Here is a 53138-nt window from a genome sequence, read left to right on the forward strand (position 1 = left end):
CGGCATAGAAAGATTGTTTTATTCCGTAAATAATTATTTCAAAACTATATTTTAAAGGTTGCCAAATAATATTAGCTACAGCTCCAACAGTAGAGATAAGGACCGCTAATAAAGATCCAAAGAGAGTGCCTATAATTGTTACTGCATGTTTAAAGGATAACCATAGAAAGTCAAAAGTAAATACTTTTTTCATCATTTTGTCCAAGATTGAAAATGACAACATCGCTATTTCGGGAAGGTGTCTAAAGAAGTTTATAAAGTTGTCTTTATTTTTTTGCAGCCAATTTGTAATGTTAGAAAGAGGAGTTAATATATAAGAGAAAGATATATTTTTAATACTTAAAATAATTTCTCCTATTGTTTTTTTTAAGTCGTCAAAAGTATTCTCAACCTGTCTTGCCTTCCCTGCTTCGGTGTTAGCCATGGCTTCATTCATGCCTTTATATTGCTCGGCAATAATAGAGACGGCCTCTCCGTTTTTTAATTGTGCTTCCGTTAGATTTGCTATGGCAGGATTTAACTCTTTTAATTTGCCGGCATTGCCTGAGTATGTTTTTGATAAAGTCTTAACCGCTTGATCTAAGGGCATTACTCCGGTACTCGATAAATCGGTAGCAGCTTTCATTACTTTATTTATTTGCGATTCGTTAAGTTTCATGAAAGATAGATAAGCTTGATTTTTAGTAACTTCTTCGCCCGAAAAAATACTGGCTCCTGACTTTGTCAATTTATCTGCTTCGGCTTGAAGTCTTTTAAAAGCTCCTGCGGTAAGGTTTGAGTTTGTTTTTACTGAAGTATTAAGACGAGCTAGCTGCATCTCTTGCTCTTTAAAAGCTTCTGTCACCCCGTTAATTGCTGCCGCTCCTACCTGCATGACTTTAGCAATAATCACAGCTTTGAGACTTCCGGCTATACCTGCTACAGACTTTTGAAGTTTAGCTAAGCTTATTTGTGCCTGATTTACCGCCGACTTATTAAATTTTCCGTTTATCTCGTATCTTGCAACCGCCATGTCTTACCTTTTTATATTTTCGTAATCTTCTTTTATTTTATCGAAATACAAAGATTGAATACATTGTATAACTTTATATGTTTTGTAAGGCTGAAGAAAGGCGGAACAAGCAAAAGGAAGGTTTATAAGGTTTCCATTTTGCCGATCCGCAATCATCAAAAAAAGCTCGAAGAAAAAAAACCACTTTTCCCATATGGGCTTTAATTCTTTTTCATCCGCAGGATTTACGCCTTTAAAAAAAAGACGGCCTACTGTTCTAAGTTCTCTTTCTTCAGCCTTGTTGATAAAGGGAGAGACCCCAGCCATGTGGCTAGTATTTCCATAAAAAGAGAGCTTGTTTTTTTTAGTTCGTTATAAACTTCAACCTTTGAGGCGGGCTCTCCTTCTTTTGTAAAAGAGTGATCGACTAAGCAATCTTTAAAAATACCTTCAAGATATTTTAAGTTTTTGTTTAGAGACTCGTCTCCGTCTCTTTTGTCAAAGCCGTTCATTTCCTGCATGTTAAGCTCTCGCAAAACAATATAATCGTCGCCCTCCCCGTCCAGATTTTTTAAATCAATTCTTGTTTTAAAAATATAGTTTTCGTTGACGTCTTTTAATTCCATTTATTTACTCCTTAATTTTTAAGCATCGTATTTTGTAACAATATTATTATAAACCTTAACGGTTACAAGCGGATCTTCAAAGTTTTCAATAGCTTTCATGCTCATTTTTTGGATAACCTTTTCAGCGCCTCCAACATTTGCGGAAAGCTCCGTTAATTGAACGGCGGGGATTTCAATGTCGATTTTAAAAGGTTTTGACTCTTTCGATTTTTCGGCACTTGTAAAATGAAGGGAGATTGAGAAGTCGTCATCTTTTGCGTAATAATCTTTTTTGATTTTTGCGCTTTCTTTCGAGTATAAAACTTCAATATCAAGCTTTATATCCCTTGCCCCACATTCGGGCTCAATAAAAAATTCGCCCGTTTGTGTTGTTTGTGTTGAGTTTTCAAGATTGTTGTTATAGTCAAATTTGATGTTTGTAACATCGGCTACAGTCGCCCCCTTTATTTTAAATTCTCCGCCTGAAAATTTAAAAGCTCTCTGTGCTGAAGGTTTTAAGTCTTCCACATTGTCAAAATCTTTGATAAGTTCGTGATGGCCGATGAAGTTTAAATCAAGCTTTACATAATCTTCTTGTTGGGCCGAGAAAGAAAGAGTGTTAAGTTTGCAGCCTAAGTAGCTGTTTTTTTCCGCCGTGCGATCAATTCCTACAGTGCAAGAAGGGAGACTATCCGTCAAGTCGTTCCCAATGGGAACGAAAGAATGGGTTAGGCTTTGCTCTGTTCCTTGCGGAGTTTCCGTCGTTTCTTTTCCGCAAAGTAAATAAAAAAGAAATCCCGCATCGTCGGGGCGCAAAAGCGTTGACAATGCCCCTTCAACCTTGCGGCTCATTGTTGCTACTTTGCCTGTAGCAATACCGCCCGTTAAAAGGCCTTCATCTTTTTTATTGAATTTTTCTTGAAAACCTTCGGAAGCAACTTTTAACCTGTGGGTAAATGCTGCCGGTGTCTCTCCGTAAGTTCCGCTTGCCGGTTCAAGGCCTAAGTATACTTTTAATGAATTACCTGTTATCATTTTTTTTACTCCTCTCACTATAATAGGTGTGTTTTTAGTTGTATTCTTTTGAAAATTTTATTTTTAATTTTGCAGCTTTGTAGTTGATATTCCCTTCTGCATGATCATAAAAGTTTATTCTTTCTATAACAGCTTCGTCTACAATTCCGCCTAATGTTTTTTCATCATCGATAAGTTTAAAAAAAACTGTTGCATATTTTGAGGCTTCCTCTGTCATGGATTGAGGAGTCGCACTGCCTCGTAAGGTAATATATAAATCAAGATAGCCCGTTAAAAGGGCGCTTTCGAGCGTTAAGACTTCAAATGAATAATCATCAAAATCAAAGAACAATGCTTTTTTTACCCGCTCCCTATCAATGTCGGGAAAGCTCATTATCGATTTATCAAAAGTGCTTAAATTGTAAAGAGATAAGGCTATCGGCTTATAGCTTTCTGTAATATAATCTTTTATATTCTTTTGCAGTTCGTAAAAATCGGCATCCATTTATTTTTTTCTCCACTTATCAAATTCAAATTTCATAGTCTTTTCGGCGATTTCTTTCATTACAACGTCCGATGTACCTTCTTTCCATATTGAAGCGGTAACATCTACTTTTTTGATAAAAATACTATCCTTTTTTTTAAACCATTTATCGCCGATTTTAAATTTTAAAAATTCTTTTTCTTTCGGCCTTATAAAATGGTCGCCTTCCTTAAATCTTCCATAGAAAGTTCCAAGAAAAAGACGGCCCGATCCGTCTTTAAAAGCCCATATGTCCGTATTCTTTGCTGTTCGGCCTGTAGCCGGCTTAAATATTTTTCTTACACGCTTTCTTGTTTTTGATTTTAAGGGCTGCAAAATTGCCCTTGTAATTTTTCGTCTCAAATTTCCTTTGTCTTGTTTTAAAAATTCAAACTTCTTCAGTAATTCCTCGCAATCAAAAACAACTTGTATTTCCATTTACAAAATCCTATAACCTTCAATCTCTTTTAAGATTTTTGAATAATCCCTTGTCGCTATAAAGGTGCGCCCTCCGTCTGCTCCAAAGTTCTTACCGGTGATTGCGATGTCTCCGCCTTCTTCACTTACCATAAGGGCCGCTATTCTCATCATAGTAAGCTTTATGATGTCAGGTATATTGTCGGGATTAAATCCCGCTTTATATTCGATAGTCTTTATTTGGTCGGGGGCGATGTTAAATATTAAAATAATATTTACACTTTGTTTTAAAATCTCCGCATCTTCTCCGTTTATTTTAAGTTGTGAAACATTGACCGCCTCGGCCTCAATATAAGTTGCCCCGCCTATTTTACCCCGTGTGTATGTTTTTTCTTCCAAAGAATACCCTAGGTATTTTTCTATAATTTCTTGGGCCGAGTTTAAATATAAATTGAAAAGCTCGGCAGAGTCGGGATCGTTAATTCTTAGGTAAGAGGAAAAAAGGGATAAGCTTACAAATTTATTGTCCATAGTTTTATTTTCTCTTATAAAAAAGCCCTGCCTCTTTAGGCAAGGCTTTTTGTTTTTTGCTTTTAAGCCTTAGCTTTTAAGGCGTAAAAGTCGTTAATAATCGGCTTTCCGTTTGCGTGCATGACTGCTTCAAAGTAGACGTTTGTATCTCCGACCTTTGCCTTAGGCGTGATGTCAATCTCTCCGGCTATACCCATTCCGAATTTTTTCAAATCTCCTGCGATAGCCACAACCTTACCGCCTCCGGCATCTTTTAACATGTGACTTGTTAAAATAACCTTAACCCCTTCGATTGATTTTGTTTCAATCAAGGTTTTAAGGTAGACGGCCGATAAGTCTTTTTCGGGACTGTCGGCTAAAATCTTGGAGTAAATTGCGGGGTTCAAGATTATATAACCTGTGTCGGTTTTGTCGGCAATCTCCAAGGCGAGATTGGCAAGATCCATTACCGTGACCTTTCCGCTTGCGGCGGCGTTAATCGTTTTTTCAGATTTAAAGGTCAAAGAGCCCAATCCCTCAAATTCTTTGTGCGAGTCTCCTCGGCCTGAGATGATCTGTTTATGGTAACATTGGGCAAAAGCCTCAGCAAAAAGACTTGGCAGCTTTTGCGCAAAACCTACCTTGTCAAATTTGATAGTTTCAATTGAGACCGGCAAAAGAGACATGAAAGGCCGAGGCAAGACTTCAACGGCATCAAGCTTTGCCGTGCTGTCTTCTGCGATGTTTTTTGCTCCCTGTTCACCTCCTACAGGGACAGCCAATCCTGGTTGAAGAAGAGGAATCGTCGTTTTTGCATTTGTGCCGGTGTAAACGGATACAAGATTTAAAAGCGGGGTTTTAGCTTTCATTTCTTCCACAATTTGACCTATTAAGGCTTGACCGCCTAATTCGGTCGGGATTGTAATAGCCCGCTTTTCGATTAAAGCGTTTGTGACTTCCGAAAAGTCAAAAGCTGTTCTTGTCTCGGTTGTATCGGGACTTTCAGCCATGGCTATTTCTTGATCAAGCTCGGCCTTTCGCGCTTTAAGCTCGGCTATTGCTTTTTCGGCATCTTCATTTGAGATTTCGCCTTTTTCGATTTTTGAAGACAAGGCCTTACGCTGTTCTTCGATCTCGGCCTTTCGTTTTTTGATTTCGTCCTTATTCATAAAATTTAAACTCCTGTTTTGTTTAAAGAATTAAAGGGCGATTAAGTCTAATCGCTGTAAAAGTGCGGTGCGCTCTTTTTTTATTTTTAAGGCCCGCGCTTCTTCCTCTTTTTTCTTTTTTTCTTCATCTTCGTTAGATGCCGTGTTTTCGGCATCGTCCTTTTTGGGCTCTTGGGTTTGTGCCGCCGTTTTGTTTTCCGGAGCGGGCTCCGTACTTTCTCCGGCGTTGCCTCCTTCGGCCTCCGTTATGATTTTTTGCAAATCATTGGTAAATTGTTTTAATAAATCTAAAACTTCTTTATCCATGCTATTACCTCTTTTTAATAATAGGTGTTGAACATTTTGAATTGCACTTCTAACATCTACGCTTGCCGCAGCTTCGGGGTAGAAAGGAAAGACCACCCCGTAAGAAACTTCTAAAAGCTTAACCTCTCTAAGGTAGGTTACTCCGTCTTTCGAGTCTTCTTTTATCGAAATAAAACCGAAACTCATACCGGTACAGTCTCCACGCTCAACGGAGACGATCAAATCATTTGCAAAAGAAGTATTTGGAAGTTCACATTTACACTCCAAGCCTTCTTTTGTTGAAGTTAAGGTTAGAGTCCCGGCCTCGGTGTTGCCTAACGGGTAGTCGTCGTTGTGATTTTTTAAAGCAACTATCCGCCTTTTGCTGTTTAAGCTTTGATTAAAAGCCGTGTTTGTTATTACTTCTTTGTAAAAGCCCGACATGCTAGAGCCTTCCGAGTTATAAGGGATTAAACCTATTAAAAATTTCTTTCCTTCCTCGGTTTGCTCTGTCCTAAGTTTGATGTCTTTTAAATATAAAGTTTTTTTATCTTTCATTTTTCTTTTTACCCTTCACTATAATAGGTGGACTTTTACTTCTTATCATCGCCCAAATTCAAAATTTCTTTTTCATCCCCTGTTTTTTCTGCCTGCGCCTGTGCTTCTTGCAATTTTACCCGAGAGCTTGCAAGGAACGAGTCTACTATGTCCTTTTTAAGCGGCAAGAGGTTTGCCGGAATAAAAAGGTTATCCCCTGCATCGTCAAGAGTCGGCGGCATTCCTTCCATTGCTCTTATTTCATTAGGGGTTAAAATGCCGTTGCCTAATTGCTTAGAGTATGAATCAATCCTAGATTGTAAGCTTGTGCGTAATAACGAGTTAAAATTAAACTTAACATAAGATTTTGCAAAATCGAAACGGTCTAAAAGTTTATTGAAATATTGAGCAACCGTTAAGGCTATAGGGCGGATTGCGTTTCCCAAAAAAAGGATGTGCAAGGACTCAAGGTCTAGTGTTGTTTCTCCGCCGTTAAACCCTTTCGGGACTCCGAAGATGTCATTGATTATCTCTTTTTGCTCCTTGCGGTTTTCAAAAAATTGTTGTTCTCTTTGGCTCAAAGGTGCGCCTTTTAAGCTTGTAAGTTTAAATCCTTTTTTTAAAACAACAGGCTTAGAGACATTTTCAACACCCGAATACTCCCGAATGAATTTATCGCGGAAGGCATCCGCCTGCTCGTCCGTTACATTGTCAAAAGCTTCGGAGATATCCAAAACGGGGCGGTCGCCTTCAACGGCGAAATTAGTGGCCGATTTTTTTAATTGAGAGTTTAAATCGCTGAAAGTGTCAAAAGTTTCGGCGTGTTTTCTAAAAATACTTTTTCCCTTTGTGCCGTCAAAAGAAAAACGACTAGGAATGTGGATTATGTTTTTAGATGTGTATTCTTTATCTTTGTGTTTAAATATTTTATGCCGGCTTTCATTTCTGTAAACAGTAACTTCATTAGGAGGAAGTCTAAAAATAGATGTCGGCTTTCCGGAGTCTCTATCTATGTAAATGTAAAGGTATACATTCCCTGCATTTAAATAGTCGTAGGCTATTTGGTAAAAAAAGTTAAATTGGATGTCGTCCATGTTTGGATTTTTAATTAAAGCGGCGAGCCAGTGATCGTCAATCACCTTGTTATTTTTAACTGAATAAACTTTTAATGAAAGGCTCGCAAAATAAGAAGCTATTAAGTCTATTGCTCCTATACCGTCATCTTCCGGACCTGATAAAACACTCGCCAGAGTCGGAATTGAATGAAGGGTATAGTTTGCAAGCTGATTGCCTCTTTTTTGCGTGTTTCTTTTATTTTTAAAAAAGTTAAATGGATTCATTAGTTTTAAGCTCCTTTTCCTTGATAAAATAAATCTTGCTGTTTTTCTTTTATAGCATTTTCAAGTCTGCTTTTTGCGATGCTAAAATACTCATCGTCCAGCTCCATTCCGATAAATCGACGGTTTAAGTTTAACGCCGCTATTCCTGTTGAGCCTGAACCCATGAATGGGTCTATAACTAGGTCGCCTTCTTGCGTTACAAGCTGCATAAGACGCTCCATAAGGCGGACGGGCTTTTGAGTTGGGTGCTGCATTGTGTAGTGGTCTCTGGTTTGATTAATGATTGATTTTTCCAAACATCCGAGATTCATGCTTCTAACAACTTTTACGGAACGATTTATATCAAGCAATTTCTTTGTGCAAGGTATATCATGTTTTGTCGTGTAAGGAGTTCCCATTGTTTTTATTATGGACCGTTCTCTTAGCCCTCGATCAATGCTATCGATTACAGACACAGCCCTATCACAGCCATTAATAATTCCTGTATGCGAAGTAAAATGCTTCGCAGTGGCCGGATCGTTATATGCTGGACAAGCCTTTGATAAATAATTATTAACAGCTTCAAAACTTTTTTCATTGCTAAAAACGCTCATTAATCTCTTGACATCCGCCTTTATTGAATCAATATTATGTCCCTTCATTTCCAAATAAGGAACTCTACATTTATTTATTTTCCCCCTTCCCTTACAATAAATAGATATAGTTTCATGAATCCTGTTAAGAGATAGCAAAGGACTAGTTGTCATTACTTTATCCCAAATAATCTCCTCTTTAAAAATAAAGCCTAAATCGGCAAGGCGTGTGTTCCAGCGATAAAAGGCGGTGCCCCTGCCAAACATTACAATAAATCCCGATTTTTTTAATACTCTTTTTGCTTCATTAAAAAAGATTTCTTCATTAAAGGGAATATCCAGTTTTTGATTTTTTAAATACAAATAAGGCGGGTCGGTGATAATTGCATCAACGCTTTCACTTGGAATATTTTGCAAAAGAAGAGTACAATCGCCTTTTAAAATTTCAGTTTTATTATTTATTTTCATGTTATCTACTCACTATAATAGGTGGACTTATAAGGCTTTTAAGAGGTCTGCGGCCGTATATTTTTTATTTTTTTCGTCCGTTCCGCTTATTAAAAGATAGTGAGCCATTATCGAGGTTATTACCGGATCTATTTTTGCCCCTTCATTGAGTTTTAACGGCTTTATGTTACCGTTTACATCCGCTTTAATAACCACATTACTCAACGCCCACGCCATAGCGGGGTTTTTGTCAATTATTTTTTTGTCAAGAATATTTTTTTCAAAAAGCTTAGTCGGTTCGGACATGCTCGCTAGGTTTTGCTTGAACTCTATAAGAGAAACATCGGCGGGTAATTCTTTTTCTAAGTCTTTTACAAGACTTTGAGAGTGCCAAGGATCATAAGCGATCTTTTTTAATTGACATTCCTTGCTTATGCTTACAACATCTTTGATTAAAAAATCATAGTCAATAGTTGCTCCGGGTATTACCGTTACAATGCCTGCTTCCACCCATTGGGCATAGCCCGTATTCTCTTTTTGAATTCTTTCTATCAATGTTTCTTCAGGAATATATATTTTATGAAAAGCAAAAAGGAAGCCTTTATCTTCCCAGTACAAAGTAAAGACGGTTAAATCCCGAATGCTTGAAAGGTCTATCGCTCCTACAGCGTTTTTATTTTTATAATCAGAGTTTTTGTTTTTTTGTTTAATCCAAACTTCGGGCGGTATCCAGTTTGAACCCATAGCATTCCGCCATATGTTATAAGTCTTTGCTAAAAAATTAGCCTGAGTGCTCGGTCTTTTAATAGCCCTATCTAGGTCTTGTTCAAGTAATTTCCTATTTGTTATTAAATCGATACTTGGATTTGCCTTTTCCAAATTGGAGGCATCTTTCCAGTCGTCGTCTTTGTCGATTGTGTAGATAAGAGCAAAATAAGTGGGATCGTCTTTGTTTATACCTTGAAGCATCTTTTTAGCTTCCATGCTTTCATAATAACAAGGAAGTGTAACATTTAATCCTGCTGTTGTAATTATTAGAACTTGTCCGCCCTGTTTTCTTGCTCTCATTCCCTGCAAGCTCGCTTGTAGAGGTTTATCTGTTAGGTACTCGTGGTATTCGTCTAACACTGCAAAGCTGTTTTTGTAGCTGTCTATTTTTTTTGTTCCTGATGTAAAAAAGCTTATTCGGCTGTTTTTAAAAACAATAGAGCTTGACCAGCATTTGCATACCGAATTTAATTCTTTTGTACCCTTGACTATTCCTTTTAATTCGTTAAAGGTTTTTAAAGCTTGCTTTTCGTCTCCAGAGAAAAAATAACTTTCTGCGCTTGCCGTTGCTAAAAAGTTATATAGGATTGCAGGGAATAATATAGATGTGGTCTTACTGTTTTTTCGGGCAACTTCTATATATGCGATTTGAGTTAAAAAAGCGTTGTCATTTTCTTTTTTAGTAAAAAGATAGACGCCTGCATAGGCAAACATTTGCCACGGTATGAGTTTTAAGGTTTCGCCAATGTCGGGAATAAAAAGACTTTCAGCAAAGTTTATAATCTCGGTTAGTTTCTCCCAATTAGCGATATATCCTTCAGGTATTTTTTTTAGCATTGCTTCAAAACGCTTTACTGCAAGTTTTGTATAAGTGCAAGATTCTATTTTTTCTTGTTTAATGTCTTTACAATAATTTAAAACTAAATCTTTTACTTCCTTTTCAGTTCTCATTTTTAATTCTTCTTTTTATTTATAAGTTTTTGTACCGGGTTTTTCTCGGCTGCTTTTAATTTTTCTTCCAGTTTTAAAGTTTCGTTTAATTCCTGTAAATCGTTTAATCTCATTTGAGCCCTAACCTGTGGTGTTAAATAAAATTTGCTTCCTAAAACATTGAAAGAGCTAATTTGTTTTAAAAATAATTTTTGCATTTTTTCGTATGTAAAAAAATTAGTTTTAATATCAAGCTCATTCATCACCTCTCTTAATTTGTAGATGTCATTTAATATTAAATAAAGATGAATGAGTTCGGGGATATCAACTTCATAAATAGATTTTAAACTTATAAGCATGTCAACATGTTTTTTAAAAAGGCTTTCAATAGTTTTATTATTTAAGTTTTTTATTTCTTCCGGCACTTCTATTTTTTTGGGAACGGATAAAACATTTGAGATTAACACATCGGCATTATTCCCATGTCTGCATTCTTGATAAGTGCCATCTAGTTTGTGTTGCTCGGTGCTCTTGCGCGGCCGTCCTCTTGTTCCCATTCGTTTATTCCTTCCGTTTTAATTTTTCCCAAGCCTTAAAAAATCGGAATTTTTGCACAGACGTACACACGACTTCTAGGGGGGTGTTCTATGCAAAAAGGCTTTTTTTACCCAAAAGGGGGTATAGGGTTAATAATTTACCCCTTTAAATACTGCTTTAACCATTCTTTTATTTCTTCTTTGGACTTTGTTTGTCCTTTTATTTCTTTTGCCGTCTTCTTTCTATGACAAATCTCACACAAAACTTGTAGATTGTTTATGTTAAAAAACAAACCTCTATTTCCCCGAGGCGGTACTATGTGATCTACGTGAAGCAATTCGGAACTTCCACACAATACACATTGCTTTTGTTTTTTTAAAACTTTACTTCTTAGTTCCCGCCATTCTTTAGTTTTATAAAATAAATAATTAGTGCGCTTTGCGTTTTTAAAATTATTTATTCTTTTCTTCGAGCGTTCTGCTTCTCGTTGCTCTACCAGAGGTTTATGCTTTAAACAATATCCGGGAGTATCAAGTAAGGCTTTACAACCTTGCCATTTACAATAATATTTCTGTACTGCCATTCATTATCCTTTCATAGTTTGCTTCTTTTACTATTTCATGCAAACAATCTTTGTAAATATAGCTTGTAAGTTTATCTATAGGTTTGCCAACCCTTCTTATAAACTTTCGCTCTATAATTGTAGAAGCTACATCATGCGCTTTTTCTTCTACATCATAAATATACACTTTTTTATTTTTACCGTAATTTATTATATATCGTTGCGCTAAGTCATACACAAGATTATATATTTCGTTTAAATAAATTTCTTTACCTGTTAAAAAATAATTTTCTTGTGCAATTAAAAAAGCTTTATTGTGTATTCCCTTCATTCACCTTTTCTGTCTAACAAATTATTTAATTTTACTAAAACAGATAAAAAGTAAATTGCGGTAATTACTTTATAAGTCCAAACAACTGCTTTAATTAAAAAATCCATATTTTAAAAACTCCTTAATTAGTGATAGCGTCCATGTGTCTATGTTGTGATTGCATTCGCCTGTAAGATGGTGCTTTTAATTCTACAAAGATATAATTCTCGCTTATCCGATCCATTACTGCCGAACCTAAGTAATCTTGAAAATCTTTTCTCTCCTTGTTGCTTATCAAACAAGTAGGAAGTTTTTTTTCATACCGAATATTCAGAATATCAAAAATAGCGTGCTGTTCTGTTTCTAAATCTCTAGCCCTGCCTATTTCGTCAATGATTAAAAAAGGAACGCTTGCGTATTCTTTAATTAACGCTTCTTCATCTTTTGCAGCCTTAAAAGCTCTTGAACGAATTAGGCGCATACAAAGTATATTGCTCGCGATATACAATCCGTTGTAGTTCATCTCTTTTAAGATGGATATACTAAGATGTGTTTTTCCCGTTCCGTTTCCGCCTAAAATTATAATTGTGTCAAAACTTTTGATACCGTGATTTTTCCTAACAATAACACTTCTTACAAAATCTTTTAAATCCTCAACGGCTTTTATATCTTCACTCGGCGTAAAGTAATTACTAAAAGCGGCATCCTGCAAGCGGTCGGGTATTTCGGCGTTTTGTTTGTTTGACACAATTTGAATTTCAAGCTCTTGTTTTAATCTGGCTAATTCTTTTTTTTGAATTTCTGAATCAGCTTGAACACACAGATTGCCTAACTTTAACAGTTGCTCCCTCATGCAAAGGGGTAGATTTTTCGGAATCATAAATAAGCCCCCGGTTTAATTCTATCGCTCGCAATCTCGGCCGACTTTCTGTATAGGCTTTGTCTTGCCTCAGGTATTTTTATATGCGAGTTTAAAAGCCTGTTTAAAACATTAGTTGCCAAAATAGTGCTTAAATTATAACCGCCCGATAAAATAAAATCGTCATCGGCAGCAAGGCCTAACACTTTAATTATATCTTCAGGTTTTAATTTTTCTAAAAGTTTTTTAAGTAACGCCCTGGATTGAATCCAGTTAATCAAAGGCTCTTTTGTTTTAACCTTTCCGGAATTAAAAAGCCTATCCCAGTGTTTTAGATACTCTTTTTCCACAAGCTCAATATCATTTTCAGGCTCCCGAAGTCTTAAAGGCGGTTTTTTGTTTTTACGCTTCGGCGGCACCTCTCCGCTTTGCGGAGAATTTATGTAATCTCTGTTGTAGTCTATGTTGTAATCTATGTTACTAATAGGACTCGGCGGATTTGACGGTTTCGTTTCGGTCATTTTGACGGTATCGATACCGTCATTTTGACTGTTTCCATTCGGCGGATTTGACGGTTTCGTTTCGGTCGTCTCGTCTTCATCGTCTTTTTTTTCTGAATCATCACAGAGTAAAAAGTTAATTAAAGCGTTTTGATTTACCCTGTAATGAACGGTCGGCACTCCATACGCTTTTTGAATTTTAGTTTCAATTAAACCGAGTTCTTCAAGCTCTTTTTTTATTTCTCGCAATTTTTTTTCTTTGACGAAAATTTCACTTTCCCAGTCTGAATAGCTTTTAAATATCCAGCCGTCTTGTGATTTATCCTTACCTGTCCAATAGACAAGCTGAGATAAAAATAAAGCAGCGGCATGGTTGCCATTCAGTTTTTTTAAAAACAAAGTCGGTATTGTTAAAATATTGGCTTGTCCGAACGCTTCGGTCAAAAAATTAAATAATTCTTTTTGTTTCATTTCAGCCTTCCAATTCTTTGCCTGTTTCTGCATCTAAAAAGAGCATATAATAAATATCATCATCCGATGCCCCTGCTTTCTTTAAGAATTCTATAGCCTTATCTTTGCTTTCAAATTCTTTCTCCGTACCGTCATCATTCAAAAGATGCTCTAAAGGATTCAATCCTATTCCTTCTTCATGTCTTGCTACAATAATCATTTTTTTACTCCTCCACCAATTCCCCGCAAGGTGTGCCGTCATCAACAAAGACATAACCCTCAAATAACTCTTCTGGTAAAACCCAATCCTGTAATATTTTTACTCGATCATCACTTTTCCCGACTACAAGACCTTGTATATCGTCGTCTTTCCATTTTACCCACCCACCGTGTTTTTTGATTGCTTCCATCGCTTTATCAATACTTTCAAAAGGCTTGTACTTAGGTTCGGCGGGCGGTTCAATGAGATAGGCTAGAAGATACCAATTCCCATTCTCTGCTTCAAATCGAGAGGGACGATCTGTCGGCTTTATTAAGGCGAGTTCCATAGATACCTCATTATTATTCTCTACTTTGTCTTGTAAATTACCCACTGCGTCAGCAAAAATACACTTGCTCCCAGTCTTTAACTCATCGGCATTAACCGCCGTGTATACTCTTGACTTATCAAATTCCATAAATTACTCCTTATATTAGCCTTCCTTTTTTTTTAAAGCTTCTTCTATCTTTCCCCTTAATTCTTTAAATTCTTTTAAATAGTCTGTCCAATCAAGACTAATACCGCATACAGGGCATTGATTAAAATCATTTCCTGCACCTCCTGCTAGATCCGCTCTAACGTTTACCGCCTCACAAATAGGGCAAGTTGCTTTCATGTCCATATAGGGGGCATCTCCGTAATAACGTATGATAGGCTTCACTTTAATTCTTCTTTCACAAACATATTTTGTCTTATTGTCTACAACAACAATATCAAGTTTTACTCTCACACTTCCTCCACCCATTCATCAACGGTCTTTATTTCAAGGCCGAGAGCTTCGGCGATTTGCAATTCTAAATCTCGCCCTTTTGATTCATATTCACTTTCAATCAATGCAATTGATAGATTTTTATTCCGTGCCATAACTTCGAGGCCCTTACGTACGCATTTAGCCCAGCTCCATTTTTCATTACAAAATATAACGGGCGAGACTACACTATAACCAGCCTTGATAAGTTTTTCCCGTGCAGCTTCAAAGTCTTGTTTGTAATTCGGATTATTGCTTATCGCTCCGCATAAATAAAGTTGTTTCATTCCTTCTCCTCCTTTTTTTCAACACCAATTAAGCAATGATCATTAAAATATGATAGGATTAACTCTCCGCTATAAAGGTCTCCTTCCTTTAAGGGCTTTTCCATATCGTAAACTTCTACATCAATATCTTTATTAGGAAAGGCTATAGATTGACATCTCACAATCGTATATTTAACATTGTGTCCTATTACTGTTCCTTGAATTTTAAGATGTACCATATTTTCACTTCTCCTTTTTAGTGGTCGTCAACTAAATGGAAACAACCACTTTTTAAACTGTCAACTTTTAGTTGACAGTTCCTTGATTTAAAATATTTCTTCCTGCGGCTTATTGTTTACCCCCAAGTGCTCAACTTCTTTTTGCAAAAGTTCAACCAAATCTTTTGTTTCAAAAAATCGCCTTTCGGGATTTTTGATAAGCTTTAATTCGTTGATTTTTCTCGCGTAATGGGAGTGTATCGACTCAGGCAAAGACTCGCCGAGTTTTGAAGCCGTAGCCAAAAGTTTAGCCGTTCCTTCCGTGTAGAATTCTTCGGGTGTCTTTTCTTTTTGCTCCGGGGCCTGAGTTGAGGACTCAGAGTCTAAAGGCTCAAGTCTTGCCGTTTGTTCAGGTTCCGTTTTTTCGGCCATTTCGTAGGATTGATAATTTTCTTTAGGCTGAACCTGCGAGGGCTGATTATCAATCGATAATTCATCAGGGCTATAAAGACCTGTCAAGACATCGGGGAAGGCATCACGTAAGGCAAAGGATAAGGCCCTATGCTTTAACATTCGGGCTGGGTAAGCTTTCCAATTATCTTTACCTAAGAGGTTCGCCCTTTTTGCCATTTCGATATCGTAATAGCCTCGGAAAGTTTCCGTTATGTTTGCGTTCTTACGCTTAACAATAACCTCCGCCGTGTTGTCATCCTGCCTTTTCCATTCGGCCCCTGCGTATTCGGGGTTATTCCTGACTATTGCGTGCATAATATCAGCCGATAAGGTCGGCTTTCCGTTAATAACGGCTATATTGGTAGCTGCTGCCATCGGAGATAATCCCAATTCAACACCCCATTGTAAGGCGATAAATACCTTTTCTTTTGTGTCCAGGGCTTTAGGCAAAAGGCCAGACTTTGCCATAACCTCGGCCATTCTCATTTGATCATCAAAAGACATAGCAACTTCCTTTTTAATTGTCGTAAGTTCGTTCATTTATTCCCCCTTACCGCAAGCGCAAGGCTTGCAAGAGTGATCGCAGTCTTTAACTTCAAGCGATTCTTTAAGCATTTGTTTTGCAACGCAAATTTCAAAAACTATTTCCGATATAACTTTTAAAGGATTATCTTCTACATTTCCCTTAATAGCTATCGAATGGATCTTGTCTAACTGATTAAAGAGCTTTTCATACATTTTTTTCTTTCTCTCCCTATAATAATAGGTGTCAATTCCGATCGGCCTTTAAAATTAGACGAAAAAAGACACCTATTGATTTATCTTTCTTGAAGTGCATACATTGTTTTAGGTACGACTTCATATTTTTTAAAAAAGGCCTCCAGTGCCGTAGAGGTCATCCACACAGGCGAGCCCGGCCGCTCTTGAATGTATCCTATTTGCTTTTTCTTTTTTAAAAGATAATCATAGGATACGCTCATCTTATCCGCCGCTTCCTGCAAACTGTAATAGTCAACTCCGCCAAGAGTTATCACGATTTTAATTCCTCCTTGCCGTCTATTTCCGGCTGTCAATGTAGGCGCTTTACCGCCTCTTGTGCCGCCCCGGAATTGAACCGAGAAACAAGGCCTAACCCTTTACGGCACTAAATAAACTTTTTAAGCTATAACAGAAACTTTAATAGTTGGAAAGCACTTTATCTTTTATATTTATTGCTTTTAATTGTCCTTTATTGGTTCCATATAATAAACGAGGCAGGTATGGCACTTAGAAAACTGATATTGTATATCAAGAATTATTAACCCTAACTCTTTCTCTCTTGCTAAAAACTTATTAACAAACTTTTCAAATTCCCAGTCGGAACTTGCAAACACTGCGATCTTTTTAACATACATACCTAATCCTTTTAGTTTTTTTCAAAAACCTACAAAAAAAGCCCTAAAATGAGTTAAGCCTGGAGGCTTACCGCAATACTCATTTTTCGGGCTTTTTCAATTCAGCTGCCAAAAGCAACCAAGGGAAAATTGCGGGGCTTCTCTTGGGTGCTTTATACAATTTACATGAATTACAGTTATTGCTGTACTTCATATCTTCATTATACAGTTTATACCGTAATTGTCAATAGCTTTTTACAGTTTTTTCTGTATTTTTTTATTTTTTTTGCCGATAATCAGGGTATGGATACCTCTATTTTTTGGGATAACATAAAATCCCTGATTAAACGGTCAAACACAACGCAAAAAGGCCTAGCCTTAAAATGCGGCTTTTCTGCTCGAGCTATCGAAACATGGATAGCTTCCAATCAATTGCCCGATGTTTTTCAAGCCTATAAGATAGCTCAAAATCTCGGCGTTCCTCTTGAGTTTTTAATAACGGGAGAAAATCCCGATACAAAGGCTGAATTACAAATCATTAAGGATCTAATGATTGAAGCCCTTGAAAAACTCAATAATATTAAGTAAAAGACTTAATTTTAAGTCTTTATATCTTATTTATAACTTGTTTCTAAGTTTTTGTCAATACTAAAAAACTTAAAATTAAGTTTTTTTTGTCGATAATTAAATTATGAATACTTTATTTTGGCAAAAAGTAAATAATCTAATTAAGATTCAAAACAAAACACAGCAAAGTGTGTCTATTGAATGCGGTTTTAATCCTCGCCGCATTCAAAACCTTTCGGCCTCTAACAGGTTGCCCGATATAATCGAAGCTAAAAAAATAGCCGATGTCCTAGGTGTTTCTCTTGAAAGCCTCGTTTCGGATAAAGAGCCGGATTTTAAACCGTCTGTGGAGCGTATCCGGGGCTTTCTCAAGGAAATCGAAAAAGAACTAGAAAACTTCTAGCGGTCTTATTCAATTTTTAGGCACTTTGTGCCGATAACCTTTAAGAGAACCCAAGCCCCCGCCGTCAACAGATTTTTTTTGCCGAGGGGCCGAGTCAAAACAATTGATTATCGAGGTTATCAATTAGAAAGCGAGGCGAAGCCAAAGGAGATCAAACCCCGACCTAGCCGGGCATTATGACTAGGCCTTGGAAAGGCTCTTTCCCGCTTTCTATTTGTAGTATATGACTTTAGTTATATTTTGTCAAGCGTTTTTATGACTAAAATTATAAAAAGTCATAAAAAAAGGTGTTTTTATGGGAAATTTGCAAGAAAAAGACAGATTAAAACAAATAAGAGAACAATTAGGGCTAAATCAGTCAGAAATGGCCAATAAATTTGGAAAAACTCAATCTCTATGGTCTTATTATGAGAAAGGGCTAAAGCCAATACAAGCCGATGTCTATTTAAAACTGGGGGACTTGGGATTTAATATAGAGTGGCTGAAAAGCGGTGTCGGAGAGATGTATACCGATAAAAAGGCGGGGCAATCGGATGAAAAAATAGCTATGGTACCTTTTATTCCTTCAGGTGCCAGTGCAGGTTACGGCCGTATATTTGAAGCTTACGATAACTTTGAACTTATCCCAGTATTAAGGACTCTTATATCCCCCTACAGGCCCGATCAGGTCTTCGCCATCGCTGCCGTAGGAGATAGTATGATAGGCTCTAAAATATTTGATGGTGATATTGTGTTTTTTTCGCCTGAAAGAAAAGAAGGCAACGGTATTTTTGTCATCACAGTAGATAATAAGGCCTTTGTTAAGCGGCTAGAGTTTGATCCGCTCGGAAAATGGGTAAAGCTTATAAGCGACAACCCCCTATATGAAATTCAAAAAATCGGCGAGGAATACTCGGCAAGCTTTAAAATAGAGGGCCGTGTAATTGCGTGGATGCATAGGAATAGAGAGTAAGAATGGCAATAGTAAACAGTGAGGGGATGTCAATTAGTTACGACAGCTCAAAACTTTTAAAAAAATTAAAAAAAATTGTAGCCGTTGAAGGGAAAGAATGCAGTGTCCTTGTTTCTCAAAAAGAAATGCAAGGCGTGAAAATTATAGACAAGATTTTTTCTTTAAAAGACATTGAGGCCGAAAACCCCGAACTTTATCACGTTAAAGCCCGGGAGTGTTACAGGCTTTTAAAAAAGCAACATTCTATTTTTTAACAGGCGGTCTCCCTGCCTTTTTATTCCTTTTTAAAAAAGCCTTTAAGTCTTTTTCAGTCCAAAGGTAAGTTTTCCGAAGGCCTTCGCCTATAAAACTTACCCCGTGCTCCATCGCCCATCGGCGAGTTATAGCCGGCTGGGTGCCGGCCCTTTCGGCAACTTCTTTTGTTGTATAATACTTCATTAGAAGGTCTCCAATTCTTTTTTTAAAATTTCAACTTCTTGTGTTGCATGATTTAGATTGCTTTCATAAGAAGCTTTAAGCTGTGCTTTTCTTTCTTTCGTAAGGTCTTTGGAGTCAAGGTCTCTTAATTTTTCGGAATTAGTTTTTATGTTTTTTTCTAAAACTTCTATTTTTTTCAAATAATCTTCTTTTCTTAAGTTATTAAGTTTTTCAAAATCAATTTTTCCTGCTTCACAAGCTCTTAAAAATCCGCCTTCTGTTTTTTGCGAAGCGTAAGGAAACAGCTTTAACCATTCGGCCTCTTTTTCTTCTTTTGCCTTTCTTTCATCTTTCTTAGCTTTTCTAAAAGCTGCTATCTCTTTTCTTTCGGTCTTTGAAGCTTCAAGATAAGCCTTTCTTGTTTCGATAAAGTCTTCAAGGATAGAGTTTGAAAGTTTTAAAACCTTTTCTTCATCAAAGGTATAAAAATATGTTACTTTATAAAAAGCTCCTGTATGATGCCAAGCGGTCTCTTTTAAACAAGCAGCCCTTAAGTCTTTTAAGGATACTTTTTTTAAAAAACTTTCACTTAATGATTCGTTAGTGTTTAATGCTAAATCAACCAAGACCGATTTAGACCACTTAGAGGCGGGCATTTCTTCATTAAGATAAGCTTCGTGAGCGTTAACGCTCATTGATTTTCTGATGTAACCTTTTCCATTTCCATAGAAACTCATTTTGTATCTCCTTAACCTTGATATATATATTATATCACAGCGATATAATTATGTCAAGTGTTTTTTCAAAAAAAGTTGATTTTTTTTAATAAAAAACCCCGAAAATTGCACTTTTTTGCAATCTCCGGGGCATTTTTTTAAGAAAATTTGATTTTTTCCTTTTCAATCGGGGGTGTGTAATTTATTAAACCTTTTAGGGCTTCCATTTTTTCGGCAAAATCCGTGTCGACTTCATGATCCGAGTATCCGTCAAAAGTCCTCTCATCCTTATGTCCTGTGATTCCCATTCCCGTGCGTTTCTTTGCATTGTTGGCGAGGTAAGTCGCTACATAGTGTCTCCAAGAATGAAATACGATGTTACGCTCTTTCCTCTCGGCCTCATCTATCCCTATCTGCTCTAAAGCTTCTTTAAAGGCATCGTTTAAAGTGTGCCGATGGATAGGCTTTTCGGGATGACAAGACCAAAAAATAAAAGGATTTTCCGAAAGCCGCCAAGGGTTAGCCTCACTTTCTACAAGGTCTAAAAGAGCTTTACGCATTTCGGGCATTAAAGGCACTATGCGGCTATCTCCCGTCTTTGTAGATTTTAAGCCCTCAATATCAGACCAAGAGTGCCGTATGAATAAGCGGTCCAGCCCTATATCTTCTTTTCGTAAGGCTTGAATTTCTCCGATTCTCGCCCCTGTCTGACTTGCCAAAAGAGAGGCGAGGTAAGATTTTTTATCGGGCCATTTTGCAGCAAAAAGCCTATAAGCTTCTTCTCTGGTTAATATCCCCCTTTCTTTGCCCGGGAGTGAAAATTTATAAAGGGCTATGTTGAAGTTTTCTTTTATGATTTTTTTCTCGTAAGCAAATTTTAAAGGCTTTACAACCGATACGGAGATGTTATTTACCGTCCTTGAAGCAAGGCCCTTATCCTGGCAGCTTAAAAGAAAGGCGTTTATTTTTTCTACATTTAACTCGGATAGGTGCTTATCGCCTAACACGGGGAAAGCGTGCTTCCTTGCCAGCTGGAGCATGTTTTTACAATGCGCATAGCCGATTTTTTCGCCCTGGAGTTTTTTTTCTTTTACATAAAGGCTTTTTTCAAAGTTCCAAAAATCGGAAATATAATCTTTTAATAATGGAGTGGATGCATTTTTTAATTGCACATCTTCGGATAAAAAGCCCCGGAGTTTTAAAAGCTTTATAACATCCTCCGCCTGAGTACAAGTAAAGGTGTCGCCTTTAATCAAATTAAAAACATAATCCCTAGCTTCCATATCTTGGATTTGCCCTTTATCGGGTATTCCGTTTTTTAGCCAGTCGATTACAATTTTTAAAGCTTCTTTTTTGTTTGAGGTACCGAGTGAAATAGCCGGCATATATTTACCGGTGGCCGAGTTTAAGAACCTTACAGCACAGTGCCGCCCATTCCTTGCGGATAGAATAAGGTAGTCCTTTTTTGACATGTCAATCTCCTTTTTAGCAACTAAAATTTTAGTCGACAGTTTGGTCGACAGTGCCTAAAAAGAAGGAATTAAAAGTGATAGATTGGCGGAGTTAAGATTTTGTAAGTCTATATTGTATATAGATTTACAAAAATCGGGCAAGGCGGATTTGAACCGCCGACCCCAAGTCCCCCAGACTTGTACGCTAACCAACTGCGCTATTGCCCGTAACGTTGGATATAATATAGTAAAATACAAAAAATGTCAATAGGTTTTGCTTATAAAAACAGAATGCCGAACAGGGCTCCGGCGGCAACCAAAACTATTGGATGAAGCTTTTTAAAGAAAATACTTACAAAAAATAGGAGCCCAAAAAAAGCAAATTGTTTTATATGCACAATGTCTGTTATTTTACCGCTTGCCCTAAAGACAGGTAAATTTAAAATCGAAATATTTATTACCTGGCAACAAGCGACAGCAATCATACCGACAGCTCCGGCCCTTAAGCCGTAAAAACTTTTTTTTACCAAAGATTTTTCTTGGAAGGCCGAGGCAAAGCGGGCTATCAAAATTATAACTATAAGTGAAGGAAGAACAATGCCTGTAGTTAAAACTAAACTTCCTAAAACACCGTAAAGCTCATAGCCGATATAGGTCGCCATATTAATTCCTATCGGGCCGGGAGTAGATTCTGAAATGGCAACCATTGCAAAAAAATCTTCTGAACTTATGAGCCCTCGGGGAATGAGTTCCTGCTGCATAAGGCTTATTGCCACAAGACCGCCTCCTATGGTGCAAAGCCCGATGTACATAAACAAAAAAAACAAACCAATCAAGCTCATCAGGATTCTTCTCCCCTATTCTCTTTTAAAAGCCGCCTTGATTTGAACGTTTGAAAAAGCCAGCCTGAAAGAGCCGAACCTATTACTATCCAGATGCCCTGCACCTTAAAAACAAACATAAACACAAACGAAAGAGCTGCAATTAAAAACGTGCATAAATCGAAAATCGTTTTTTTTCCAAAAGAAAAAACCGCCTTGACCAATAAAACTGCAACGGCAACATTTATTCCTCTTAAGGCTTTTTGAACCCAGACTAATTCGTTAAAATTTGACACAAAGGCAGCTATGAGCGTAATTATTATAAGGGAAGGAAAAACGACTCCGGATGTAGAAAAAACGGAACCTATCAGTCCTCCCCTTTTATATCCGACAAAGGTTGCAACATTTACTGCTATAATTCCCGGAGTACTCTGCCCTATTGCAAAATAATCCAAGATTTCAGCCTCGGTTACCCAGCCCTTGGAATCAACCAAGTCTCTTTTTAATATGGGAAGCATAGCAAGGCCGCCGCCGAAGGTTACAAGACCTATCTTAAAAAAACCGGCAAAAAGAGAAAGATAATTTTTAAAACGCTCCGATTTTTTCATTTTTAAATCTTCTTATCGGATTTAGTCCTCAAGAATATTTTTTGAATCGAACCAAATTTTTTCAAGGCTGTAAAAATTACGGGCCGTTTCGCTCATAAGGTGAACAACAATACCGCCCAAATCTATAAGTCTCCACTCATCGCCGTCGGGAGATTTACGCTTGGTGTGATATTCTTCCAAGTTGTGTTCAGGTAAGAATTCGTACACACGTTTTTCCAAGCCTCCCGAATGAGCGGCACTGGTTACGGTACAAATTACAAAAAAATCGGTCCAAATGTTTTTATCCCGTAAATCTAAGACAACAACATTTTCACCCTTAAAATCGCGCAATAATTTTCCAAGCTCCAAGGCAGGAGCATAAAAGTCAAAATTTTTTATCATCAGTTTTTATCCTTATCATTTTCATCATTATCTTTTTTGTCCTCTTTTTTCTCGACAACAAAAAAACCGTTAAAATCCGAACCCAAAATCAGGGTAAAGTCAACATTGGTTTCGCTTCCGTATTCGCCTTCGGCCGGAAGCTGTGTAGTTTGAATATTGTTACATCTTATAACCTTTGCAACAATTTTAGCGACTGAAGGGTTTCCGATTCTGTCTATCAAAACCGTTTCGGCTACAGGATTTTCTGAGTTTCCTATGCTGACAACGTCATAGGCAAAGCTTTGATAAAGCTCTGAGGTGCTCTTTGCAAGTCCTTGCACATTTGTTCCGTTTAAAATTTCCAAGGCATAAACACGCTCAAGGGCAGAAGAATCATCTGATGCCAATACGGCAATAGTTTGACGTATAATTTCTTTTATCTGCTGGCCTTCACGGAAAGGGGTCAAAAGACGTTTATCCTCGATAATCCGGACAGCCCCTGTAAGCCTTTGGGGCACTAAGCGCTCAGAGTCCATCTTTCCTATAGACTCAATTAAATTCTTTAAATCTGAGCCTGTAACATTCGATTTAAAGTTATTACTTAAAACCGAAAACCTCTCCTTAGAAAAAATCTCAGGCGAGTTATCGCTTATTGCTCTAAAAAGAGCAAGAACGGCTTTTTGTTTTCTTGCAGCGGCTTCTCCTTCTGCATCCAACTCATCCTCATAAACAAGAAAATCTCTTATTTTATCGCCATCTAGAGAAACCGAACCTGACGGCAAAAGAACTCTCTTATCATCAAGCTCTATATCCACAGGCGAAGGAATAAAAACGGAAAGCCCGCCAAGCATATCGGTCAGCATAGAAAAATTATCCAAGGTACATGTCAAATAAAAGGGCACGGAAATGCCTGCAAGTTTTTCTATTTCGGCTTTAAAACTCGATATACCTTTTTCGGTGTAGACGGCTCCGATAGCATCGGTGCGGTTTAAGGATTGAATAATCAAACCTATATTTGCAGGTACATCGAACATGGCCGCCCTCTTAGTTTCGGGATAATAGGCAAGTATACTTATAGAAATCGGAACGCCTTCGTCCTCAACCACCAAAAGAACTTTTAAAATTTTATCGGAAGAAAGATAATCTTGAACGGTATCTCTTTGCATTTTTAAAAGAACTAAAACAAAGGAGGTAATTAAAACTATAAGAATTACTAATAGAAAGATAATATTTTTACCCGTATCCATGAGTTTTATTTTCATTTTTTAAGCTCCTTTTGTATTTGCTCATACATTTTTATTGTTGCAGGATGAACTCTTGCGCTCTTTTTTTCGATAAAGCTGAGGTTCCAGTCCAAGACTGCAAGCATCAACTCATTAAGAGAAGAAGATTTTACCATCTCCCTAAAGTTTTCGGTATCGGGACGGCCCGGTTCTATCTTATCGGCTATATAAATAATTTTTCCTAAGGCATCGATATCTTCATACCCGAAGGTATGAAAGGCAACGGCTTTTAAGACAGACTTGTCATTGATGCCGAATTTTTTTTGCAAAACCACGGAAGCAGCCCTTCCGTGTAAAAGATTTAAGCGGGTCTTTTCAACCCCATCAATTCCGAGATTATCGGATTCTACAAGTTTTACAAGCTCTTCATCGGAACATTTTTTACAGATGTCGTGAGCAAGGCCGGTAAAATAAGCAAGAACAGGAGGAACGCCTTCGGTTTTATACTCTTCTGCAAGATGACGGGCATATTCTGCAACGCGCACCGAATGAGCATAGCGGGATTCATTTAAAACGCTTTTTGCAAAGCTGTCTATTTCCTGCGTTTTTAATTTTATATCGTCGGCATTGATTAATTGAGAAATACCGTCTTTCATATCCGAATCAGGTATTTTGTTTTTCTTGTAAAGACCGTGTCCTATAATATAATCGTAAACTGCTTTTGGAACAAGAGAAGAAAAATCTTCATTTTTTAAAACCGCATCCCTTATTTGGGTTGAAGAAATATTTAAAATTTCGTTATTTAATTCTTTGATAGAAGCCTTTTCAGGCTCGATATCCGAGAGATTAAAAGAACCGTTACCCCCTATTCTTTTACCGATAATTATGTCGGTTTTTTTTATAATTTCCTCCGCATCCTTCCAGCGGAAAAAATTTTCTTTTAAATCGTCCCCGATAATAAGACCTATTTTTCCTTCGATGTCGGGAAATTTTTGATAGAGATAGCCGATTGTATCTATTGTGTAAGAAACGCCCTTGCGTTCAATCTCATAAAGCTCGCAGTACATGTAGGGCTTATCTGCAATAGCAAGCTCAATCATCTTGAGCCTGTCTTCAACTTGCGTATCATTGCAAAAAATTTTAAAGGGAGAAATATAGGCCGGAACAATAGCAATCTTATCATAGGCTAATTCTTTATAAGAGTGAAAAGCTAAATTTAAGTGTCCAAGATGAATGGGATTAAAAGAACCGCCTAAGATTGCCAATCTCATTTTTTAGGTTTCCTTTTGCGGCTTAGGCTGACTGTTGCTCCGAAGTGTTCATCATCGCTTTGTTCTTCATAAGAAAGATCATCAAGTTCCGCCGTCATAAAATTCTGATTTTGTTCGTATGGGTCAAGGCTTTCTTTTTTGGGCTTTGATTTTTGCATTTCATCGGCCAATCGAATAAAGGCTTTTTTTACCTCAGCCAATCCCCATTCATTGTAAAGCGAGATACCCAAAATTTCCTGATCGGGGATTGCATTTTTAAGCTCCGCAAATCTTTCTTTTGTATCGGGTAAATCCAATTTTGTTGCAATTATTATTCTTTTCTTTTGGGCCAATTCTTTTGAATAGCTTTCCAATTCTTTACAAAGAATATCGTATGCCCTTAGATAGTTATCGTCTGAAAGGTCTATTAAAAAGGCGAGCCCCGCCGAGCGGGATATGTGTTTTAAAAATCTTATACCGAGCCCAATACCTTCAGAAGCACCTTCGAGGATTCCCGGTATATCTGCAATGATAACATCCCTTTCTTCATCCACACGCAAAACTCCGAGGTTCGGAATCTTAGTGGTAAAGGGATAGGGAGCGATTTTGGGCCTTGCATTTGTAAAATAATCGAGAAGAGATGATTTACCGGCATTAGGGAAGCCTACCAAGCCGATATCGGCTATTATGTTAAGCTCGACGATTATTTCCCGTGTCTCCCCTTCTTGTCCGGGAAGAGCCGTTTTAGGGGCCTGATTCGTGGAGGTCTTAAAATGACAGTTTCCCCAGCCTCCGTTTCCGCCCTTGAGAAAAACAAATCGGCCTTCTTCCGCATCTCCGAAGTCCAAGATAGTTTTTCCCGTCTCAGGGTCTTTTATAACGCAGCCAGGAGGAAGAGGAATTATGCAGTCATCGCCTTTTTTGCCGAAACGCTGAGAGCCTTCGCCGCCTCCGCCGTTTTTTGCCTTGTAGACCCTTTTATGCCTTAAATGAACCAAGGTTCGCATGTTACGGCGTATTTCAAAGATGAGGTCTCCGCCCCGTCCTCCGTCACCTCCTGACGGTCCTCCCATGGGAACATATTTTTCCCGTCGAAAGGCAATACAGCCGTTGCCGCCCTTTCCTGAGGAAACCCTTATCTTAGATTCATCTGCAAATTTTACCATAATTGATTCTTTTTTCCTACAAAAAAAGCCGGCAAAAACCGGCTTTCAAATTTATACATTTTAAGCTCGAAGAGCAAAATTATTTTGCTTCGATTGAGGCGAGTTTTCTACCCTTTCTTTCATGATAGGTAACTACACCGTCAGTTTTTGCAAATAATGTATAGTCTTTTCCGCAGCCTACATTGTTACCCGGATGGATTGAAGTACCTCTCTGGCGAACCAAAATTGAACCGGCCGATACTTCCTCTCCGCCGTAAACCTTAACACCCAAATATTTAGGATTGGAATCTCTTCCGTTTTTTGCACCGCTGCCGCCCTTTTTACGTGCCATAATAATCCTCCAAAAAAATTATCAAATCTTTAAGCTATCTGTAAATCCAAACAATCGGGATATTCTGCCTCAATGGCCATTAAACCTATTGTTAAAAATTTCAGTAAATACTGCAATTCGGGTCTATCGTCGTCCGAAAAAGCTGTTACTTTTGCCGAAAGATAGCCCGGATTGTCTGCCCTAATCTCGGCCTTTAAGCTTGAACGCTCTTTTTGCGCCGAGCTCAGACTTAAAACGGCCGTTTTAAGCAAAATAGTAACGGCGGCACAAACTATATTGCCGCCTTTTTCCGGCTTTTCTTCATCATCAGCACTTGCGTTGCCGCCAAGCGTCGCGTGATCACCACGCACAGCGTGGCCTGATGATTCAAAGGCCGAAAAACAGTTTTCAGCATTTGAAAGAAGCCGAATTTTTACCACTTTTCTTACCCGATAATATCGTCAACAGTAATGCAGGTATGAGCCTGTCTATGTCCTTGAGTTCTGTGGTAGTTTTTCTTAGCCTTGTGCTTGTAAACAATAATCTTTCTTTCTCGGAAAGAATCGCCTACTGTAGCAGAAACCTTAGCTCCGCTTACATAGGGAGTTCCTACAGTAACCTTATCGCCATCGCTGATCAAAAGAACGGTGTCGATGTCGATTTTGCTTCCGCTTTCTGCAGAAAGCTTATCAACAACGAGCTTTGCTCCCTTTTCAGCCTTATACTGTTTGCCTTTATACTCAATAAGTGCGTACATCTTTATACCTCATAAAATAAATCTTTTGCCGGCATATTAACGGGTTTATACCAAACAAATTTAAACACTAGGAGCGAAGTATAGCAAAAAACCGTATAAAATGTCAATAGGCTTGAGAAATAATTCATATTAAAGAATAATCATACATAACTTCGGACCGGTTATTCCTTATCAGCTTCTTTTCTAGAACTCGGCCGGTAGATTTTTCGCACGTAATCTTATAAATTTCCGACATGCAAAAATATTTATCGTTTTCGTTCACAAAACGGCGATTTTCCTCTAAAAGCCGATAGCTATAAGCAATATCCGTAACACTTCTTAACTCTGCAAAAAGATGCTCATTTTCGCACCAAGTCAGTAATTGAAAAGTTTGCTCCGTGTTATTTTTACATCTAAAATCAATGTAGTTATAATCTACGGAAGTTCCGGAGCTCAATATTTTATGCTCACCTTCCTCCGGTGCTAATGAATCGGAATGAAAATGAACTTCAATGACATCCAGCGGACTATGTAAAATCAGCTGATGAATTGTGTTCGCAAGATTGCAAAGCCCGCCCCCTACTCCGGCAATCAACTTATTGTTTACGATAATTCTTCCCTCTTTAAAACCGTTACGTTTGGAAGGTTTTCCCAGTATATTCCAAAAAGAAAAAACTTCACCGGGATTTATCAATAATCCGTTAATTTTCTTTGCCGAAATATCGATATTTAAGGCCTTATTTTGCTGTAAAACGGGATCAATGTCTTTTCCGCGTTTAATCAGGCTTGAACTATACCGGAATATCCTTACGGGAAGCCTATCAATAGACTTATCCTTCGCAAAGGATATTTTTGAAAGCGAATTCGTTAAATGCCGTTTGAGTCTTTCCTTTAGGACCGAAATTTTATAAAAAAACGGATTTATTTCGCAAAAAAGCCTTCGTTTTTTTGGCGTTTTGATCTCTATGTTCCCAATTCTATTATTATATTTTCCGGCAAATTTATATAAAAACAAAATAAGCTTTTCAACATATCGCGTAAATCCAATCCATTTTTCGGATTTTAGCCTTATAAACTGCACCAAAATACTCGGAATGTTACTTTTGTTTGCACCCAAGATATCCTTAAAAATCTGATCTCCGATAACTATCGTTTCGTTATTTTTTGTATCAAGTATCTGCAAAGCCTTATAAAAAGGAGAAGTATCGGGTTTAGAAGCTTCAAAAATATAAGGACAATCAATATCCCTCGCAAATTTTTCAACCCTTTCTTTAGAATTATCCGAAAGCAAAATTAGTTTAAAGCCTATTTTTTTTAAAGTAGAAAATAAGGTTTTAACTTCATTGGGCGCATCATCGCCGTGATGGACAAGGGTGTTATCAATATCGAATATAAAGGCTTTATAGCCCAACCGAAAAAGTTTTTCGTAATCTATACAAAAGACATTTTTTGTATATGCGTGAGGAAAAAAATTCTTTAACATTTTATTCTTCTTTACCAAGATAGGAACATACTCTTTCAATCTGTTGAGAAAAACCTGAACCGAATTTGTTCTCAAAAAAAGCATTACCTATCGTAAATCCCCAAGGAGAATATTTTATCACTTCATTAAGTTTCTGAAAGTCATCGATACTGCCTGCAACACAGATATTCGTTTTTACTTTTTGTAATACATTTTTGATAAGTTCATCGGAAGTATTTTTGTGCCGATATCCAAGAAAATTTACCCCATAAACACCACTGTCAATATATTTATTTGATTCTTCGATAATAGAATCGGAAGTTCCTTCCAAGATTGATGGACGATTATATACCCTTCCTATGTAAGGCATATATTTTATATTATTTTTTTTACAAATTTCATTTATGGAATCATAATATTTTGTTCCGATTAAAATATCGCACTCACAGGCTGCCGCTTTTTTTGCAGATTCCAAACCTTCCTCTTCAGAATAAGTAACCGATTCAAGAACAGCGGTTTTACCGTATTGATGAAAAAAGGAAAACAGGCGTTTTATCTCAGGAGCCGATAGAGGAGCTTCTTTTATTCCCCAATATTTAACTCCCAAATGCTTACACTCACTAAACAAGTCATAGGCATTATTGACTGTAAAGTCATTTCGTGTAAGCATTACTATCAGATTGGGAGCCGATTTTTTATTTTGCATCTTAGCCGATTGCTACACAAAGCCTTCAGGATGTTTCTTATACCAGGCCCAGCCGTCTTTGCACATTTCTTCAAGGTTGTATTTTGCCTTCCAGTTGAGCTCCTTGTTGGCCTTGTCGGGATTTGCACAAGAGCGCGGAACGTCTCCGGCACGGCGTGCAGCCGGTTTTACGGGAAGATCGATACCGGAAGCTTTTTTAAAGGCGTTCACTATATCCAAAACAGAATAGCCGATTCCTGTTCCAAGGTTATATACGTCAAAGCCCTTAAAGCCTGAATCTAATTTCTCTAGGGCTGCGGTATGTCCTGATGCAAGGTCCAAAATGTGGATGTAGTCACGGATACAGGTTCCGTCAGGGGTGTCATAATCGTTTCCGAAGACGTTTAGATGAGGCAGTTTTCCCAAGGCAACTTGAGCAATATAAGGAAAAAGGTTATTCGGAATACCTGAAGGAAGCTCCCCTATGTCGGCACTCTTATGGGCACCTATGGGATTAAAATAACGCAAGGCAATTATGCTTAAATCCTTATCGGAAAAGGCCGTATCCTGTAAAATTTCTTCCGAAATCAGTTTGGTTCTTCCATAAGGATTTGTTGCCGAAATGGGAGAATTTTCGGGGATCGGCACAACCTTTGCATCGCCGTAGACCGTGGCAGAAGAACTGAATATAAACTTCTTGACCTTGTGTTCCTGCATGGCGGATAAAAGATTGACGAGGCCTGAAATATTGTTCTCGTAGTATTTTAAGGGTTTTTCGACGGATTCTCCTACAGCCTTATAAGCGGCAAGATGAATTACCGCATCGACAGAGGTATCTTTAAAAAAATTAAAGAGTTTTTCCTTGTCCTTTATGTCAATTTGTACAAGCTCCAACTTTTTAGAGCATATTTTTTCCAATACGGGAATTATTTTGGGAGAAGAATTAGAAAAATTATCCAAAATAATAGGCTCATAGCCTTTTTCGCATAAATCTGCAACGATGTGGGAACCTATAAAACCGGCTCCTCCTGTAACTAATACTCTTTTAATCAAAATCAACCTCAAAAATTAAACTTACATACTCAAGCACAAAAAAAGCCTCTAAAACTTTCATTTTTAGAGGCTCATAAAAAATTAAACCTTATTTTCCTGACCAAACTCCGTGAAGATTACAGAATTCGTAAGCTTCAATAACTTTATCATCGGCTGTAAGGGCAAATTCAACTTCGGGAGCACCGGTAACAGGCAATTCCTTAAACTGAAGCCCTTTTTCAGTCTTGAGACATATCCAAGCAATATGGTGTTCTTCAGTCATAGGGTGTGCAACAGAGCCTACTTTAACTTTTACGGTGTTTCCGCTTACTTCGATTACAGGCACATGCTTTTCTTTTGCAGCATCAACACTTCCGATTTTTACTGCTGAAAGTTTTTCTCCACAGCATGAAACTTCAGCATCCGGGCAGCAATCAAGCCCTATAATGGTTCCCTTTTGCTCTTTACATAAAAAAAAGCTTATTTCTTTGTTCATTGTCATACTCCTAAAATTTATAAATTCACAGAATAAAATCTGCAACATATATAATATAACAAAAAAGGGGCTTGACGTAAAGTGAAAAATAATATATTATCTCACTATCTTAATGAATTTTAAGGGCAATTAGCTCAGTTGGTTAGAGTACAAGCATGACACGCTTGGGGTCACTGGTTCGATTCCGGTATTGCCCATTTTGTAAGTTTATACCCTGTATAGATTTACAGTTTTTCAAACCGTAAGAAAACTTCACTGCTTTTCCTCTTTTTGATGGACTGTCGCATAAAATGCTGTGCGAATTTATTGATAGTTATCAACTATTCCGTATCGTTAAACCGATCATTGACTGTTTAATCATCTGTAATTTCAATAATATCACAACCTCTCCATTGTCCAAAACAATTGAAAGCTTGCTCCTCTTGCATTATTTTGTCTGCATCTTTTAAAATAAACCTTACAATAATATATTTTTCTTTATAAATACATATATTCTCAATTGTAAATTGTTGATCTCCATAATATTTATTGTGTTTTTCAAAAGCTATATCTAAAATATTATTTATAAAATTATTTTCATATTTTTTACCCAAAAAAAACAAAGCAACACATAATAAAAAGACTATCAAAATCACGATTTCTTTTTTACAAAATGTTATTTTCATTTTAAAAATCTTCAACTCCTTTATTTTAATATATCTTATTTATAGATAAATGATATAGCCTATTGAAAAATATATACTTGCAAAATGATAAAAAGTTTATAAAAAGCCTTAAAAAACTTAACTCCGCATATTTAGACCGATTATTACCGGAACTATTTGCAAGGCAAAAGCTATAAATAATGCAATCCATATTTTTATTATAATTCGTGATTTTCGAATAGGTTTTTGGAATTTAATCAGATCTTCCGATTCTTCCGTTAAATCCAAATTAGAAAACTCCAGAAAAGCTTTTTGATATAAATATTCATCAGATCCATACCATCTAAACGACCCACGAGGAGGCATACCTGTACCAAATTTGATAAAGCCTTCCAGCAAAGCATCACAAACATCTTTGTGCTTGCCTGTCAAAGTAAGACGGCCAATAATTTCTTGTACATTCGAATAGGTTTTATATTCGCACACTACAAGATAAATCAAAAAAAACACACCGAAAAGCCAAATAATAATCGGTATAAAAACAAAATCCAAATAATAAGAATTTACAAGAGCCGCTATCTCAAAAAATATAACTGTTGTTATTAACCCAATATTTAAAAAGCAGGAATCAAGTGAAATAATATATTTTTTAATACCATTGATCATCAAAAATAGAGAAACACAAAAATCAACAATTAAAAAAATAATTAAAAATATCAATATGTTTGAACTCCTTTGTTGGAATATATTTTATTGGTATGTGAATAATATATATTATACCGTCTTATGTTTCCAATATCTCTTATTTAAAATTTTATCTATATCATCAGATATAATTTCAGTTTCTATACCGTTTTTATCTATCCAATAGGCATAAAGTCCTTTTCGGAATTCCGATGTGTTAATGCAACAAGAAAATTCTTTATTTATCTTTTCAAGTATTTTATTTATAAACTGAAAATTATCATAATACATTTTTAAAAACCAGCCGTCATCATGTGCAAAGGCTAAATATTCATTTAATAACTCATCAAAAAGGATTTTACCAAAGGGTTCTGTAATGTGGTTAAAATAAAGCAATTCCGCAATAGTTTCTTTTGACAGCATAGGAAAAACTTCTCCTGTATATGGAACCCAAGAAAAATTTCCAAAACTATATATATCTTCTTTTAATAGATTATCTATTTTATTAGACCTGATATAATCAAATCGGGTATTTAAATCATATTCTGCAGTTTCAGATTCATGGGATAATAAAAGATAATTTTTATTTTTATCTATGCTTACAATATCTTTAAATTCAATACCGGAAGCAATAATATAATTTTTATTTGGATTATTCCAAATATATACATAATTTCTCATTACAACCTCCGATTTACAACAAAGCTTTAAAAATTAAAGCTTCCATGAATAAATATTATTTTTTATAAACCTTAAAAGTTTTATACCTATATAAATTATCAAAACAAGTAATAATAGTATACTGCATATAAATACAAAAATATAAACAGGAAGCGTATGCAGTATTACCGAAAAAGTAACAACTATATTATTAAACATACCGTGTTTTTGCACTATACCTGAGGGCGTAATTTCTATAGGAAATTCAATGCTCCAACCCATAAATTCATAAAAAAACACTTCTATACTTTTATCCGAATCATAATTCCCGATATATATCACGGCATTGTCAGGATAATCATTTAATTTAAATTTATAAGCATTTTCACTATTTAAACAATTTTCAATGTCTTCGGCAGATAAACCTTTTTTATTTTTAAATTTATCTTTATGTACTATTCCTCCATAAAGATGACTTCCATTACCGGAAAAATTGACAAGGATATAATTGTCATTTACAAAATAACCATCAAAATTTTCTATCCTGCCAATAAAATAAGATTTAGTCTTGTTATTACTATTCAAATAAACACCGGTTAATAGGATAATTATTATTATGCCAATAGTCATTGCAAATAAAAGGAAATAAAGTTTTTTAAACCGTAATTGTAACATAACTAAACTTCCTCCCTAGTAACCCAATATTCTTTACAATCAGGAGTCCGTTCCAATAAGAATTTATCAAAAAGTTCACGCCTTAAAAGCGCATGATCATTGAAAGTATGCCAAGATTTTAAGAGCTCATTTACTTCAATTTCAGAGTATTTTTTATCGGGATCGAATTTTTCTTGCAAATATTTTAAGATATTTATTTTGTCATAAGTTTTTTTAGGCCATCCGGCAATACGGCCGTTTTTATCAAGAAATTGTAAAATTTCTTCTTTTAAAATCGGTGAATCCATAAAACTATTTAGTCCTTACACTATTAACAACCTTAAAGCTTTTTCTTTCCCAAACCACCCTTCTCCATCTCGTATATTGGGATATAATCTTAATAACATATTTTTATCTTTTTCTTTTAATTCAGAAAAATCATTTTCATCTCTTTCTTTTTCCAATGCAATAAATTTATTATCATGATCATTTCGTAAAAATACCCCGATAATTTTTATTTCTATAATATCGCCCAGACTGTATTCTTTATTGGTCAGCAATAATACATCCAGGTGTTTTTTAGGAGGTTCGCCGTATCCAACTATCCAACCATATACCCCGTTATATTTTCTTTCATACAATAAGCTCTTATACTTTGTTTTAATAAAAGACTTAAGTTTATCATCATATTTATTTCTAAATTCATCATTTTTTCTTTGTTCGACAACCATTTGAAAAAACATAGTACTATCCATAAATATTTTTATCCGATTTTCCATTTTGTTGAATACCCATAAATCTTTTTCAATATAATAATCCATTTCAATATATCCGGTATCTTTTAATCTAAAAATAGCAGAGTTATTAAGATTTCCTATGGGTATTTTTAATATTTGTTTGATTATCGCATTGAGGATTTTCCCATGAGCAACAATTAAATATTTTCCGGGTTTTTTCTTTAATATAGCATTTATACATAATAAGGCTCTGGAATTAAGCTGAATTTCATTTTCACCGCTTTCGCAAGGAAAGTTTCTATAAATACTTTGATTTTTAGGTTCAGGATATTTTATTTCGGCTTCTTCAAATGTTAAGCCTGCAAGAATACCATTATCACGCTCTTTGAATAAGTCATTTACTTCAATTTTGATATTCAATGTTTTTGAAATAACTTCGGCAGTTTGCAAGGCTCGTTTTAATGGAGAAGATATAATCAAATCAAAATCATAACTTTTCAATATTTCGGCGATGTTCTTAGCCTGCCTTATTCCTATTTCAGTTAAAGGAGAATCATATTGCCCTTCATGTTTACCCTCATCATCGGCCAATGATCTGCCGTGCCGTAAAAATATAAATTTATAATTCATAGCGTACCTTAAAATCAATAAGCTCCATAAAATTATTAATATAAAAGTCGGCTTGGTGCTGTTTATATTTTTTATCTTTGTCATATAAACAGGTTTTTAATCCTACAGCTTTTGCTCCTATAATATCGACTTTTTCATTATCTCCCACCATAAGCGTTTCAGAAATTTTCGCATTTAGCTGCATAAGCGCTCGTAAAAAAATAGAAGGATTAGGTTTCATATATGTATTTTCATAGCTAAAAGTATAATTATCAATAAATGTGTCAAGCCCTACCCTCTTAAAAATTTCAATATATATTTCTTGAGGATACATGATATTTGAAACAACACCAATTTTACACTCCTTAGCCTTTAATAGTTTAAGGCAATCAATTACTCCTTCATTCGGATGGGCATAATTATAAAAATCAAGATAATCTTTTTTTAATATTTCGATAATTTCTTTATAAGAAATATGAATTCCCAATTCGTAAAATTTTAAAAACAAGGCTTCACAGATACGGTATTCAATTCTCTTAATTTTACGTTCATTTTCAACATAAGCATACCATGGTAAAATAACTTCCTTGTCTATTTTATCGGCAATAGCCTGCCCATAGATATCAGAAATATGGTTTATCATGCGCTTGTGACCGGTTTTAACTATCTCATCTTCATTCCATTTTGGATTATGGAATTCCAATAAGGTAGATCCCATGTCAAAAAGGTAAAATATATATTGCTTCATATTCTTTGTATATAATATATATTTATTCTTTTACAATAATCATTTGTGTTTATAGTAAAATAAATTATTTCCTATAGATTTATAGTCTAAAATTGTATTTTTGTCTATTTGTAGTTTATTGAGAAAATTATACTCATAAAATTTATTTACATTCCCCATTGCAATGCTTTCATCCACCTTACAGTCGTTTTGCTTTCCTTTTATCGAAGCACTGAATAAACCTTGTTTTATAAAACTTTCCGTAATTATATCTTGATTTTTACCGGGAAAAAATCCGTACCCGTATGTAATATGAAAAATATCATCAACGAATCTTGTAATCTCCTGTATATCAAATTCCGGTATACCTTCTTTAAAATCTAAAATAATACCGATTAAATATTTTTCTCTATCTTTTTTAATAAGGTTCAAAGCCGGATTTTCCAGTATAACAGATATTTTCTTGGGTCCATTACTAGCAAAAACATCAACAATTTCTTTTGCATTATTGAATTTTTCTAAATTATCTTTTTGTACTTTATAATTTATTTCAAATTTGTCAATAATATCAATTTCTTTATTATGTAGGAACTTATTAAACTCATTTATAAATTTTTTAAATATTTCAGTGTACTTTTGTCTATCAGTCCAATTTATCACAACAAAATACTTTAAAACTACACGCCTATCTTTCATTTTATACCTTCATAAATTTATTTATACTTACATGTCTATTTTACAATTTAGAACATATTTCTGAAACTTTTCTTTCAATTTTCTCTTGATTTCCATTTATTAAATCATAGATTACAGGATTTAATGTAATCAATGTTAATTTTACAAATTCTTCACAGTTTAATTCTTTATAGTTTTTCTTAAAATAAAATTCAGATGCATTATTAATTCCATAAATTCCATTCCCAAAATATAACTTTATATAAAGATAGTTGTAACATTCTTTATAGTCTAAAGTTTTTTCAATTTTTCTTCTAGTTCCTAAAATAATAAATCTCCGTTCCATATGACCTAGTTTTTTTGCTCGTTCATCGGTTAAACAAAAATAAGTTTCTGCAATCATATATGCTACTCTATTTTTTGAAGAAAGCAAATCTGCAATCAACGGCAATTTTGTAAATTTAGGATTTTTATCATTTGTATAAATATAAGCAGCAATCTTTATTTGTTCTGAAGATAACTCAACCAAAGATTCATTTTTTAATAGAAGCGAATTTATTTCTATTGCTTTTGAATTTATATAAATATTCAGAAAAATATATAAACCTATAGCACTAAAAATTAACAGCATGATAAGTGAGATAAAAGATTTTATTAAAATAGCAAAATATTTATTCATTTTCATATAAGTTCAATCTTCTTTTTTGCATATATATAATAGATGACTTGAAGCTCCAAGCAATTCCCTTTTTTCACATGTTGCTAAGTGATACTTCACAAATAGCTCAAAGTCTTTATCCTGCATTTTAAAATCGGTTCTACCTTCTGCCGATTCCAAAATATTGTCTACAGCAACGGTAGTCAGATACTTTGTCTTATGAGATTCAAAAAGCTGTTCAAATTCTGTAATGTCATAGCCTGTAAACAGCTGTTCTTCAAAATGTTTAACTTTATAATCATCATCGAAGTTCATCTTTATACCTGCGGCAAGATTTTCTTTAAGGTAATTGTTGTTCATAATGGCATATACGGAAAGAAAAGCCGTCAAAATTATTCCGCCTTTTTTTGTAACGCGAATTGCTTCATCCAATGCTTTGTGTACATCTTTTTTATCATATAAATGATACATCGGCCCGAATAATAATGTAATGTCAAATTTATTATCTTCAAATTTATCAAGATTTAAGGCATCCCCCTGATAAGAAACGATATTTTTAATACCGCTGCCGTTTTTTCTCAGCACCTCAAGATTGCTTTCTACCAGTTCAACAGCCGTTACCTTATATCCTTCCTTTGCCAAGGTAATGGAATATCTGCCTGTACCGGCTCCAATTTCCAATATCTTCGCTCCGGCTTTTGCATATCGGTGAATATAGTTCATTGTAGTGATATACTCCAATTGTCCATAACGGCTTCTGTCCAACCTAGAGTCTTCATCGATATCATCATAAAAAGAATTTAATATTTCAATTCTCTTGCTCATAATTAAGTTCTCCAAATTTTTTTTCTATTTTCAATTTTTTTATTCTTAACCCTTCACCAAATTCCATATAATCGAGTTCATCAAAATAATTTTTATGAATAGGAAAAATATCTTTTAATTTTCCGGCTGAATATAATAAACAAATTAATACATTCCCTTTAATTATTTCTGAAATAAAATCAAGAGCACCTCTAAAAACCTATTTTTTAGTGTACCTATTTATTATTTAGTAGCTTTTTTATAAATTGTCTAGTGTAAAACTTGGATTCTTTATCTTAGTTCCCTTACTTTTCATTTTATTACATATATGCTCCCTCATTTTATTTCTTTAGATAGCAATATCGGCATAAGTTGTATGTTAAGTTCATCATTATTATCGAAAATGTTGCACGAGCTAATCCTATCGTTCTTACATATATACCTTTCATTGAGTTTGTCATAAAGCCAAATACATGTTCTACTCTCGCCCGTATTTTTGATTTTTTTCTGTTACTGATTTTTTGTTTTTTAGTAAGAGGTTTTCCTCTTGCTCCTCTTTCACAAATTTGCCCTTCTATTCCTTTCGCTTTTAAAACTCGCTCTATTTCTTCTCCTATATAGGCACTATCTGCGTATAATCTTTCATCTTCCCTTTCAACCAAATTTTTTAACTCTCTACTATCATGAACATTGGCTGCTGTTACCGTCGCTTTCAATATAAGCTTACTTTTTTTATCTATTTTTATATGATCTTTATAACCGTAATAGCTACGTTTGTGCTTCTTTGTCCACCTCGCATCACAGTCTTTTTGCGATAATTTTGCCTTATTTTGTTTTTCTTGCCATTGTTCAGGAATTTTTCCGTTTTTTATTTGTTCATTTTCATCTTTGCTGTTATGCTGTATCGGAGCTTCTACTATTGTCGCATCTATTATCGTTCCCTCTTTTCCTATTAAGTTATTCCTGGCTAATTCTTTTCCAAACTTTTCAAATAACTTTTTTGATACTCTCGCTTCAATGAGTTTTTCTTTAAAAAGCCATATTGTTTTTGCATCGGGTACTTTATCTTTTAATTCCAATCCTAAAAATCTCATAAAGGATAGCCGATCGTTTATTTGATATTCCGTTTGATCATCACTTATGTTGTATAATTTTTGTAAGATTATTATTTTAAACATCATTACATAATCGTATGCAGGCCTTCCGCCTAAACCTTTTGGCTCTTTGGTTAATGCTTTTTTTAATAGTGGTTTGAATATTTCCCAATTTATTTTTTCGTTTAATTTTTCAAGACTATCTCCTAACTTGCTTAATACTCTTAAACGATCTTCTTCATCAAATAATCCTTTTTGTTTCATATCTCATTTTATCATCTTTTTAATCTTTTTTAAAGGGGGTTTTTAGAGGTGCCCATAATTTAAAGATATATAATAGCCGTTTTTTTCCGGAAAAAATTATATCATCATGACAATGCCACTCACCATTTACAAACGCAATTAATGAATCATCTTCATTCTCTGCATTTTGAAAATATATTGTAACTTCTTGATCTAAAGTAATTTTAAAAGATATATCGCCATCTTTTTTTATAGTTACATTGTAATCTTTAAAATAATCTTCAAGAAAATTAAAATCATATTTCATGAGCTTACATCCTATTAATCAATTTCATATTATCCGATTTCTTTTACGGCTTAAAAATAATATCAAGCTGAATGAATTTTTCACGAACCGCAACATAATTCATCTTTGAAACAATAATAAGATTAAATAAGTTAATATTTATTTTGCTAGTTCAGCTTTTTTAATATCAGTATATAAATTATCTTCTGATATCTGATCTTTGATTGTGTAATAAAGACATAAATAATATATTGCTTTGTTTCTATAAAGTTCTATTCTTGCAGTGCAATATTCACCAATATATACTTCTCGTCCTATTTTATTGAGATCAACATTTTCAGCTATTAATTTAAAATCCTGTTCTATAGCTTCTTCCCATTTTTTTTGATTTTTTATTATTTCTTTTTCAAAATGTGGAATGATTGAAATAAGTCTTTCCATTTCCAAATACATTTGTCTTTTCCAAATAGATAAATATTTTCCAATAATAATCCGCCATTCATAATTAGTACTCCAAGATTGCATATCTATTTCATATTGCTTATCAATATCATTATTTTTTGGAAAATAATCTATATTTATCACTTGCGAAAAACAGGGAATATTTATAATTAAAATTAATAATATTAAAAATAGTTTTTTCATTTCCACTCCTTTCCGGTGTTACAAGCTATACATCTAACTTCATAATTTATATTTTCTAATTTATTATTTTAGAGTTATATCAGAGTGCATATCCACGCTAAAGCGGCACAAATGGGAATATATACAATGTAATGAATAATATGTGCTTTCCAATTAAATCCAAACAAATGCGGTCTGACGATATCCTTAACTTCCGGATAAAAATGAGGGAAGAAATTTGAATGACAGAGAAGGACCCAATCAAAAAACACAATATCGAAAGTCTCCATCCCATAAAGCATGATTAGAAATCTTATAAAAAACTCAATGAAGCTAAAATCATTACGAATTCCATTCCATGCACCAAGTATAAATGCACCCAAAAAGATAAGAAAAGCAAGTGCAATTATAACCCAACCGATCACATGGGCACCGTGAAATCGTTCTTTTCTGTCCGGAACGGCATCATAAACCTCTTTGGGCGCTGAAGAAAAAAACTTCTTGTTTTGAACAAAAGCGACCCCTCCATACAACAAAAGAAAATAAAAAATCATCAACATAAGAGTTGATATTATCGTTATTGTCATTGTATCATACCTCCTTACCGTTAGCATTAAAGCGAGTGTTAGACTTTTTCTTCAATCAAGTCGAAATATTTTGTCGGTGTAAAAATTAATGGTTTATTTGTTAAACAATGTTTGTTGTAAAAATAACTATTCGAAATACCAAATTCCTGCTTATACCTGTTGTTATAAAAATTAAATATCCCAACCCAAATATAACAGCACTAATAAGCACAGAAACACTAATATGCTGTTTGAATATTTTTACCACTTTTACTCTTAATGGTTTTAGCATTTCTACAGAGGTTTTTGTAATTACCACCGTAATAATTGTCATAATAGTATTAATAAACCATTAGAAATGTTTATTTGTACTCATTTTTATTAATACTAAAATAGTACTTATCAACCATCAAATCATTCCACTCTCTAATATTCATTTCAACCTTATCTAATTTTAATCCTATTTTCTCTGCCACACGAATCATCGGTTTATTAAAATCATAAGTCTCAAGTTCAAGACGAGTAATATCTAAATTTTCAAAAAAATACTTCATCCAAAGTTTTAATGCAGATTGAGCTATTCCTAATCCTCGATACTGCGATTCATATATTCCTATTCCAATTTTTATCGATTTAGTTTCTTTTTTGAATCCATAGGCGTTTAAACTACCTATTCTAGTATTATTTGATTCAATCCAAACTCTACTTTTTATTCCATTTCTTTCCTCATCAATACTTTTTAAAAATAACTCTCTAATTTCTTCCTTTTCATTTGGATGTGTTATTTCCCATGGAGCATCAGTATTTCTCCAATCACCATTGTTTAGCCAATACCAATACCACTCAAAGTCGTCCTTTTCTCTACTTACTAAATTACACTTTTCTGAGCTAGCAATAACCATATTAAAATGTACTCCTTTCATAATAATAATAATAATTAATTTTTATTCCTAATTCCAATTACATATCTTTCTATTTTAATTTTTTGAAACTGAATTGTAACAAAAGGATAATAGATAGTTTTTTTATTTTTTTTACCAAACATGATAATTGATACATATTTTTTTTCATTATCCTCATAAAATTCTTCATAACCATATTCTGTCGGAATATACTTCTTGTTTAATCGTGAAATATGTCCATTTTCTTTTACACAATTCCAGGATATAATTTTTGCTTCTTCAAAAATTATATGAAAGTTTATTGGTTCATTTAAATCATTATCACAACTATGTACATCTAAAATAACCGTATTACCTTCTTTTTTAATTTTGATTTTTGAATCATGCAAATAATTTTCAATTTCTATAAAAGAACTATAAAAATTATTTTCAATTGTTAGATGATACTCTTCCAGTTTTTTCAAATATTCAATATCGTCTAAATCTTCCGTGTAGTAATATTTTAATTTTTTAGACTTTCTTATATTTCCAAATGTGAGATTCATTTACTTATATTTTCCAACGCCTTTTGTTATGCACATAACATAATTTTAGCCCATAAACCGCTTAACCAGTTTGTTGGATTTGAAAGCTGTGTTATGTATTTTATTTCTTTGATTTATTTTCACTAAATTAAAAAAGTCCGATTCATATCCATTCATATGTTTGAGAAGATTCAAAATTTCCTTCTTTTTTTGTTTTACTGTATTTTTTAAATAATCAAATAAGATATTTACTTTTTGATTCAAGAATTTATTATTATTTTTGCTTACAAGTATTTTGAAAATTCTATTTATTGTACAAATAAAAAATTAAAATATAAACAAAAGCAGTTATTAATTGTACATAGTTCTTTATTTTAATGAATTTTATAAAGTATTCAGATGAATACTATCAAAGGTGAAACCATAAAAGCCTTGCTTAAATACTTCTTTATCATTTTTTTCACCTGCATGAGCCACATAAGTGCCCAAAGTATATTCAACTCAAACATATAATCCTTTTTTTTATTCCTTTACTCAGCAAGCTTGACTTGTTTAACTATTGTTTTTTATTAAAATATTTATACCAATAACTATTAGGATTTAATATAAAATCTTTATTTTTTTCGTATACTAATTCATCTATATTTTCAATCGTAATGTTATACCTTGCTTTTAAGCCGAAAATATTTCTAAGTTTTTCTATATTTAAGGATTTTCTTTCTATATGGATTATGATTTTTGAATCAATTTTAATAAATTTATTAGAAATATTGTTTAAGCAAAAATCAAAAGCTTCTTCATCCAACTGAGAATAAAAATGAATTCCTGAAACAATTAATTTAATTTTTTTCCTCCGTTGTCCATTGGGCAATCCAGATAACATTATTTTAAAACGCAAATAGCCTTGATCGGTTTTTTGGATTTGAAAACTGTGTTATGTGGTTTTTATTTTTTTTAATTTAGGTTTCAATTCTTCTCTTACTCTCCTTTCTGTATCTGCACAATATGCTTTTATTTCAATACTATTAAGATAGTTATCAAAGACTCGATCACCATTTTTTTCGAAGTATTCTTTTACCGGACAAAACAATTTAATAACATTAGTCTGGTTAAAGAAACAAATTTGAAATAAGACCTCCATAAATGAACTGCTTCCTGCAATCGAAATTCCCCCACATTCTTTTTGAAATACAGGACATTCTCTTACTTTAAGGTTGGATTCTCTTAATTCCTCGATATGATCTTTATCGGGGGCTCCGGCAATAAAAAAAGTAGCTGCTTTTTGAGTATTATCTCTGAAATCCATATCGATTAAAACTTGAACTGCATCCAGAATAAAATCATATCCATATTTCCATGTTGCCATATAATCAACTTCAACCCATGTTGAATCTTTTTTGATTTCTTTAAATATCATTTAATCCTCCTCTAAAATTACTTTTTTTTACAAGAGACAAAAGTCACTTACTTTTTTCTTTCTCAACCACACCAGTGGCATGTGAGCATAACACCCGCTTAACCTGCATTTGCGGCTACTCCGCAATGTCAGGTTGAAGCGGGTGTTAGACACTTTTATTTTGTTTAATCGCTTATATTAACAATTATGCTTTTAATTTTACACTACTTTGCTTTTTAGTACTATACATTCTTAAATAAAAAGCTAAAATTTTATATAAATTAACAGCTTTATATTCTAAATACCAAACCATCCGGAGGTCTTATATTCCATTGATATTCTTAGCAAGTTTAAAATACTTAGAAAACCTTCAAAATGAGTTAGAGGCTGTCTTTTTATCAGATATTCTCTTCAGATATTTGATTATTTTCATCCGATTTGTAAATATTGTTTACAAATGCTTTTATCTTATTAGCATCATTTAATGCTTTTTTCATGTCTTCTTCTTCAATTTCCATTGCAAATGGATATCTTGACTGAACTCCATAAGGTGTCAGTCGAGCACATTCCTGTTCAATAGTCTTAAACTCCGCTTTTGTCTGCATACATTCGTTTACAAGCAATTTTAAATCATGAGTTTTCTGAATGGCTTTATTTTGATCTGCAATATAGCCTTTTAAAAATTTTTCTGATGACTGTTGACAATGATAACAGAAAATTTCAAGCGGAACAGGATGAAGAGTCTTGACAAGATGGTTTGCAGTAATTAAATCCCGTTCTGCATAGGAATACCACTCTTTTGAAATTTCCGATGGATTATTCATATAGTTTTACTCCTTTTTTTACAACTTCACTTTCTATACAGGAAGTAATGTTTTTCCTTTTATTAAAGGAACTACTGTTTGAAACAAGTAAATCCACAGGGCGCTTTTGATATGATGAAATTGCAAGTCCAAGTTCTTGCATAGCTATCAATGGACGGACAGAATTATCAGGAATTACAACATAAAGATCAAAATCACTATCTTTTGTTGGTTTTCCATATGCGTAAGATCCGAAGAGGTAAATTTCATTAACTTTCATATTGTTACATATCGCATTAACAAGAATATCCAATTCTTTCTTTATCTCTGCTTTCATAGCATCTCTCTCCCTCTATTATACCATATTTTGAATTTTTTGTCAGAAAATAAGAATTAATAAAATCCTCAGATAAAAGTTTACTTTTCCTTATCCAAGTAGATATTATAATACAACTTTATCCAAAAAAATTTAAGCTATTAATTTTGGTTTTATGCTTTAATTTATAAAAAACGCACCCTATTTTTTCAAAGTTGCAGTTAATTGTGCCATGAGGCATCGGTCTAACAATTGGTTGTACCGCAGCGGGCTCGACCCGCTGTCGGCTACGAACCTTTGTTATACCGTACTATTTATTTTGTAAGATTTTCAGTTACATGTATATTCTGGGTTCTTATATAAAAATTCCTTTTCCGAAATAATTGATTTGTTCCAAACTTCTTCTTTCCATTTTTCTTCTGGGACATCCTTAATTGCTACTGAAACGCTTGAAGTTTTACATCCTAATGTTTCTGCGATTACTTCTGAAATTTTTTTAGCACACAATTTCTTCTGATTTTCTGTTCTTCCAGGAAAACATTTGATTTCTACGTGTGGCATTTATTTTCCTCCAATTAAAGCGGGGTTTGCTGCTATCTTGTTTAGCCCTAAACTTCAGCTGATTACCCTATATCTAAGACGAATGTATGAATTGCTTAAAGTTTTACACTCCAATAACTTCAATACTCCTAATGATGCAAGCTCTTTTTCAGACATTATGGATTTACCGTCTATAAGTGTGGATGTATCTTTTCCGCCTATGAGGACAGGAGCCAAAACTATGTCTACAAAATCAATCAGCTTTTCTCGTAGAAAAATAGAATTCACAGTGCCTCCGCTTTGAACGGTAAGACGTTCACAGCCAAAATCATTTTTTAACTGGTAAAGACCATTCTTTAAAGAAAATTTTTCCTGATACAATATATGAAAATTTTCCTCATTAACTGAATAAGCTGGATGATTTTTGTTAGATGTCATAAGAACAAATTCTTTTGACTTGGCGCAAAAATACTTTATTCCTCGCTCATCCAAATGTGAATTATCTAGCAAAACAAATGAAACAGGTGTTTTTGGAGGTAAAGTATTTTTGTTTGCTCCCATCTTTTCCTGAACTCGACCTGTATTAAAAGACCATAAATCAGTAGTTTGTTCGATTTCATAGTATTGATGCAGGCCTTCTTTTAAACCTTTGATTTTAGGAAAATCTTTATCTACATCAAGTTCATCAGTCGAGCCTGTACTTATTTTTCCATCAACTGATACCAGCATAAACAATGTTGTTATTGGTCTGTTCTTATTTTCCATATTTTGATTTCCATTTTACTATTAAGCGCCCCAGTGCGGGCGTCCACATAACATTCGCTTAACCTGCATTTGCGGCTACTCCGCAATGTCAGGTTGAAGCGAGTGTTAGGTTTTTATAATAATTTTCCATAATCACGTTTTGCATAAAATATATGCATTATAGTAACTATCTTTTTCTCTTCATCAATTAAATATAATGCTAGATAATTATTCTTAAATATAAAACGATGATAACCTTTTTTATGCAATCTCAAAATAGAACATCTAGGAAACATATATGGATTTTCAGTTAAAAAAGATTTTTGTCTAAAAAAATCATCTAATAAACTTGATGCAGCATTTGAATTTACAAGTATCTCTTTTATATATCTTACAATTTCATTCAAATCTCTCTTTGCCTTATCAGTGATTTGAACATCATAAATCATAGCGATTTTTTATCTCCTCTACGGCCTCATCAATACCGGAAACCCTGCCGTTTTGTAAATCCATTTCTGCTTCTTCCAAATTACTATAAAGATCATTAAAAAAAGCATTTTTTTCATATGTTTCCATACTCATAATAACCATATCACCATAGCCATTTTTTGTTATAAAAATCGGCTCATTTGTTTCATGACAAAGATTTGAAATCGTACTAGTATTTTTTAAGTCTCTAATTGGTACTATTTGCGGCATATGCACCTCCTAGTGACCTTATTATACCATAATAATACCTTTATGTCTATAGAAAATACTTTCTTACAGTAAAACTCCCTATGAATTTTTACATAATCATAGGGAGAAAACTTAAAACGTATGATTCTCTAATTTTTGCTTTTATTTTTTCTCGTAAACCTTTAGTAATATAATATGAATCTATCCTTGCACACATATCATCTTTTGAAAGATGTTCTTTTTCCATGATTTTTTTACAAGTTGCAGAAATAATAGCTTCATATCCATATTTGGCTATTACTGAAGAACCAGCTCCTATAACTATTAATGTTATAACTCCACCTATCATTCCACCAGGTCCAAGTAACGCCAATGTCGCTGTTACTGCTGCGGCCCCTACAAGACCAGTACTACTCATTACGATTATAAAAATCAATGCTGGGATTCCTATACCTGCAAGGCGTTCTACAAATTCGTCCATAAAATTTCTCCTATAATATTTATTTTTAGATCGAAATAAATGTTATAGGTCGGTTCCGCACCTGCCTGCCGTAGGCAGGTCAACCTAACATTCGCTTAACCTGCATTTGCGGCTACTCCGCAATGTCAGGTTGAAGCGGGTGTTAGGTTAAAATCTACCTTCGAAAACAGCATCTCTAAGACATTTGTTTATTCTTGTCTGATAACCTTTACCAGTTGCCTTCATCATTGCAAGAATATCAGCATCAATTTTAAATGAAATTGATACCTTTTTTGGTGTTATGTCGAAATACTCTTTATGATACGGAACAAATTCCTGTAATTCTTCCTTTGAGAATTTCGGAGAATCTTCATCATAGGTAATAGGGAATTTCTCAATTTCTGCAATTCGTTCAGCCGTTAATTTTTTTGATGTAATCATAATAGACCTCCTTCAAATCATTATCTGCTCTTTGAGCTGAAATAATTCTAATTCGTTCACGTTCCGTAAAAGTAGTTACAAGAACCAACATTCCATTTATACAACCTATACCATTCCATCTTTCTTCATCAACAGAATGATTTTTATCATATCGGACAAGAAAATATGGATCATCAAAGACATCCGTTATCTCTTCAAACCCGAAACCATGTTTTTTACAGTTGATTTCATTCTTTTCTTCATCCCATTCAAAACGACGATTTTCACTTATAACAGTTTTACCCATAAAATATCCCTATCAAAAGTATATATTTATAAGGATATATTGTCAAGCATATGCTTAAATTATGAAAAACGAAACTTTTATTTATTTAACAAATTTCAAATAAACTCCATAGCTAACTTTTTATTTTAGCATATATTAAGCTGTTTTCATTCTTAGCAAATCTAAGAATTATATTTTCAGTTTTAGACTTTATTAATATATAAATTTCTATACAAATTAATATATTTGCAGATTAAGTACAAGTCTTTCCGCAAGCGGTTAGCTTGTCAACCTAACATTCGCTTAACCTGCTTTGCGGCTCGTCCGCAATGTCGGGTTGAAGCGGGTGTTAGGTGTTTATAATAATTTTCCATAATCACGTTTTGCATAAAATAGATACATTATAATAACTACTTTTTTCTTTACATTGCTTATATGAAAGTTCTAATAAGCAAGTGTGTATAAATAATCATTGAGAAAATTTCCACTGACAGCAGTATTTTTGCTCCAATATTTTTTTGATGAATCTGTAAATATCTTCTTCATCTCTATACTACCATCATCATAATTTTTCAGATTTATTGTATACCTTATTAAACATGTTCTCTAATTTTCCCATTAACCAATGTATGAAAATGAGATTTCATATCATTATAATGCAACTCAATAATGAATAAAAAATTATTCTTGAAAGGATGAATTGATTCCATATATTAACCAATATAGCTATGGATATTGGGGTACATATTAAGCTTGTAGCCAATGAAGGTATATATCTTTTTATAAATATTGCCTGAAAAACATGAACAATCATATGCAAAATAAAAGCAACAAAGCACCCTATCCATAAATAATACCGATTAGTCAAAAAAGAAATACTACATATTATCAGAATAAGTATATACTCTTCTGCCACACCGAATGCAAATGCTGCCGTTGAGATTTTTTTCATGTGATTAATAACAGGTATGAATCTTGACGGTACTATTTCTTGCAGATAGTTTTTATTTTTTTTGAATCCAATATTTTATCAAAATAATTTCTTCAAAATCGTGAAGTATAAAGAGTAAAGGAAAAATCCATATAATGATATGTATACTATTCATAATTCCTTATATTTTATCTCTACAGTAGTTATCAGATTTTGTTTATCATAACCTTTGCCCGATATTTTTTCGGTAATTTCACCTATTGTGATCTTATCATCTATTTTTATCTCACATGTAAATAATACGGTATTTTCCCATTTTATATTTGCTTCAATACATATTTTATAGGTTCCCTTTTCTACAAATTCTCCATTTTCATTTTTGATATCCCATTCTAATTGAACCTTTCCGGATTTAGGAGTTGCACTGCTTATTCCGTCTATGCCGATATCTTTTACCGCTTTTCTCCATAAAGGTAGGCTTTCCGCTCTTTTTTCCCAACCCTTCCCTGCTGTAAAATCCGTAACAAATAAATTTTTTACGAGAATACCTTTGTCGTTTTCAACCCATACAGCAAATTGATTACTTGCTAAGCCGAATTTTCTGGTAAAATCAAAATCGATGCTTATGATTTTTTCCTGATTATCTAAGTCCTCTGCAAATATATTTCCAGAAAAGACGATAAAAATGATTAGAATAGTTAATATTATTTTTTTCATCTTACAAATCTCCTTACCTTTCCTTGAGGTATAAAATTTAGAAGACATACATTAGTCTTATTTAGCGTGCCATGGGCACGTCCACCTAACATTCGCTTAACCTGCAAACGGGCTCAGTCCCGTTTGTCAGGTTGAAGCGGGTGTTAGGTGTTTTTTATATATAAATATCCATACCTTCATTTCGAAGAACTTTTTTCATTTCTGGAAACTGGTATTGTTTTATTCTTTTATCCATAGAAATGAGTTCATTTATCATTTCTGTAAGTGTTCTTTTTGAAATATCAAACCCAATGATTCTATTAATCTCTTTTATTTTCCATGAATATGGTTCTGATTTTGGATATTTCACTATATCATTAAGGATTTTTTCTAATTTCCCATATGGAACAATATTCCAAACCATAATAAGAATATTTATCGCTATAAAAGCTTCTTTCGCTAAAGCATTCCAAGAATTATCTTTATTTGATTTTTCAACATTAATTTCTATTTTATTTATTGTATTATGTGTACCTGAATGAAACGGATTAAATAGAGGAAGAGAATTTAGATTAAGTATATCCAGAAAATCATTTGCCACAAACAATCCACAAAAAAAAGAGCCATTATCATTTTCATTAATTCTATTTTTATAGGTAAAACAATAATATTGATCGGTAATAGTATCACCAGCAGCACTTAATTTAGTTTGACCATTAACTAATTTTAAATGTGCTAATGGAAAAATATCATATTTTTTAATAAGTTCTCTTCTTCTTTCTTTTGTGCGACAATAAAAAGCTTGTTCTTTCATTTTTTCCTCAGCTCACCAAAAGCATCCACTAAATATTCGCTTAAGGGGGATTGCCACACCAGAGCCATCTCAATTACTGAAGCTAGTGGGCTTGACCTAAAAATTATCATCAAAATTATGAGCAATTTTGATAACAAAGTCAATGTCAGCTTGAAGCACTTGTTAGGTCAATTTCTTTATAGTATTTTTCAAACATTAACTCACTCTCACTATGGGAAAAGCCTTCAAAAAGAATTTTTCTACCATTCTGCTTCCAAAACACTATAACGGAAGGAACAACTGAACCTGTAGAAAAGACCAGTTCATTGACTTTAAGACTTAAATCATTCATATCATAAACTTGATAATAAATTTGTGTATAGTTCATTCCAAAACTTGAATCAACAGTTATATAGTGAAGTTCATTATTTTTTATAATAAATTTACAGTATGTAACTTCTCTCAAAACATGATAATTTACAATTTTGTTATTCTTAACTAAAAAGATTACATTTATATAACATTTCCATATTTTTCCACCTTCTTCTGTATCATAGCTTTTTGGTATATGTACTTCATATAAGCCATGTTTTAAATCAGACTGAATAACAAAATAATTGTTTGCAACAATGTTGTCTGCAAAGTCATAACAGAAAGTGAATAAAACTCGCCAATATTCCAACCTTGTAATTTTTCAATAAGTTCGTTTTCAAGAATATCTGGTAAAAGTTTATTTTCATCAATTTCAGAACTTTTTAACATATATTCATTGATCATTGCAAAGTACGACTTACAGTGCTCGCCTTTAATATCACCATATTCATCTAAATACTTAGTTTTAGCAGAACAACTATAAAACAACATAATACAAAATAATATAATTAAATATCTATATTTCTTCATTTTTTCTCTTATTGCGCGAAGCGTCAACCTAACATTCGCTTAACCTGCATTTGCGGCCTTGTCCGCAATGTCAGGTTGAAGCGGGTGTTAGGTCAAATTTCTTATCTCATGTTTATAGTAATCAAGCAATTCCACAATAATCTGATTGTCCGGATGTCCGCCTCGTTTACCAAATAAGCCCATGCTATATTCAAAATATTCGTAAGGTAATATACTGGTAAAAACTTTTCTAAAAATATCCTTGTTATTACTTGTATTAATCAAAGAGTACATTGTGCTAAAAATAATCCAGAATCTTCTTTCAATTCTTTCAAGTTCTTTAATCTCTTTTTCTTTTCTTTGAACAATCTCACACTTATGATCTTTATACCAAATTTTATCTCCGACATTACAATGGATAAATTCTTTTGTTTCGTAAATATCTCCATCTAGGATTGTTGCCGATCTTTTAATAGCTTTTCCTGGATTGATAAGATGCAATTTTAATTCATTTATAAGATCGATTTTTGTGAGCATTTCATCAGTTGTTGATGAGTAATGATTTTCTACTCTAAGACTTGAATCTGTATTAAACTCTTTAATTTCTTTTAAAACCAAGGAAAAGTTAATATTCTGAATATTAAAGTCATTTGATTTAACAAATTCAGAAAACTCATCTCTTTGAAGTTTAATTGATTCCTTCTGAGCGAGAAGTGATGAATAGAAAAGGAATGCGGCGATTAATGAAACTAATGGACCAAATATTGCTGCAAATAAGGTAGCTAAAGCTGATAGCGCATCATAATTATACTTGCCAGAAAATATTGTCAACCCACTAAAAAACACGCCAATTACAAATGCAACAAACACAATTAACGATAAAACTGAAGAAACAATAATTGCTGTTTTAATATTCATTTATTCCCCTTTTCATGCCAAAGGCAATGTCAACTTGAAGTGCTTGTCAGTGTAAATCCATTTTTAATCGCTTGTCTGGCACAAACTTGCGCTTTAAAGGATGTCCTTCAGCCCTTAATATATTACCGTCAGAAATATTCATTAAGGATGCCCATATTGTAGTAAAATTCCCATCATCTGGATATTGACACATAAAGCCATACTTACCCATGAGTATATCTTTTGCATATTGAACGGCATCCGTAATTTTGTAAGCATCAAATGCTAACTTCACTGTTTTAAATCTAGCATCTGACATAAAAATATCACGATTACTTTCATCATATTTCCACATAGATTTTGAAGTAAAATGATTTACTGTTACAATATATTTACCATTTATACTACTTATCGTTGGCATTCTTTTATTGATTTTTTTCGGATGACATTCAAGCACAACCATATCTCCCAATTTATCCGCAAGCAAAATGTTACAACTTGAAGCAATAGGTAATTCCTCAATAAATTTAACGGCTTCAATTACTGTTTTACATTTTTCTAATACCAATCGAACAATAAGAACAGAATTTATTCCCGGCTTAATTTCTTCAATGATAGGTTTTACAAATGTCATAGCTGCAACCAACCCATATTCATTAATACCTTCTTCGCCATTAACAAATGAAGAAGTATTTAGAATAAAACTATTTCCATTTTCAGGTCTATAATAAATACTTTTACTGATTGGTTCCAGAAATGGGGGTAAATCATTATTTCTTGCATAGTAAACTTTTTCATCATGAATAAAAGTAAAAGCAGTACAACCTCGTATCTCAGTAGATTCATTTTCATATACATCAAGACAACACCCCATACACATTAACCAAGATGTAAATATAGCATTATC

At 34.1% G+C, this 53138-nt stretch carries 80 protein-coding genes and 2 tRNA genes (2 of these 82 running past the window's edge); 5 read left to right on the forward strand and 77 right to left on the reverse strand.

Annotated elements, in window-relative coordinates; all coding sequences use genetic code 11:
* From E4O04_RS08930 to E4O04_RS09050, 25 genes are all read right to left on the reverse strand, one after another.
* A protein-coding gene (locus E4O04_RS08930) for a hypothetical protein (RefSeq protein WP_253707430.1) crosses the window boundary here: on the reverse strand, positions 1 to 1012 show its 5' portion. Its footprint begins 1073 nt before the window's first position; only the first 1012 of its 2085 coding nucleotides appear in the window; it begins with the start codon at positions 1010 to 1012; its stop codon lies beyond the left edge, outside the window.
* Positions 1013 to 1015: 3 nt separating this feature from the next.
* A complete protein-coding gene (locus E4O04_RS08935) occupies positions 1016 to 1318 on the reverse strand; it encodes a hypothetical protein (protein WP_253707431.1) in 303 nt (100 codons plus the stop codon).
* A complete protein-coding gene (locus E4O04_RS08940) occupies positions 1261 to 1617 on the reverse strand; it encodes a transposase (RefSeq protein ID WP_253707433.1) in 357 nt (118 codons plus the stop codon). The genes E4O04_RS08935 and E4O04_RS08940 overlap by 58 nt, the downstream gene beginning before the upstream one ends.
* Before the next feature lie 18 nt (positions 1618 to 1635).
* Entirely contained in the window at positions 1636 to 2631 is a 996-nt protein-coding gene (locus E4O04_RS08945) for a phage tail tube protein (protein WP_253707435.1), read from the reverse strand.
* Positions 2632 to 2665: 34 nt separating this feature from the next.
* The gene (locus E4O04_RS08950; RefSeq protein WP_253707437.1) at positions 2666 to 3115 is read right to left on the reverse strand and encodes a hypothetical protein; all 450 of its coding nucleotides are present in this window, start codon (positions 3113 to 3115) and stop codon (positions 2666 to 2668) included.
* Positions 3116 to 3571 carry a hypothetical protein gene (locus E4O04_RS08955; RefSeq protein WP_253707439.1) on the reverse strand — a complete coding sequence of 152 codons (456 nt, stop codon included), beginning with the start codon at positions 3569 to 3571 and terminating at the stop codon, positions 3116 to 3118.
* Complete coding sequence (locus E4O04_RS08960; RefSeq protein ID WP_253707441.1) at positions 3572 to 4081, reverse strand: head-tail connector protein; 510 nt, start codon at positions 4079 to 4081, stop codon at positions 3572 to 3574.
* 62 nt (positions 4082 to 4143) lie between these two features.
* Positions 4144 to 5229 (reverse strand): phage major capsid protein, encoded by a 1086-nt coding sequence (locus tag E4O04_RS08965; protein ID WP_253707442.1) that lies wholly within the window; start codon positions 5227 to 5229, stop codon positions 4144 to 4146.
* A 30-nt stretch (positions 5230 to 5259) separates the two neighbouring features.
* Positions 5260 to 6072 (reverse strand): HK97 family phage prohead protease, encoded by an 813-nt coding sequence (locus E4O04_RS08970; protein ID WP_253707444.1) that lies wholly within the window; start codon positions 6070 to 6072, stop codon positions 5260 to 5262.
* Between the two features lie 35 nt (positions 6073 to 6107).
* The gene (locus E4O04_RS08975; protein ID WP_253707446.1) at positions 6108 to 7391 is read right to left on the reverse strand and encodes a phage portal protein; all 1284 of its coding nucleotides are present in this window, start codon (positions 7389 to 7391) and stop codon (positions 6108 to 6110) included.
* Positions 7392 to 7396: 5 nt separating this feature from the next.
* The gene (locus E4O04_RS08980) at positions 7397 to 8431 is read right to left on the reverse strand and encodes a DNA-methyltransferase (RefSeq protein WP_253707448.1); all 1035 of its coding nucleotides are present in this window, start codon (positions 8429 to 8431) and stop codon (positions 7397 to 7399) included.
* 27 nt (positions 8432 to 8458) lie between these two features.
* Positions 8459 to 10129: a terminase large subunit gene (locus E4O04_RS08985; RefSeq protein ID WP_253707450.1), complete on the reverse strand. Its 1671-nt coding sequence runs from the start codon at positions 10127 to 10129 to the stop codon at positions 8459 to 8461.
* Positions 10130 to 10131: 2 nt separating this feature from the next.
* On the reverse strand, positions 10132 to 10665 hold the full coding sequence (locus E4O04_RS08990; RefSeq protein ID WP_253707452.1) for a hypothetical protein: 534 nt from the start codon (positions 10663 to 10665) through the stop codon (positions 10132 to 10134).
* Between the two features lie 137 nt (positions 10666 to 10802).
* Entirely contained in the window at positions 10803 to 11228 is a 426-nt protein-coding gene (locus E4O04_RS08995; protein WP_253707453.1) for an HNH endonuclease, read from the reverse strand.
* Entirely contained in the window at positions 11203 to 11538 is a 336-nt protein-coding gene (locus tag E4O04_RS09000; protein ID WP_253707455.1) for a hypothetical protein, read from the reverse strand. The genes E4O04_RS08995 and E4O04_RS09000 overlap by 26 nt, the downstream gene beginning before the upstream one ends.
* Before the next feature lie 121 nt (positions 11539 to 11659).
* Positions 11660 to 12397 carry an ATP-binding protein gene (locus tag E4O04_RS09005; RefSeq protein ID WP_253707457.1) on the reverse strand — a complete coding sequence of 246 codons (738 nt, stop codon included), beginning with the start codon at positions 12395 to 12397 and terminating at the stop codon, positions 11660 to 11662.
* Complete coding sequence (locus tag E4O04_RS09010) at positions 12394 to 13347, reverse strand: hypothetical protein (protein ID WP_253707459.1); 954 nt, start codon at positions 13345 to 13347, stop codon at positions 12394 to 12396. Before E4O04_RS09010 ends, E4O04_RS09005 begins: the two co-directional genes overlap by 4 nt.
* Position 13348: 1 nt before the next feature.
* Positions 13349 to 13546 (reverse strand): hypothetical protein, encoded by a 198-nt coding sequence (locus E4O04_RS09015; protein ID WP_253707460.1) that lies wholly within the window; start codon positions 13544 to 13546, stop codon positions 13349 to 13351.
* 4 nt (positions 13547 to 13550) lie between these two features.
* Complete coding sequence (locus E4O04_RS09020; RefSeq protein ID WP_253707462.1) at positions 13551 to 14003, reverse strand: hypothetical protein; 453 nt, start codon at positions 14001 to 14003, stop codon at positions 13551 to 13553.
* Positions 14004 to 14018: 15 nt separating this feature from the next.
* Entirely contained in the window at positions 14019 to 14315 is a 297-nt protein-coding gene (locus E4O04_RS09025; protein WP_253707464.1) for a hypothetical protein, read from the reverse strand.
* A complete protein-coding gene (locus E4O04_RS09030; protein ID WP_253707466.1) occupies positions 14312 to 14620 on the reverse strand; it encodes a DUF4406 domain-containing protein in 309 nt (102 codons plus the stop codon). Before E4O04_RS09030 ends, E4O04_RS09025 begins: the two co-directional genes overlap by 4 nt.
* On the reverse strand, positions 14617 to 14838 hold the full coding sequence (locus E4O04_RS09035) for a hypothetical protein (RefSeq protein ID WP_253707468.1): 222 nt from the start codon (positions 14836 to 14838) through the stop codon (positions 14617 to 14619). The genes E4O04_RS09030 and E4O04_RS09035 overlap by 4 nt, the downstream gene beginning before the upstream one ends.
* An 87-nt stretch (positions 14839 to 14925) precedes the next feature.
* The gene (locus E4O04_RS09040) at positions 14926 to 15810 is read right to left on the reverse strand and encodes a recombinase RecT (protein ID WP_253707470.1); all 885 of its coding nucleotides are present in this window, start codon (positions 15808 to 15810) and stop codon (positions 14926 to 14928) included.
* On the reverse strand, positions 15811 to 16008 hold the full coding sequence (locus E4O04_RS09045) for a hypothetical protein (protein WP_253707472.1): 198 nt from the start codon (positions 16006 to 16008) through the stop codon (positions 15811 to 15813).
* An 80-nt stretch (positions 16009 to 16088) separates the two neighbouring features.
* Positions 16089 to 16304, reverse strand: coding sequence for an excisionase (locus tag E4O04_RS09050; protein ID WP_253707473.1), 216 nt, complete (start codon positions 16302 to 16304; stop codon positions 16089 to 16091).
* Between the two features lie 642 nt (positions 16305 to 16946).
* Here E4O04_RS09050 and E4O04_RS09055 point away from each other — a divergent pair.
* From E4O04_RS09055 to E4O04_RS09070, 4 genes are all read left to right on the forward strand, one after another.
* On the forward strand, positions 16947 to 17231 hold the full coding sequence (locus E4O04_RS09055) for a helix-turn-helix domain-containing protein (RefSeq protein ID WP_253707475.1): 285 nt from the start codon (positions 16947 to 16949) through the stop codon (positions 17229 to 17231).
* 103 nt (positions 17232 to 17334) lie between these two features.
* The gene (locus E4O04_RS09060) at positions 17335 to 17613 is read left to right on the forward strand and encodes a helix-turn-helix domain-containing protein (RefSeq protein ID WP_253707477.1); all 279 of its coding nucleotides are present in this window, start codon (positions 17335 to 17337) and stop codon (positions 17611 to 17613) included.
* A gap of 295 nt (positions 17614 to 17908) precedes the next feature.
* Positions 17909 to 18565 (forward strand): XRE family transcriptional regulator, encoded by a 657-nt coding sequence (locus E4O04_RS09065; protein WP_253707478.1) that lies wholly within the window; start codon positions 17909 to 17911, stop codon positions 18563 to 18565.
* 2 nt (positions 18566 to 18567) lie between these two features.
* Positions 18568 to 18819: a hypothetical protein gene (locus E4O04_RS09070; protein WP_253707480.1), complete on the forward strand. Its 252-nt coding sequence runs from the start codon at positions 18568 to 18570 to the stop codon at positions 18817 to 18819.
* Here the strand turns inward: E4O04_RS09070 and E4O04_RS09075 are convergent.
* From E4O04_RS09075 to E4O04_RS09155, 17 genes are all read right to left on the reverse strand, one after another.
* Positions 18809 to 19003 (reverse strand): DNA-binding protein, encoded by a 195-nt coding sequence (locus E4O04_RS09075; RefSeq protein WP_253707482.1) that lies wholly within the window; start codon positions 19001 to 19003, stop codon positions 18809 to 18811. The two genes, E4O04_RS09070 and E4O04_RS09075, sit on opposite strands and share 11 nt — an antisense overlap.
* Positions 19003 to 19719, reverse strand: a complete 717-nt coding sequence (locus tag E4O04_RS09080; protein ID WP_253707484.1) for a hypothetical protein — start codon at positions 19717 to 19719, stop codon at positions 19003 to 19005. The genes E4O04_RS09075 and E4O04_RS09080 overlap by 1 nt, the downstream gene beginning before the upstream one ends.
* A 137-nt stretch (positions 19720 to 19856) precedes the next feature.
* Positions 19857 to 21170: a tyrosine-type recombinase/integrase gene (locus E4O04_RS09085; RefSeq protein ID WP_253707485.1), complete on the reverse strand. Its 1314-nt coding sequence runs from the start codon at positions 21168 to 21170 to the stop codon at positions 19857 to 19859.
* Between the two features lie 133 nt (positions 21171 to 21303).
* Positions 21304 to 21377, reverse strand: a tRNA-Pro gene (locus tag E4O04_RS09090).
* Between the two features lie 50 nt (positions 21378 to 21427).
* Positions 21428 to 21991 (reverse strand): chromate transporter, encoded by a 564-nt coding sequence (locus E4O04_RS09095; protein ID WP_253707487.1) that lies wholly within the window; start codon positions 21989 to 21991, stop codon positions 21428 to 21430.
* Positions 21991 to 22578: a chromate transporter gene (locus E4O04_RS09100; protein ID WP_253707488.1), complete on the reverse strand. Its 588-nt coding sequence runs from the start codon at positions 22576 to 22578 to the stop codon at positions 21991 to 21993. The genes E4O04_RS09095 and E4O04_RS09100 overlap by 1 nt, the downstream gene beginning before the upstream one ends.
* A 21-nt stretch (positions 22579 to 22599) precedes the next feature.
* Positions 22600 to 22959, reverse strand: a complete 360-nt coding sequence (gene rsfS / locus E4O04_RS09105; RefSeq protein WP_253707490.1) for a ribosome silencing factor — start codon at positions 22957 to 22959, stop codon at positions 22600 to 22602.
* Positions 22959 to 24200, reverse strand: a complete 1242-nt coding sequence (locus E4O04_RS09110) for an LCP family protein (protein WP_253707492.1) — start codon at positions 24198 to 24200, stop codon at positions 22959 to 22961. The genes rsfS and E4O04_RS09110 overlap by 1 nt, the downstream gene beginning before the upstream one ends.
* Entirely contained in the window at positions 24197 to 25432 is a 1236-nt protein-coding gene (locus tag E4O04_RS09115) for a nicotinate-nucleotide adenylyltransferase (RefSeq protein WP_253707494.1), read from the reverse strand. The genes E4O04_RS09110 and E4O04_RS09115 overlap by 4 nt, the downstream gene beginning before the upstream one ends.
* A complete protein-coding gene (obgE, locus tag E4O04_RS09120) occupies positions 25429 to 26577 on the reverse strand; it encodes a GTPase ObgE (RefSeq protein WP_253687667.1) in 1149 nt (382 codons plus the stop codon). Before obgE ends, E4O04_RS09115 begins: the two co-directional genes overlap by 4 nt.
* 79 nt (positions 26578 to 26656) lie before the next feature.
* A complete protein-coding gene (gene rpmA / locus E4O04_RS09125; protein ID WP_253687666.1) occupies positions 26657 to 26908 on the reverse strand; it encodes a 50S ribosomal protein L27 in 252 nt (83 codons plus the stop codon).
* 29 nt (positions 26909 to 26937) lie between these two features.
* Complete coding sequence (locus E4O04_RS09130) at positions 26938 to 27327, reverse strand: ribosomal-processing cysteine protease Prp (protein ID WP_253707496.1); 390 nt, start codon at positions 27325 to 27327, stop codon at positions 26938 to 26940.
* Between the two features lie 5 nt (positions 27328 to 27332).
* Positions 27333 to 27644 carry a 50S ribosomal protein L21 gene (rplU, locus tag E4O04_RS09135; RefSeq protein WP_253679404.1) on the reverse strand — a complete coding sequence of 104 codons (312 nt, stop codon included), beginning with the start codon at positions 27642 to 27644 and terminating at the stop codon, positions 27333 to 27335.
* A gap of 124 nt (positions 27645 to 27768) precedes the next feature.
* On the reverse strand, positions 27769 to 29106 hold the full coding sequence (locus tag E4O04_RS09140) for a VanW family protein (RefSeq protein WP_253707498.1): 1338 nt from the start codon (positions 29104 to 29106) through the stop codon (positions 27769 to 27771).
* A 1-nt stretch (position 29107) separates the two neighbouring features.
* Positions 29108 to 29791: a hypothetical protein gene (locus E4O04_RS09145; protein WP_253707500.1), complete on the reverse strand. Its 684-nt coding sequence runs from the start codon at positions 29789 to 29791 to the stop codon at positions 29108 to 29110.
* Between the two features lie 12 nt (positions 29792 to 29803).
* On the reverse strand, positions 29804 to 30823 hold the full coding sequence (galE, locus tag E4O04_RS09150; protein WP_253707502.1) for a UDP-glucose 4-epimerase GalE: 1020 nt from the start codon (positions 30821 to 30823) through the stop codon (positions 29804 to 29806).
* Between the two features lie 88 nt (positions 30824 to 30911).
* Entirely contained in the window at positions 30912 to 31298 is a 387-nt protein-coding gene (locus E4O04_RS09155; RefSeq protein WP_253707503.1) for a desulfoferrodoxin family protein, read from the reverse strand.
* A gap of 123 nt (positions 31299 to 31421) precedes the next feature.
* Between E4O04_RS09155 and E4O04_RS09160 the strand changes: the two genes are divergently transcribed.
* Positions 31422 to 31495 (forward strand) — tRNA-Val (locus E4O04_RS09160).
* 156 nt (positions 31496 to 31651) lie between these two features.
* Here E4O04_RS09160 and E4O04_RS09165 read toward each other — a convergent pair.
* From E4O04_RS09165 to E4O04_RS09325, 35 genes are all read right to left on the reverse strand, one after another.
* Positions 31652 to 31963 carry a hypothetical protein gene (locus E4O04_RS09165; RefSeq protein ID WP_253707505.1) on the reverse strand — a complete coding sequence of 104 codons (312 nt, stop codon included), beginning with the start codon at positions 31961 to 31963 and terminating at the stop codon, positions 31652 to 31654.
* Positions 31964 to 32080: 117 nt separating this feature from the next.
* A complete protein-coding gene (locus E4O04_RS09170; protein WP_371922291.1) occupies positions 32081 to 32608 on the reverse strand; it encodes a hypothetical protein in 528 nt (175 codons plus the stop codon).
* 108 nt (positions 32609 to 32716) lie between these two features.
* Complete coding sequence (locus tag E4O04_RS09175) at positions 32717 to 33307, reverse strand: hypothetical protein (protein ID WP_253707509.1); 591 nt, start codon at positions 33305 to 33307, stop codon at positions 32717 to 32719.
* A gap of 33 nt (positions 33308 to 33340) precedes the next feature.
* Positions 33341 to 33961, reverse strand: coding sequence for a hypothetical protein (locus E4O04_RS09180; RefSeq protein WP_253707511.1), 621 nt, complete (start codon positions 33959 to 33961; stop codon positions 33341 to 33343).
* 2 nt (positions 33962 to 33963) lie between these two features.
* Complete coding sequence (locus tag E4O04_RS09185; RefSeq protein ID WP_253707512.1) at positions 33964 to 34248, reverse strand: DUF2087 domain-containing protein; 285 nt, start codon at positions 34246 to 34248, stop codon at positions 33964 to 33966.
* Between the two features lie 15 nt (positions 34249 to 34263).
* Positions 34264 to 35307 (reverse strand): histidine phosphatase family protein, encoded by a 1044-nt coding sequence (locus tag E4O04_RS09190; RefSeq protein WP_253707514.1) that lies wholly within the window; start codon positions 35305 to 35307, stop codon positions 34264 to 34266.
* Positions 35297 to 36034, reverse strand: coding sequence for an HAD family hydrolase (locus E4O04_RS09195; protein ID WP_253707516.1), 738 nt, complete (start codon positions 36032 to 36034; stop codon positions 35297 to 35299). Before E4O04_RS09195 ends, E4O04_RS09190 begins: the two co-directional genes overlap by 11 nt.
* Positions 36035 to 36073: 39 nt before the next feature.
* Positions 36074 to 36709: a hypothetical protein gene (locus tag E4O04_RS09200; RefSeq protein WP_253707518.1), complete on the reverse strand. Its 636-nt coding sequence runs from the start codon at positions 36707 to 36709 to the stop codon at positions 36074 to 36076.
* Positions 36710 to 36749: 40 nt separating this feature from the next.
* Positions 36750 to 37373: a transglycosylase domain-containing protein gene (locus tag E4O04_RS09205; RefSeq protein WP_253707520.1), complete on the reverse strand. Its 624-nt coding sequence runs from the start codon at positions 37371 to 37373 to the stop codon at positions 36750 to 36752.
* Between the two features lie 6 nt (positions 37374 to 37379).
* Complete coding sequence (locus E4O04_RS09210; RefSeq protein ID WP_253707522.1) at positions 37380 to 38171, reverse strand: class I SAM-dependent methyltransferase; 792 nt, start codon at positions 38169 to 38171, stop codon at positions 37380 to 37382.
* A 320-nt stretch (positions 38172 to 38491) separates the two neighbouring features.
* The gene (locus E4O04_RS09215) at positions 38492 to 39508 is read right to left on the reverse strand and encodes an IS5 family transposase (RefSeq protein ID WP_253707524.1); all 1017 of its coding nucleotides are present in this window, start codon (positions 39506 to 39508) and stop codon (positions 38492 to 38494) included.
* A 19-nt stretch (positions 39509 to 39527) separates the two neighbouring features.
* Complete coding sequence (locus E4O04_RS09220) at positions 39528 to 39794, reverse strand: hypothetical protein (RefSeq protein ID WP_253707526.1); 267 nt, start codon at positions 39792 to 39794, stop codon at positions 39528 to 39530.
* A gap of 138 nt (positions 39795 to 39932) precedes the next feature.
* Positions 39933 to 40418, reverse strand: coding sequence for a hypothetical protein (locus E4O04_RS09225; RefSeq protein WP_253707528.1), 486 nt, complete (start codon positions 40416 to 40418; stop codon positions 39933 to 39935).
* Positions 40419 to 40492: 74 nt separating this feature from the next.
* Positions 40493 to 40984: a hypothetical protein gene (locus E4O04_RS09230; protein WP_253707530.1), complete on the reverse strand. Its 492-nt coding sequence runs from the start codon at positions 40982 to 40984 to the stop codon at positions 40493 to 40495.
* 341 nt (positions 40985 to 41325) lie between these two features.
* Complete coding sequence (locus tag E4O04_RS09235) at positions 41326 to 41886, reverse strand: GNAT family N-acetyltransferase (protein ID WP_253707532.1); 561 nt, start codon at positions 41884 to 41886, stop codon at positions 41326 to 41328.
* 14 nt (positions 41887 to 41900) lie between these two features.
* On the reverse strand, positions 41901 to 42410 hold the full coding sequence (locus tag E4O04_RS09240) for a hypothetical protein (protein WP_253687646.1): 510 nt from the start codon (positions 42408 to 42410) through the stop codon (positions 41901 to 41903).
* Between the two features lie 535 nt (positions 42411 to 42945).
* The gene (locus E4O04_RS09245) at positions 42946 to 43272 is read right to left on the reverse strand and encodes a hypothetical protein (RefSeq protein WP_253707533.1); all 327 of its coding nucleotides are present in this window, start codon (positions 43270 to 43272) and stop codon (positions 42946 to 42948) included.
* A 51-nt stretch (positions 43273 to 43323) separates the two neighbouring features.
* A complete protein-coding gene (locus tag E4O04_RS09250; protein ID WP_253707535.1) occupies positions 43324 to 43806 on the reverse strand; it encodes a hypothetical protein in 483 nt (160 codons plus the stop codon).
* A 377-nt stretch (positions 43807 to 44183) separates the two neighbouring features.
* A complete protein-coding gene (locus E4O04_RS09255) occupies positions 44184 to 44609 on the reverse strand; it encodes a HEPN domain-containing protein (RefSeq protein ID WP_253707537.1) in 426 nt (141 codons plus the stop codon).
* Positions 44602 to 44925: a nucleotidyltransferase domain-containing protein gene (locus E4O04_RS09260; protein WP_253687643.1), complete on the reverse strand. Its 324-nt coding sequence runs from the start codon at positions 44923 to 44925 to the stop codon at positions 44602 to 44604. The genes E4O04_RS09255 and E4O04_RS09260 overlap by 8 nt, the downstream gene beginning before the upstream one ends.
* Positions 44926 to 45234: 309 nt before the next feature.
* Positions 45235 to 45465 (reverse strand): tautomerase family protein, encoded by a 231-nt coding sequence (locus E4O04_RS09265; RefSeq protein ID WP_253678035.1) that lies wholly within the window; start codon positions 45463 to 45465, stop codon positions 45235 to 45237.
* A gap of 54 nt (positions 45466 to 45519) precedes the next feature.
* Positions 45520 to 46209, reverse strand: a complete 690-nt coding sequence (locus tag E4O04_RS09270; RefSeq protein WP_253707539.1) for a dihydrofolate reductase family protein — start codon at positions 46207 to 46209, stop codon at positions 45520 to 45522.
* A gap of 113 nt (positions 46210 to 46322) precedes the next feature.
* On the reverse strand, positions 46323 to 46637 hold the full coding sequence (locus E4O04_RS09275; RefSeq protein WP_253687640.1) for a type II toxin-antitoxin system RelE/ParE family toxin: 315 nt from the start codon (positions 46635 to 46637) through the stop codon (positions 46323 to 46325).
* Positions 46627 to 46893 (reverse strand): type II toxin-antitoxin system Phd/YefM family antitoxin, encoded by a 267-nt coding sequence (locus tag E4O04_RS09280; protein ID WP_371921952.1) that lies wholly within the window; start codon positions 46891 to 46893, stop codon positions 46627 to 46629. Before E4O04_RS09280 ends, E4O04_RS09275 begins: the two co-directional genes overlap by 11 nt.
* A gap of 82 nt (positions 46894 to 46975) precedes the next feature.
* Positions 46976 to 47347, reverse strand: a complete 372-nt coding sequence (locus E4O04_RS09285) for a hypothetical protein (protein ID WP_253707541.1) — start codon at positions 47345 to 47347, stop codon at positions 46976 to 46978.
* Between the two features lie 147 nt (positions 47348 to 47494).
* Positions 47495 to 47767, reverse strand: a complete 273-nt coding sequence (locus E4O04_RS09290) for a BrnA antitoxin family protein (protein WP_253687624.1) — start codon at positions 47765 to 47767, stop codon at positions 47495 to 47497.
* Positions 47739 to 48053: a BrnT family toxin gene (locus E4O04_RS09295; protein ID WP_253687623.1), complete on the reverse strand. Its 315-nt coding sequence runs from the start codon at positions 48051 to 48053 to the stop codon at positions 47739 to 47741. The genes E4O04_RS09290 and E4O04_RS09295 overlap by 29 nt, the downstream gene beginning before the upstream one ends.
* Before the next feature lie 622 nt (positions 48054 to 48675).
* Positions 48676 to 48984, reverse strand: a complete 309-nt coding sequence (locus E4O04_RS14170; protein ID WP_371922243.1) for an HXXEE domain-containing protein — start codon at positions 48982 to 48984, stop codon at positions 48676 to 48678.
* A gap of 52 nt (positions 48985 to 49036) precedes the next feature.
* A complete protein-coding gene (locus E4O04_RS14175; RefSeq protein WP_371922244.1) occupies positions 49037 to 49138 on the reverse strand; it encodes an HXXEE domain-containing protein in 102 nt (33 codons plus the stop codon).
* Positions 49135 to 49680, reverse strand: a complete 546-nt coding sequence (locus E4O04_RS09300; RefSeq protein WP_253707543.1) for a DUF2271 domain-containing protein — start codon at positions 49678 to 49680, stop codon at positions 49135 to 49137. The genes E4O04_RS14175 and E4O04_RS09300 overlap by 4 nt, the downstream gene beginning before the upstream one ends.
* 154 nt (positions 49681 to 49834) lie before the next feature.
* Positions 49835 to 50473, reverse strand: a complete 639-nt coding sequence (locus E4O04_RS09305) for a hypothetical protein (RefSeq protein WP_253707545.1) — start codon at positions 50471 to 50473, stop codon at positions 49835 to 49837.
* Between the two features lie 145 nt (positions 50474 to 50618).
* Positions 50619 to 50840, reverse strand: coding sequence for a hypothetical protein (locus E4O04_RS09310; RefSeq protein ID WP_253707547.1), 222 nt, complete (start codon positions 50838 to 50840; stop codon positions 50619 to 50621).
* A 203-nt stretch (positions 50841 to 51043) separates the two neighbouring features.
* Complete coding sequence (locus E4O04_RS09315; protein ID WP_253707549.1) at positions 51044 to 51355, reverse strand: hypothetical protein; 312 nt, start codon at positions 51353 to 51355, stop codon at positions 51044 to 51046.
* 87 nt (positions 51356 to 51442) lie between these two features.
* The gene (locus E4O04_RS09320; protein WP_253687635.1) at positions 51443 to 52252 is read right to left on the reverse strand and encodes a hypothetical protein; all 810 of its coding nucleotides are present in this window, start codon (positions 52250 to 52252) and stop codon (positions 51443 to 51445) included.
* A 46-nt stretch (positions 52253 to 52298) separates the two neighbouring features.
* Positions 52299 to 53138 carry the 3' portion of a C45 family autoproteolytic acyltransferase/hydrolase gene (locus E4O04_RS09325; protein ID WP_253678037.1) on the reverse strand. The gene runs 201 nt beyond the window's last position, so 840 of the gene's 1041 nt are visible here — the last part of the coding sequence; its start codon lies off the right edge, out of view; it ends in the stop codon at positions 52299 to 52301.

Source organism: Treponema sp. OMZ 799 (genome assembly GCF_024181365.1).
Classification (GTDB): Bacteria; Spirochaetota; Spirochaetia; order Treponematales; family Treponemataceae; genus Treponema_B.

Coding starts and splice junctions, on each gene's coding strand:
- E4O04_RS09250 (WP_253707535.1), bottom strand. CDS start 43,806: ATGATATTTAAAGAAATCAAAAAAGATTCAACATGGGTTGAAGTTGAT.
- E4O04_RS08945 (WP_253707435.1), bottom strand. CDS start 2,631: ATGATAACAGGTAATTCATTAAAAGTATACTTAGGCCTTGAACCGGCA.
- E4O04_RS08965 (WP_253707442.1), bottom strand. CDS start 5,229: ATGAATAAGGACGAAATCAAAAAACGAAAGGCCGAGATCGAAGAACAG.
- E4O04_RS09190 (WP_253707514.1), bottom strand. CDS start 35,307: ATGAATTATAAATTTATATTTTTACGGCACGGCAGATCATTGGCCGAT.
- E4O04_RS08980 (WP_253707448.1), bottom strand. CDS start 8,431: ATGAAAATAAATAATAAAACTGAAATTTTAAAAGGCGATTGTACTCTT.
- E4O04_RS09020 (WP_253707462.1), bottom strand. CDS start 14,003: ATGGAATTTGATAAGTCAAGAGTATACACGGCGGTTAATGCCGATGAG.
- E4O04_RS09175 (WP_253707509.1), bottom strand. CDS start 33,307: ATGAGAAATTATGTATATATTTGGAATAATCCAAATAAAAATTATATT.
- E4O04_RS09300 (WP_253707543.1), bottom strand. CDS start 49,680: ATGAAAAAAATAATATTAACTATTCTAATCATTTTTATCGTCTTTTCT.
- E4O04_RS09235 (WP_253707532.1), bottom strand. CDS start 41,886: ATGAAAGGAGTACATTTTAATATGGTTATTGCTAGCTCAGAAAAGTGT.
- E4O04_RS08975 (WP_253707446.1), bottom strand. CDS start 7,391: ATGAATCCATTTAACTTTTTTAAAAATAAAAGAAACACGCAAAAAAGA.
- E4O04_RS09115 (WP_253707494.1), bottom strand. CDS start 25,432: ATGAGATTGGCAATCTTAGGCGGTTCTTTTAATCCCATTCATCTTGGA.
- rplU (WP_253679404.1), bottom strand. CDS start 27,644: ATGTACGCACTTATTGAGTATAAAGGCAAACAGTATAAGGCTGAAAAG.
- E4O04_RS09005 (WP_253707457.1), bottom strand. CDS start 12,397: ATGATTCCGAAAAATCTACCCCTTTGCATGAGGGAGCAACTGTTAAAG.
- E4O04_RS08935 (WP_253707431.1), bottom strand. CDS start 1,318: ATGGCTGGGGTCTCTCCCTTTATCAACAAGGCTGAAGAAAGAGAACTT.
- E4O04_RS09310 (WP_253707547.1), bottom strand. CDS start 50,840: ATGAACTATACACAAATTTATTATCAAGTTTATGATATGAATGATTTA.
- E4O04_RS08955 (WP_253707439.1), bottom strand. CDS start 3,571: ATGGAAATACAAGTTGTTTTTGATTGCGAGGAATTACTGAAGAAGTTT.
- E4O04_RS09195 (WP_253707516.1), bottom strand. CDS start 36,034: ATGAAGCAATATATATTTTACCTTTTTGACATGGGATCTACCTTATTG.
- E4O04_RS09285 (WP_253707541.1), bottom strand. CDS start 47,347: ATGGACGAATTTGTAGAACGCCTTGCAGGTATAGGAATCCCAGCATTG.
- E4O04_RS09060 (WP_253707477.1), top strand. CDS start 17,335: ATGAATACTTTATTTTGGCAAAAAGTAAATAATCTAATTAAGATTCAA.
- E4O04_RS09270 (WP_253707539.1), bottom strand. CDS start 46,209: ATGGAAAATAAGAACAGACCAATAACAACATTGTTTATGCTGGTATCA.
- E4O04_RS09170 (WP_371922291.1), bottom strand. CDS start 32,608: ATGATCAATGGTATTAAAAAATATATTATTTCACTTGATTCCTGCTTT.
- rpmA (WP_253687666.1), bottom strand. CDS start 26,908: ATGGCACGTAAAAAGGGCGGCAGCGGTGCAAAAAACGGAAGAGATTCC.
- E4O04_RS09320 (WP_253687635.1), bottom strand. CDS start 52,252: ATGAATATTAAAACAGCAATTATTGTTTCTTCAGTTTTATCGTTAATT.
- E4O04_RS08960 (WP_253707441.1), bottom strand. CDS start 4,081: ATGGACAATAAATTTGTAAGCTTATCCCTTTTTTCCTCTTACCTAAGA.
- E4O04_RS09315 (WP_253707549.1), bottom strand. CDS start 51,355: ATGAAGAAATATAGATATTTAATTATATTATTTTGTATTATGTTGTTT.
- E4O04_RS09180 (WP_253707511.1), bottom strand. CDS start 33,961: ATGTTACAATTACGGTTTAAAAAACTTTATTTCCTTTTATTTGCAATG.
- E4O04_RS08990 (WP_253707452.1), bottom strand. CDS start 10,665: ATGGGAACAAGAGGACGGCCGCGCAAGAGCACCGAGCAACACAAACTA.
- E4O04_RS09155 (WP_253707503.1), bottom strand. CDS start 31,298: ATGAACAAAGAAATAAGCTTTTTTTTATGTAAAGAGCAAAAGGGAACC.
- E4O04_RS09240 (WP_253687646.1), bottom strand. CDS start 42,410: ATGAATCTCACATTTGGAAATATAAGAAAGTCTAAAAAATTAAAATAT.
- E4O04_RS14170 (WP_371922243.1), bottom strand. CDS start 48,984: ATGAAAAAAATCTCAACGGCAGCATTTGCATTCGGTGTGGCAGAAGAG.
- rsfS (WP_253707490.1), bottom strand. CDS start 22,959: ATGATAAAAAATTTTGACTTTTATGCTCCTGCCTTGGAGCTTGGAAAA.
- E4O04_RS09140 (WP_253707498.1), bottom strand. CDS start 29,106: ATGTTAAAGAATTTTTTTCCTCACGCATATACAAAAAATGTCTTTTGT.
- E4O04_RS09065 (WP_253707478.1), top strand. CDS start 17,909: ATGGGAAATTTGCAAGAAAAAGACAGATTAAAACAAATAAGAGAACAA.
- E4O04_RS09080 (WP_253707484.1), bottom strand. CDS start 19,719: ATGAGTTTCTATGGAAATGGAAAAGGTTACATCAGAAAATCAATGAGC.
- E4O04_RS09100 (WP_253707488.1), bottom strand. CDS start 22,578: ATGAAAAAATCGGAGCGTTTTAAAAATTATCTTTCTCTTTTTGCCGGT.
- E4O04_RS09000 (WP_253707455.1), bottom strand. CDS start 11,538: ATGAAGGGAATACACAATAAAGCTTTTTTAATTGCACAAGAAAATTAT.
- E4O04_RS09035 (WP_253707468.1), bottom strand. CDS start 14,838: ATGGTACATCTTAAAATTCAAGGAACAGTAATAGGACACAATGTTAAA.
- E4O04_RS09015 (WP_253707460.1), bottom strand. CDS start 13,546: ATGATTATTGTAGCAAGACATGAAGAAGGAATAGGATTGAATCCTTTA.
- E4O04_RS09265 (WP_253678035.1), bottom strand. CDS start 45,465: ATGCCACACGTAGAAATCAAATGTTTTCCTGGAAGAACAGAAAATCAG.
- obgE (WP_253687667.1), bottom strand. CDS start 26,577: ATGGTAAAATTTGCAGATGAATCTAAGATAAGGGTTTCCTCAGGAAAG.
- E4O04_RS09210 (WP_253707522.1), bottom strand. CDS start 38,171: ATGAGCAAGAGAATTGAAATATTAAATTCTTTTTATGATGATATCGAT.
- E4O04_RS08940 (WP_253707433.1), bottom strand. CDS start 1,617: ATGGAATTAAAAGACGTCAACGAAAACTATATTTTTAAAACAAGAATT.
- E4O04_RS09200 (WP_253707518.1), bottom strand. CDS start 36,709: ATGAAAGATAGGCGTGTAGTTTTAAAGTATTTTGTTGTGATAAATTGG.
- E4O04_RS08950 (WP_253707437.1), bottom strand. CDS start 3,115: ATGGATGCCGATTTTTACGAACTGCAAAAGAATATAAAAGATTATATT.
- E4O04_RS09095 (WP_253707487.1), bottom strand. CDS start 21,991: ATGAGCTTGATTGGTTTGTTTTTTTTGTTTATGTACATCGGGCTTTGC.
- E4O04_RS09255 (WP_253707537.1), bottom strand. CDS start 44,609: ATGAATAATCCATCGGAAATTTCAAAAGAGTGGTATTCCTATGCAGAA.
- E4O04_RS08970 (WP_253707444.1), bottom strand. CDS start 6,072: ATGAAAGATAAAAAAACTTTATATTTAAAAGACATCAAACTTAGGACA.
- E4O04_RS09260 (WP_253687643.1), bottom strand. CDS start 44,925: ATGAAAGCAGAGATAAAGAAAGAATTGGATATTCTTGTTAATGCGATA.
- E4O04_RS09205 (WP_253707520.1), bottom strand. CDS start 37,373: ATGAAAATGAATAAATATTTTGCTATTTTAATAAAATCTTTTATCTCA.
- E4O04_RS09110 (WP_253707492.1), bottom strand. CDS start 24,200: ATGAAAATAAAACTCATGGATACGGGTAAAAATATTATCTTTCTATTA.
- E4O04_RS09075 (WP_253707482.1), bottom strand. CDS start 19,003: ATGAAGTATTATACAACAAAAGAAGTTGCCGAAAGGGCCGGCACCCAG.
- E4O04_RS09185 (WP_253707512.1), bottom strand. CDS start 34,248: ATGGATTCACCGATTTTAAAAGAAGAAATTTTACAATTTCTTGATAAA.
- E4O04_RS09055 (WP_253707475.1), top strand. CDS start 16,947: ATGGATACCTCTATTTTTTGGGATAACATAAAATCCCTGATTAAACGG.
- E4O04_RS09040 (WP_253707470.1), bottom strand. CDS start 15,810: ATGAACGAACTTACGACAATTAAAAAGGAAGTTGCTATGTCTTTTGAT.
- E4O04_RS09305 (WP_253707545.1), bottom strand. CDS start 50,473: ATGAAAGAACAAGCTTTTTATTGTCGCACAAAAGAAAGAAGAAGAGAA.
- E4O04_RS08995 (WP_253707453.1), bottom strand. CDS start 11,228: ATGGCAGTACAGAAATATTATTGTAAATGGCAAGGTTGTAAAGCCTTA.
- E4O04_RS09030 (WP_253707466.1), bottom strand. CDS start 14,620: ATGAAACAACTTTATTTATGCGGAGCGATAAGCAATAATCCGAATTAC.
- E4O04_RS09220 (WP_253707526.1), bottom strand. CDS start 39,794: ATGAAATATGATTTTAATTTTCTTGAAGATTATTTTAAAGATTACAAT.
- E4O04_RS09225 (WP_253707528.1), bottom strand. CDS start 40,418: ATGAAAAAACTATTTTTAATATTATTAATTTTAATTATAAATATTCCC.
- E4O04_RS09275 (WP_253687640.1), bottom strand. CDS start 46,637: ATGATTTATGATGTTCAAATCACTGATAAGGCAAAGAGAGATTTGAAT.
- E4O04_RS09290 (WP_253687624.1), bottom strand. CDS start 47,767: ATGATTACATCAAAAAAATTAACGGCTGAACGAATTGCAGAAATTGAG.
- E4O04_RS14175 (WP_371922244.1), bottom strand. CDS start 49,138: ATGAATAGTATACATATCATTATATGGATTTTTCCTTTACTCTTTATA.
- E4O04_RS09165 (WP_253707505.1), bottom strand. CDS start 31,963: ATGAAAATAACATTTTGTAAAAAAGAAATCGTGATTTTGATAGTCTTT.
- E4O04_RS08985 (WP_253707450.1), bottom strand. CDS start 10,129: ATGAGAACTGAAAAGGAAGTAAAAGATTTAGTTTTAAATTATTGTAAA.
- E4O04_RS09045 (WP_253707472.1), bottom strand. CDS start 16,008: ATGTATGAAAAGCTCTTTAATCAGTTAGACAAGATCCATTCGATAGCT.
- E4O04_RS09215 (WP_253707524.1), bottom strand. CDS start 39,508: ATGAAACAAAAAGGATTATTTGATGAAGAAGATCGTTTAAGAGTATTA.
- E4O04_RS09230 (WP_253707530.1), bottom strand. CDS start 40,984: ATGACAATAACGATAATATCAACTCTTATGTTGATGATTTTTTATTTT.
- E4O04_RS09245 (WP_253707533.1), bottom strand. CDS start 43,272: ATGTTATCTGGATTGCCCAATGGACAACGGAGGAAAAAAATTAAATTA.
- E4O04_RS09010 (WP_253707459.1), bottom strand. CDS start 13,347: ATGAAACAAAAAGAATTATTTAATTTTTTGACCGAAGCGTTCGGACAA.
- E4O04_RS09145 (WP_253707500.1), bottom strand. CDS start 29,791: ATGCAAAATAAAAAATCGGCTCCCAATCTGATAGTAATGCTTACACGA.
- E4O04_RS09070 (WP_253707480.1), top strand. CDS start 18,568: ATGGCAATAGTAAACAGTGAGGGGATGTCAATTAGTTACGACAGCTCA.
- E4O04_RS09085 (WP_253707485.1), bottom strand. CDS start 21,170: ATGTCAAAAAAGGACTACCTTATTCTATCCGCAAGGAATGGGCGGCAC.
- E4O04_RS09295 (WP_253687623.1), bottom strand. CDS start 48,053: ATGGGTAAAACTGTTATAAGTGAAAATCGTCGTTTTGAATGGGATGAA.